We start from the raw sequence: 40,983 nt of genomic DNA, 5'->3' as shown, positions 1-40,983 counted from the left end.
GACGACGCGATCACCGTCGCCGACCTCACCGGAGTCGGAGCACTCGACGCGGCACTCGCCTCAGCCGTCCTCGACCGGCTCGTGCCGTGAACGCCGCCCGACGTGGCTTGCGGGGGCCGGTCAGTGAGCCCCTTGCGAGCCGCGGGCTTCGCGGCGCTGCTGCTTTGACCTCAGGCGCGGCGTGAGCCTGCCGGCGTGAACTCGGTGGCGGCCACGCGGCCGGACCGGCATCCTGGCCGGATGCTGATCAGGAAAGCCGACACCAGGCACTGGCCCGCCATCTGGCCGTTCTTCCACCAGATCGTCGCGGCGGGTGAGACTTTCACCTATCCGACCGACCTCAGCGAGGAGCAGGGTCGCGACTGGTGGCTCCTACCGGCCCCGAACCGCACGGTCGTCGCCGTCGACGACGACGGAACAGTGCTGGGTACGGCCAAGATGAACGCCAACCACATGGGCAACGGCTCGCACATCGCCAGTGCGAGCTACATGGTCGATCCGGCGCACTCGGGGCAGGGCGTGGGCCGGCTGCTGTGCGAGTACACCGTGGAGTGGGCGCGTGCGGCGGGATTCCGGGCGATGCAGTTCAACGCGGTCGTCGAGACGAACGTGCACGCGGTGAGGCTCTACCGGTCCCTCGGCTTCGAGGTGCTGGGCACCCTGCCGCAGGGCTTCCGGCACCCGACGAGCGGCTACGTCGGGCTGCACATCATGCACCGCGCCCTGTGAGTCCGCGAAGCAGGCCCGGGGCGGTGTGGCCGGGGCGGTGTGCGGCACGCTCCGCTCCGCCCCCGGCCCGCCAGGCGAATTGACGGCGCATCCGATCCGGTGCCGTCGTTCTCGGGAAGTCGGTGGCCAAACCTTGTGGAGGTGGGAGGGCATGTATGAAGATCGTGTCGATCCGCCGTGATCCACCTGGATCCGAGCTTCGGCGGCATGAACACAACGGGGGTACAGATGTCCACACAGGCCGCGCGACCGGACGACAACCGATCCGCTAACGCCGACGGGGCGGCGGTGCGCAGGCCCGGCCGCCGCGCCGTGCTCGCTGGTCTGACGGGGGCGGGCGCCCTCGCGGGCAGCGTGGCCCTCGGCGGCGGCAGCGCCGCGGCAGCGGTGGCGGGTACGGACGCCTACGTCGTCGACGTCGTCGCCAAGGGGGCCGACCCGACCGGCCGGACGCCAAGCGACGCCGCCTTCAGGGCGGCCGCCGCGGAGCTGCTCGGCTCCTTCCAGCCGGGGCCGATCTCCGGAGCGATACCCAAGAAGACCCTGCTGATCCCGCCCGGCAACTACCTCCTGACGCAGCCGGATTCGCTGCTGCCGGGCGAGGACGGCGTGGGTCACGGCGGCATCGTCGACGGCATCGCGATCACCGGCTACGGAAAGCGGCTGTCGCGCATCACGTACGCGCCCACGGCCAGGGACACCACGCTCTGGACGAACCGCCAGCGGTACAAGAACATCCGCATCAGCGGCCTGACCTTCGAGAGCAAGGACGCCACCGCCACCTTCAACTACGCGTACTCGTCCGACGCCGGCGGGGTGCAGGACACCTGGTACTCGGATGTCGAGTGGCGCGGCACCTGGAAGATCGGCATCGGCCTGGACGGTCCGGCCGGCACGTCCGACCTCAACAGCGAGATGGGATGGGACCACTGCCAGATCGGCGGCTCCTACACCGACGCGTTCCTGGTCATCGGCATGACGCCTGCGGAGTCCCAGCAGGACCAGTTCCTGAACTACTGGTTCCGTGACTGCAAGGTCGAGTTCAAGTCCGGCTCGTTCGTGCGGAACGAGCGCGGCGGATCCATGAACTTCATCGGCGGCTCGTACATCCTTACCGACGCGGCCTCGACGGGTACGTTCTTCCAGCTGGGAGCGGCGGCGAGCGGCCGCGCCGACTCGACCATGCGCCTGTACGCGCAGGGGATCCGCTTCGAACTGCGCGGCGTGGGCCACAAGGTGATCGACTCGGCCTGGTACAAGGGCTCGATCACCTTCGTGTCCTGCGACGACACCGCGCTCTCCTTCCAGTCCTGGGCGTCGGGCGCCGTCCCCCACGTGTACCGCTTCGACGCCGTCAACCCGTCCCGCGGGCCGATGGTGCGCTACCAGGACTGCGCGCTCATGGGCTCCCACCAGGTGACGGCCGGCACGGCGACGACGGCCGGCAAGCTGCTCTACGACGGCTGCCGCTTCAGCAGTGTGACGGCAGGGACCGGTGCCACCGGCTTCCTCCGCTGGCCGGGCACCGCGCCTTGGTACGAGTTCCGTGACTGCCTCGCCCAGAGCGCCAGGCTGGCCGACGCCAAGGTCTCCTGACAGCCGGAACCCGCTCTCGACCACCCCGGGTGCGCCCCTCGCCTCGCGAGCGGGCGCACCCGTCTGTCTGCTGCCGTCGCGGCCGTTACGGCTCTGATTGCATGAAGTGTGGAGAAGTCCTGCACGCTGCGCACACCGCCGCCCGTCGCCCGGCCCTAACGTCAGGGGTGTTGGAGACAACGTCTCGGCGCGAGCGCCGTCCCGGGAAGCGTGGCCTGTGGGCCGTCGGCGACATCCGCCGTTCCCGCAGCCATCACGGGCCCGGGATCAGGAGGCAGCCCGAAGTTCGGGCCTTGCCCTCACGCGCCGTTCGTTCGGTTGAAGTCCACCGAGTGGCCTGAGACGTGGTCGGAAGCTGAGAGGGAGTTGTTGTGAATCGTGCTGTTCGCTGTTTCCTGGCCGTCTGTTCTGTGCTGGGTCTGGGCCTGGTGAGTGGCGGGGTGGCTGAGGCCGCGCCGGCCGCCACCAAGATCTGCTACCGCTCGCATCTTGCCGGGACGGGTTGGCAGGGCTGGAAGTGCGACGGGCAGTTCTCGGGAACCGCGGGCGAGAACCGGGCGATCGAGGCCGTCGAGATACAGATCTGGGGGAAGGGCACCTGGTCCGCCTCGGCCCATGTGCGGAACGAGAGCTGGCAGATTCCGCAGTACGCGGGTGACGGCGAGCTGATCAGGGTCGGAACCACGGGCAAGGCGCTTCCCATGGAGATGCTGAGTGTCGGTGTCGGGCAGTTCGGGGGGACTTTGGAGGGGTACGCCCACGTGCAGAACCTGGGCTGGATGGACCCCGTCCGTGGTTACGGCATCGAGATCGGCACCCAGGGCCAGGCCCTGCAGCTGGAGGCCTTCACCCTCAAGATCCTGAACTGACTCAGGCGGCCCGACCACCCGCCCACCCGGGCCGGCGGCCGGGCTGAGCATCGCGATGTTGCAGAGGGTTCTCTGCAGAGAACCCTCTGCAGAGAACCCTCTGCAACATACGCTTGGGCATGTCCGAGGAACCCGAATCCGCGCACGCACCCGAACGCGCACCCGCGCACGCACAAGAGCCCGCCCCACCCGGCGTATCGATGCGCGCAGCCTGCGGGGGCTGGCTCATCCCCTGCGGATGAGCATCTTCGAGCTGCTGAGTCTGGACGGGCCGGCCACCGCCACCAAACTCGCCGAACGCCTCGGCGAGAACACCGGAACCATCAGCCGGCACCTGCGCCACCTCGCCCAGCACGGGTTCATCGAGGAGGAGACCGACCGAGGCACGAAGCGCGAGCGCTGGTGGCGGCGGGTCGGTGTCGCGAACGAGCTGAACATTCACGACTTCCGCGACGACCCCGACACCCGGGGCGCGCTCTCGCTCTACCTGCGCGAACTGGTGCAGCACTACTTCAGCAGGGTGACGAACTACCTCGGCGAGGACTGGGACGACAGGTGGCGCAGCGCAGGCACCGTCTCGGACTGGCGTGACCTGCGGCTGACGCCGGATCAGCTCGCGGCGCTCAACGCGGAGCTGATGGCCGTCATCGCCCGCCACACCCCCGCCCCGGACGCTGAGCCCGGTCCGGATGCGCTCCCCGTCGTCGTTCAGCTCCAGTCCTTCCCCCGCAAGGAGCGTGGCACCGCATGAGCGGGGGAGCGGGAACACGCGGCGGCCTCCCTGCTGCTCTTCGCAGCCGTCCCGGTCGCCGCCTGGTCCGGCTGGCTGAGCATCGGCCTGCTGCTGGCCGTCGCGCTGTTGACGGGCACGGCGACGGTGTTCTTCCAGACCGCCTACAGTGCCTACCTCCCCGGTGTTCTGGCCCCCGAGGACCAGCTCGAAGGCAACGCCAAGCTGCACGGCAGCGCGTCCGCCGCGCAGATCGCGGGGCTCGGCTCCGGCGGCCTGATCGCGCAGGCGGCAGGGGCCGTGAACGGGATGTTCGCCAACGCCGCGACCTTCCTTGTCTCCCTCCTCTGCCTGGCGGGCATCCGGCACCGCGAGCCGCGCGTCAGTAGGCCCGAAGCCCGCCCCGGGGCTCTGGTGGGTGAAGTCCGCGAAGGCCTGCGCCTGATCGCCGACGACCCGTGGCTGCGCACCCTGACGCTCTTCGGGGCCGCCTCCAACCTGGCCCTGATGGGGTACCAGTCGATCCAGGTGGTCTTCCTGGTCCGGAGCGTCGGGCTGGCCCCCGGGGTGGTCGGCGTGCTCATCGCGGCCGCCGGCACCGGAGGCGTCGTCGGGGCGTTCGTCGCACGCCGGGTCGCCGGCCGGATCGGCACGGCCCGCGCGACCCTGCTGTTCGAACTGGGTCTGCCGCTGCCCGCCCTGCTCATCCCGCTGACCGTCGGCGGGGCCGGGATCCTGCTCTACGTGACCGGTGGGTTCTGCGTGTGCGCGGGCGTCGTGGGCGGCAACGTCATCAAGGCGAGCTTCCAGCAGCGCTACTGCCCGCCGGACCTCCTCGGACGCCTCACCGCGAGCACGGCCTTCCTCAGCTACGGCACGATCCCGCTCGGCGCACTGCTCGGCGGCCTGCTCGGCACCACCCTCGGCCTCCGGACAGCAACGGCGATCACGACGGCGGGGGTCCCGCTCGCAGCCCTGATCCTGTTCTTCTCCCCGATCCGGCGGTGCCGTGACCTGCCGACGTCCCGCCGGCCGGCGATCGGCTCCGGACTTCGGCCGGAGCCCGACGGTGCGCCGGCCACTCCGCGTCAGTGACCAGGACGTCCGACCGGACCTGCCAGCGGCCCCGGCTACGCCCGCCGGACGGAGCGCGGGCCGGTGACCTCGGCACCCAGCGCCTGGACCCGGTCCCGCAGGTCACGGTCGGCCGTGACGACCAGACAGTGCCGTTGCGGGTGGGCTGCCTTGGCCGCCGCGACCAGATCCACGACCAGGTCGTCGCCGCTGCCCGGCGCGGCAGCGACCCGGACCTGCGGCAGCCCGTCCACGCCGCGGGCCGCGCCCTCCACGACCAGCACCACGTCCAAGGGGCCGGTGCGCGCCCACCCCGGCGCCCCGCCGTCCTCCGCCTGCGCGAGCCCGTGCTCGGCGACCGCGGCCAGCGCGTCGCGCAGCCGCCCGGCGGCCGCGCGACGATCACGCCACCAGCCGTCGGGCACCGAGCCCACGACATTGGCACCGTCCACGACCAGCAGCGGTTCGGATGCCGCGACCTCGTCCGTGCCGCTCTCTCCCATGGGCGCAAGCCTGCCACGAAGCGTCAGACCCACAGCCGGCCGGGGCGGCCCGGCTCGTCAGTGGCCGTGGAAGATGCCCCACTTGAGATGTCCGTTGCGGCAGGCGGCCGCCACCCGGGGCAGGCTCGTTCCCAGCCGGTCCAGGTACGCGGGGCTGACGGCGGCCACGAGGCCTGGCGCCGGGTGACGGACCTGGTCGATGAGGTGTTCGTAGTGGGTGAGCAGGTGATCGCTGAGGTCCTCGAAGTCCACGTGGGTCAGGTGCAGCGCCCGGAGCTGTTCGCTGTAGAAGCCGGGCGTCGCGAGTGCGGTGATGCGCAGGCGCTCCGTCAGCGGGCGCAGGAGGTCGTCGGGCGTGTCGTCAGCGGCCAGGAGGTCGGTGAAGACCAGGTGGCCGCCGGGCTTGAGGACCCGGATCGCCTCCCGCAGGGCGGTGGGGCGGTCGCCGCTGTGGCAGAGCGCGTCCTGGGACCAGACGACGTCGAACGTCCCGTCGGGTGCGGGAACGTCGTGAAAGGAACCGGTCACCACCTCGATGAGGTCGTCGAGGCCGCGCTCGGAGTTGAGTTCGCGATGCCGACGGTTCTGCACCTCGCTGATGTTGAGGGCCATGACGTGACAGCCGTACTGTTCGGCCAGCCGGCGGGCCGCGCCTCCGTAGCCGGCACCCATGTCCAGCATCGTGCTACCGGGGCCGAGCGCGTCGGCCACCTTCGCCGCCAGCCGCTCGACCGTCCGCCGGGACGCCAGGTCGACCGTTTCGCGCGCATCGGCGTACACCCCCATGTGGATGTCCTCTCCGCCCCAGGCGTGCGCGTAGAACCCGTCGACATCATCCGTGTTGTAGTAGTTACGCGCCGTCTCGGCGGCCAGATCCGCGTTGTCCTCAGCCATGGCGCGATCCTCGGCCGATCCCGCCCGACGCAAACGCCGGTTTCCGGACAGTTGCCCGCTCACCCGCTGCGCATGGCCAGTATGAGCCGAGTCGCTCCGGAGCCGCTCGGTTCAGCCGGAGCACCGGCCCGAGTGGCTACCGCCTGCCGTCCGGTTCCAGGCGTCCGGGGCTTCGGTCGTGGGGGTTCACGCCCAGGGCAGTGCGGCGCGGGTGCGCCAGTAGGCCTCGGGGGGCTCGGCGAGCGGGGTGAGCGCGGCCAGGTCGGTGGGGGCGAGGTCGAGCCCGGGGGCGGTGAGGTTGGAGGCCAACTGCGCGGGGGTGGCCGCGCCGGAGAGCACGATGTCCGCCCAGGGCTGGGCGGCGGCCGCAGCCAGGGCGAGCGCGTCGCAGGACGGGCCGACGCCAGTGCCGGTACCGGCTGCCATGCGGGTGGCGAGTGCGCGCAGCGCGGCAGTGTCGGGGCCGGTGGCGTTGCGGTCGGCGAGACGGCCGTTGGCCATGCCCTCCTTCACCACCACCAGCCAACCCGCCGCGTGCGCCTCGGCCAGCGCCGGCCCGGCGGACGGCTCCAGCAGGTTCCAGGTGGCCTGGACGGCGCTGAACAGCGGCCGGCCCTCCGTCGTCACCTCCAGCGCCGCCCGGACGGTCTCGGCCTGTGCCGGGCCGCTGGTGGACAGGCCGACCCTGACGCCCTCGGCGGCCAGCTCCCCCAGCCGCGCGTGCAGCACGGGGTCGGTCAGCGCCGCGCTGTCCGGGGTGACCGAATGCACCAGGTACACCTGGGGACTGCGGCCCAGCAGCGCCCTGGTCTCCTTGATCTGACGGTCGAACACCGCCGCCGAGTGCTCCTTGACCTCGTGCACGGGCACTCCGGAGGCCCGCCAGTCGGCGGTGTAGGTGTAGCCCCACTTGCTGCCCACCACCACGTCGGCCGCGGACTCCGGCCGGGCTGCGAGCCACTCTCCGACGAACTCCTCGGCGCGGCCGTACGACCGGGCCGTGTCGAAGTACCGCACCCCCGCCGCGTGGGCGGCGTCGAGCAGGGTGTGGGTGCGCTCCCGCATGGCCTCCACGGTGCGCTCCGCCGGCAGGTCGAGGTCGCGCCCGAGCGTGATGTAGCCGGGCCGTCCGACCGCGGCGGTGCCCAGGCCGAACCGTGCGAGCGAACGCCCGGCAGTGGGTCCGGTGGCGGGTGCGGTCGGCATGGCGAGGGTCCCTTCGACGGTGCTGACGGGCGGCGGCCGCAGTGCGCCACCTGCACCGCACCCTATCCGCCTCGGCGGGTGCAGCGGATCTTCGCGCCCCGCCCCCGCTGCGCTGCGCGGCACTGCGAGGGACGGGCGGGACGGGCGGGACCTCTCGACGACTCCTCCAGTCAGAGCGGGAGGGCGGTCGCGCGGTGTTCGGTGGGAGTGATGCCGTAGGCGTCGCGGAAGGCGCGGCTGAACGCGGTGGCGTTGGAGAAGCCCCAGCGGGCCGCGATCGTCTGGACGGACTGGTTGCGCAGCTCTCGGCGTGCGAGGTCGGTGTGGCAGCGTTCGAGCCGTCTTCGGCGGATGGACGCGGCGACGCTGGTGGGTTGGTCGCGGAAGAGGTCGTAGAGGGCGCGCAGGGAGATGTTGTGCCAGTCGGCGATGGTTCGGGGCGTCAGGTCCGGGTCGCCGAGGTTGTGCTCGATGAAGGCGGTGACCCGTTGCAGCATGACTTGGGCGCGGGCCTCGGCCGGCGCCTCCTCCAGGGCCCCGAGGTGCTGGGCCAGGCACGCGGTGGCCAGGTCAACGGCCACATGCCCCAGGTGACTCAGTTCTGCGGGCTTGCAGCGCGGGCCGTGGTCGAGCAGCGTGCCGAGGAAGCCGGCGAGGATCGCCGCTGTTCCCGTGCTCGCGGGGATGCGCTGCGAGAGGAGGCGGTCCACTCTGTCCGAGCGCAGCCGCAGGGCGGATCGAGGGATCTGCAGCATGACCGTTTGCGCCTGCCCGTCATCGCACCGGGTGATGTTCTCCATCGGGCGTGAGGTGTCCGTCAGCACCAGACCTTCCGTGACCAGCGACTCCTGGCCGAGCTGTGAGGTGTGGAAGGTACCCCGCGTCACCAGCGCCAGCTGGTACTGCTCGGGATCGCCCCGCCGGACGTGCGCCGCAGTGCGCCGTCCCCGTACCGATGAGAAGGCGAACGTCGACACCTGCACAGGTCCGAGCTCCAGGTTGGTGACCTCGGCACAGAAGTCGGCGGTGTGCTCCGTGCTGAGCGTGATAGGCATCAGGTCACCCGAGAGCACCTCACGGAACCACTCAAACCGGTCCGCCGGCGCCACGACACCGGCCGACGCACTCGACCACCCCACGAAACCCCCACCTGCTCCAGCACACGACAATGGACCGGACTTCCCACCCGTGGCGGCGAACACCCCTCGGAGGAAGACCGGTCATGAACATCAACATGATCGACCAGCCGCCGCGCGCAGCCGATGGCGGGGTGGGGGAGGCGCACACACCTGCGGACGGACCCCGCCCTCGTCGGCCTGGGTCCGAGGCGGATCCGGCGCCCGGCCGCCGGCCTCACCGCCCGCCGGCCGTGGTGGTCCAGGGCCCGCTGCCGCTTGAACCGCGCTCAGGTGGCCGTGCAGGGTGGGTACATGTGATGGAAGCGCCCTCGGTCGAGCGCACCACGCAGCTGGGCGGCCTGGGCGTGGTACCCGAGCGTCAGATGCTGAAGGGCTGGGGGCGGGAGCGGACCGACGGGGCGGCGGCGGACTTCGTCTCCGTGCCGTTGCCGCCGCAGGCGGTCAGGGCCAGGGCGAGCGCGGCGCTGCCAGCCGCGCTCAGGACGGTGGTGCTCCGGCTGGTGCGGCTACGGAACGTACGCATGGCAATCCCCGCTTGTGTGTGGTGTGGTGACGTGTGGTCCGGTGGGTCTGGGCAAGAGCCTGGGCCGGAAGCCGTCCCGATCGCCAGCCGCAGCCGCAGCCGCAGCCGCAGCCGCTGAGACGGGAAGCCGGAACGTTCCATGCCGTCTGACCTGCGGAAAGAGCTGATCCCGGAACGGTGGAACGGGACGGGAGGGCGCGACGTCCCGCGGCTGCGAGCGGCCGCCGGCTCCGGCCTCGGGCCCGGGCGGCCGCGTTCGAGAAGGCGTGATCTCCCGCGGATCTGACCCGTGGTGGTGCGGACGACAGGTCGTCAGGTCGTCGCCCGGTAGGCAGGTAGCCAGGACCTCCGGTCAGCTGTCTGCGGTCGGGGCGTGCAGGTCGTCGGGGGCGAGGTAGACCGCGCGGCCGGTGCGGCGGGACTCCATCGCGGCGTACAGGATCCGGGCCCGGCGTTCGTCGGCGACGGCGGCCCACTCCTCGACGTTCCGGAGCGCGTAGCCGGTGTGCTCGGTCGGGTCCAGGACGATCCGGCCGATCTCCTCGTCGGTGATGACCCCACCGTCGAAGACCGCGCCGACCTTCCACGGCCATGGCGGCCTGGGAGCGGTGAAGGACAGCACCAGCAACCGCGGTACCGCCCGACGGGCGTCGGCGGGGAGAAAGCCGAGCTCCTCGACGGTCTCCCGGCGGGCACAACCGAGGAGATCCTCGCCCGGATCGAGCAGGCCGCCCGGGAAGTTGAGTACGGACGCGTCGAGCACGGAGCGCAGTGCCAGTACCCGCCCGTCTGCGTCGGTGAACAGGAACGACGCGTACGCGATGCCGTGGGGCAAGGTCGGTACGAACTCCTCCGGGGGCAGCCAGCCGGGCGGCAGGGCGGATGCCATCAGGCACGCTCCCAGTGCACGCCGGCCGGGACCACCTGGGCACGATGGCCGTCCGTCCGGGAGTGGGACCGGCCGAGGGTGCGCCCGAGAACCGTCGTCGTCATGGTCGGCACAACGCTCCGGACGGCAGCCAGGTCACCGACGTGCCCGCACCTGGGCTAACTCGAACACGGAAACTGTCTGTGTCAGAGGCTTGTGCCACACTGCGGCACATGTCTCTCGCCGATCTCACGCTCGACCAGTGGCGGTCACTCGACCTGCCTGCCGCCCGCCGCATCGCCGAGCAGGCGGCGGGCCAGGTCGGGGGCCGCGTGACCCTCGTCGGGGCCACCGAACACCTCGGCGGCCCGCTGCTCCGGGTCCGCGTCGAACGCGAGGGGCAGGACTTCGCACTGATACCCGGTGGCACGGTGACCCTGGGGTTCGACCTCGGCGCCTGGCAGCCGACGCCCGCGCAGGTCGCCGACTACGCGGACAGCTTGGACGAGGGCTTCGGCTACGGGCCCGACCTGCGGGCCCATCTCGCCGAGCTGCTCAGCCCAAGCCGGACCGTCACCCTGGCCACGGTGCTCATGGCGGTCGAGGACGAGAACCTGACGGAGCTGCCGGGCGACATGCCGGCCGTGCTCGCGGCCCGCGGGCTTCGGCTGCCGAGCGCCGACGAGTGGGAGTACGCCTGCGGCGCCGGGGCTCCCACCCTGTTCCGGTGGGGCAACGAGTGCCCGCTCGACCGCACGCCCTACGAGGACGGCGCCGGACCGCAGCACCAACTGAGCGCTCTCGGATTGCGGATCGCCTACGACGTCTACCGCACGGAGCTGAGCAGCGACGTCACCGCGGTCCACGGTGGTGACGGCGGGGAGTCGGTCTGCGGCGGCTACGGCAACCTGCTGGCGTGGCTGCCCCTGGCCACCGCCAATCGCAACCCGTTCATGGCCGAGTTCGTGTACGGCCCGGACGGAGCGGGCCTCTGTGAGGACTTCTCCGCCCGGCCCGTCCTGTCACTCTGAGCATCCCGCCCCTGGCACGGGCGGCGGCCGCGATGGCCGCGGGAAGGTGCCGGCGTCCCCGTCGGGGGCGCGGGGTGGGGCGTCGGGCGTGCTGCCGAGGCCCGTGGTTCGTTGGTAGGGCATGGCGGACGAGACGGGTGGCGGCGCGGAGCAGGCGCCGATGGTGTGGGCGCTGTCGGTGCGCGAGGTCGCGTCCGGCCCGCCGTACGCGGAGGCGATTGTCGAGGTCGGCCCCGAGCTGCACAGCTGGCTGGTGGAGGGCACGATGAGCAGCGGTTTCACGCTGGCCGCCGGAGAGCCTCCGGCCACCACCGCGGTGGTGGAGGTGCGCGGTCACCGTCTGACGCGGCTGGTGCTGGTGGGTGGCCGCGAGGTGTGGGAGCCGGCCTCGCTGGTCGAAGTGTCGCCCACCTGGCTGTCGGCGGCCGAAGGCCGGGCCGGCGTGGTGGTGATCGTGGTGCCGCCGGGGACGTGGCCGCCAGGCCTGATGGATCTCCCGCCGCACACGCGGATCGACGTGTTCACGCGGAGCCTTGAGGACGCCCGGACAGCCGGCCTGGTGCTGCACGGCATGGCCGACATCGACACCGACATCGACACCGCCTGACGCCTCCGGTCGCCCGGGAAGCCTTCTCCAGGGTGTGCAGGACAGCCCGGAACCCGGCTCGGGTTCCGGGCTCAGGCCCGTCCGGGCCGGAAGGTCCGCCAAGGCCCCGGCCAGTGCCATTTCGACCGGTGAGGGGCACGCAGCCCAGTCCATCGCCGCTCCGTGCCCGGGGCCGGGCGCTCCTTCGGTGCTTCCGCGCTCCGGGCGGCGGGCGGCGCGGTGAAGAAGGCGAAGGCCGCGGGGGCCGCCTCGGTGACCTCGGTGAGGTCCTCGTCCGGGTCGCGGGGCCGGGCGTAGCAGGCCCAGGAGCAGCAGCCGTACGGGTTGCCATCGGTGGGGCGGCCACAGCCGTCACAGGTCATCGTCGGCTCGGCCACCGCGCACCTCCGTTCCGGTCTCTCATCTCCACGGTAGACGGTGTCCCGTCCGATCGGAGACCGGCCGCGTCTCGGCGCGCTTCAGGTGCTCCCTGATCCGGGGCGGGGAGTCAGGGCGTGGATTCGCCCGTACGTACCGATCGCGGCGGGGGACGCTCGGTGCCGGCGGCGACCGTGCGCATCGTGTCGGCGGGGAGTCCGCGTACCGGTCGCAAGCAGCACGGCACATGGACGAGGGTGGAGGTATGGAGGCCCGACCGGTCCTGCCGGCTTCTGTGGCTGCCCCATGACGTTGCAGCGTCGCTCGTGACCCGCCATCGCGACCCGAACAAGTAGCCCGAGGGAGTCGGCACCATGGACGCCGAGAACCGGCCCGCAGTCACCGCACACGATGAAGGCGACACCACGGGCGTGGAATCCGCCGGCGCCGCCCACCTGCCATCCGGGGATCCGGTGGCCGCCGCACGCTCCCGCGAGCAGGGTGCCGCCCGGCCGGCGCCCGCCACCGGCGGCCAGGGCGGGTGGCGGAGCAATGGCGAGCGCCCCCTCGTCTACGCGGTCGGGACGATCGGAACGGACTTCCCGACCGAGGCCCGCCAGGACGGCTTCCGCCAGGCGATGGACCCCGTGCCGGCCCTCCCCACCGCGGACGGGATGCAGAGCGGGGCACTGGCGGACCCCTGCGACCCGGAGCAGCTGTACGACTTCCTCGTGCGCAACCCGTGGGCGTCCGACAAGCTGACCTGGACACTCAGCATGGACAGCACCCCGGTCTACGCGCTGGAGGCCGAGAGCGCAGCCGGCATGGACTGGAGCACGCGGATCTTCGACCCCGGACTGGGCCCGGACCAGCTGGAGCAGCTCGTGGGCCGGCCCGACGAACTGGTGCAGGTGCTCCTCAGACTCGCCGCGCCTCCGGTGTCGACGGTCCACCGGACCTTCCGCGACGCGATCGTCGGCCAGGCCCGGCCGGACAACGACCCCGGGTTCATCTCCCGGGTCGCGGTGCCCGGCCGGCTGACCGACCGCACGGCCCGGCTGTTCTCCGGCCAGGTCGTTCCGGTCGTCGAGGTGACGAGCCGGGGCCTCCACACCTGGAGTGAGGCCGACCTGATCAGCTCCGTACTCCGGGAAGTGCGGGCCGACACCGACCGGCGCGGGCTCCGGTCGTTCGACGAGGCGCTGCTGCGCGAGACCGTCCGCGCATTTCTCGACAAGGTCTACCACCAGTTCCGCAACCTCGGCCAGAGCGCAGCACACCGGGCCCTGAACTACGCGGGAGCCAACCCGTTCCTGTCGGCCGGCCAGATCAGCCAGGGCCTGCTCTCCGCCGAACACGTCCCCGGCGCTGACGACCTGCTCTACGCGCTGGACGCGATCCGTGTCTCCCGAAGCCCGCACTGCCGGCCGGGCTCGGACTGCCAGGACGTCACCGTCGAGTTCGTCGCCCCGGGCGATGGGCGGCGCTCCAGGGTCACCTATCTGACCACCGTCGACGTGAGCGACGACCTGCCGGTCTCCCTGGCACCGGTCCACCGCGTCATCGGCGACAGGTGAGGCGCTCGACGCGCCCGGCGCCGGGGTCCCCCGGTCAAGCCGAACCGATGTCAACCACGCGGGCCCATACGGGTGGTGAGTCGGGCGCGTAGTCGGGATCGTCCTCGTCCCATGACCGGGATCGCCGCGGCCGAGGGAACAGACCCACCACCGTCCGGCACGGTGGTCGCGTGGTCGGCCACGGCGTCTGACCGTCGGTCAGGACCACGATGACGTCCGGTCGGGGCTGGGCGCGCAGGGCCCTGGCGAAGCCCGTGCGCAGGTCGGTGCCGCCGCCGCCCAGCAGGGGGATGCCCTCGGCACTGCACAGCGGGTGCACGACCCGGGCGGCGGCGTCGCACGGCAGCACGCTGACCAGGTCACGGCGGCCGCCCACGGCGCGGGAGATCGCGGCGACCTCCAGGAGCGCGCTGCCCAGTTCGGTGTCGCTGACCGACCCAGAATCCCCGCCTCAGCAGCCCACCGGTCAACGGCGCAGCCGTGCCCCTGCGGCAGCAGCACCGCCAGATCCGGGTTGATCACGGGAGGGTCGTCGCCGGGCGGCCGCTCGGCCCCGGAGCGAATCCGCAGTTCATCGGTCCTACGGGCGTCCCACAGGTGGCGGTGCAGGTCGAGGCGGAACCGCCGGCTGGGCCGGGGATGGGGGTACGTCGGACGGAATACGTCGGCCTCGCTCCGGGACTCGTCCCACAGCGCGAGGCTGATCCGCTGACCGGCATCCGCCCAGGCCGGTGGAGTCCGGGCCACCAGGTGCACCGGGCGCGCGCCGCCCCGCCCCGCGGCGTCGTACCGGGCCAGGGTGATGGTCAGGCCCGGGCGCAGCAGGCCGTCAGGGGCAACCCTGGGCATGTGCCAGCGCAACAGGTCGGGAGCCAGGTGCCGCAGGTCGGCCCGGACCTGGGCGGCGAGTTCCTGGCCATGGGCACGCGCCACGGAACGCAGGTTGAAATCGACGTCGATTCCTGCGGCGGCGCATGCCCCGGCCCAGTCACCGGCGCAACGGCGGTCGGTCGCAGTCTCGATCATGGACGGTGGTACGGCGTACTCACGTACGCGCAGCCACAAGGAAAGGCGGGAGTCCCCATCGGCGATCTGAGTGAGCATCAGCACTCACCTTGCGCGGACGGAGCCCCCAATCTGCCAGCAGAGTGAGTCGTCATCGCGGGGAGCATATCGCCGCTCACCCCGATCGGCGAGGCATTTCCGGCCGGGGTGCCCCCACTCCCGCCTGGTCGCCACATGCGCCCGCCTGGTCGCCGCATGTGCTCGACGGTGCGGAACCCGGGGGCCTCTGGTCAGATGACTAAGCGCTTGCTTAGACTCTCCAGGAGCCAGCCGGCCACCCCTTCGAACGTCATCACCTGGCGGCCGGAGGGTCGGGTCCAGGCCGATCGGGCGGTCCGAGCGCCGGTCGGCACACGCCAGCCACAGGAGACGTCATGCCGGGAACGAACCGCCAGATCCGCCTTGCCCGCCGTCCGGTGGGCAACGTCCAACCGGAGGACTGGGAGCACGTGACGGAGGCGGTCGTGCCGCCCGGCGAAGGCATGTTCGCGGGCCGGACCCGACTCATCTCGCTGGACCCGGCGATGCGCGGGTGGCTCGACGACCGCCCCTCGTACCTGCCGCCCGTGGGCATCGGCGAGGTCATGCGCGCCGGTTCGGTCATCGAGGTCACCGCGTCGGACCACCCCGGCTTCCGGCCCGGCGACCACGTGGTCGGCAGCTTCGGCGTCCAGGAGCACGTCGTCTCCGACGGCCGCGGCGCACTGAGGATCGACCCGTCGCTCGCCCCGCTCGCCACCCACCTCGGTGCGCTGGGCATGTCCGGCATGACGGCCTACTTCGGGCTGCTGGACGTCGGAGCCGTCAAGGAGGGCGAGACGGTCGTGATCTCCGGAGCGGCCGGCGCCGTCGGCACCATCGCGGGCCAGATCGCCAAGGCCAAGGGGTGTCGTGTCATCGGCATCGCCGGAAGCGCCGAGAAGTGCGCTCTGTTGACCGGCGAACTCGGCTTCGACGCGGCGATCGACTACCGCACCGAGGACGTCAGGAAGGCGCTGCGCACCCATGCGCCCGACGGCATCGACGTCTACTTCGACAACGTCGGCGGCGAGATCCTCGACGCCGCGCTGACCCGGCTCGCGATGCACGCCCGCGTGGTGGTCTGCGGCGCCATCAGCCAGTACAACAACGAGACGCCCGTGCAGGGGCCCTCGAACTACCTGTCCCTGCTGGTGCGCCGCGCGCGGATGGAGGGGTTCGTGGTCTTCGACTACGCGCCGCGCTTCGCGGAGGCCGCCCGCGAGATCGCCGGCTTGATCGCGACCGGCCGCATCAAGCTCAAGGAGCACGTGGTCAAGGGGACGGTGGACGACTTCCCCGAGACCCTTCAGCTCCTCTTCCGCGGCGAGAACACCGGAAAGCTGATCCTCGATCTGACCTGACGGCCCCTTGCCCGAAATCGTCCTTCGGACTCCGCTCCGGGCCGTGGCAGGGGGAGGCGCAGCCGCGGTACGACCGGTCGCGGGCCGGGCACCGCACGGCCACGGCCACGGCGGAGGCGGCCATGGCGAGACCGGTAGGCCCCCCGGACAGCGGCGCCGCCGTTCGGATCCGTGCCGATCTATGCTGCTTGCATGCATGCAGATCCGATGCCCGACGACGGGCCGGAGCGCCGACCGGCGTCGCGGGGCGCCGGCCTGGAGGAGGTCGGGCGCCTGCTTTCCGGGCGGGGGGTCGCCGTGCTGAGTGGCGCCGGTCTCTCCACCGAGTCGGGCATCCCCGACTACCGGGGTGCCACCGGCAGCCTGCGCCGCCACACGCCCATGACGTACCAGGAGTTCACGGCGAGCGAGGAAGGCCGCCGAAGGTACTGGGCACGCAGTCACGTCGGCTGGCGGGCGATCGCTAGGGCCGAGCCCAATGCCGGCCACCGGGCCGTCGAGGCCCTGCGGCGCTCCGGCCACGTCTCGGCCGTGATCACCCAGAACGTGGACGGGCTGCACCGCGCCGCCGGCACGCTCGGCGCCGTGGAGCTGCACGGCGGCCTCGACCGGGTGGTCTGTCTGGGCTGCCGGCGTACGAGCAGCCGCGCGGACCTCGACCAGCGGCTGCGCGCCCTGAACGGGTCCTTCCGGGACGAGGTCACGGGTGTACGGCTGAACCCGGACGGGGACGTCCGACTCCCGGACGCGCTGGTGGAGGCCTTCCGCGTCGCACCGTGCGAGGGATGCGGGGGGATCCTCAAACCCGACGTGGTCTTCTTCGGCGAGAGCGTCCCCAAGCCCCGGGTCCAGCAGTGTTACGGCCTGGTCGACGCCGCGCGAACACTCCTCGTCCTCGGCTCGTCCCTGACGGTCATGTCGGGCCTGCGCTTCGTCCGCCACGCCGACCGCACCGGCAGACCGGTCGCGATCGTCAACCAGGGCGAGACGCGCGGGGACCCCTACGCGGCGGCCAAGGTCTCGCTCCCGCTCGGCGCCGTACTCACCACCCTCGCCGAGCAGCTCGCGCCGGCGCCCGCGCCCGCGCGCTTGCCGTCGCCCTGACGCGGGCGCGCACGGCCGCCGGGTGCCCTGGAACTCGCCGCTCCGCCGGCCCGTCGTGCACTGGAGCCGCAATCGGGCTGGTGGCGGTCCCACCGGCATTCAATTCGGCAGGCCCGGGAGGTGTTAGCTTGGGTCGGCATAAGCATGTCAATTCAAGGGGGCTCAATGGCAGATCAGCCGGCACGAAGGACACCACAGGTACGTGAGGCGCGGGTGCTGCGCGTCGAGCGGATCACGCCGCACATGGTGCGACTCGTTCTCGGGGGTGAGGGGCTGGACGCGTTCGAGGGGTCGGCTTTCACCGATCAGTACTTCAAGCTGCTGTTCGCGGCGGAGGGCGTGAGCTATCCGGAGCCGTTCGATCTGGCGCGGATCCGGGAGGAGTTCCCGCGTGAGCAGTGGCCGGTGTCCCGGACGTACACGGTGCGGGCCTGGGATCCGGAACTGCGCGAGCTGACCGTCGACTTCGTGGTGCACGGCGACGAGGGCGTGGCGGGACCCTGGGCGGCCACGGCGCAGCCCGGGGAGAGGGTGCGCTTCACCGGCACCGGCGGCGGCTACACCCCGGACCCGGCCGCCGACTGGCATCTGCTGGTGGGGGACGAGAGCGCGCTGCCCGCGATCGCCGCGGCAATGGAGCACATGCCGGCGGGTGCCGTGGTGCACGCCTTCGTCGAGGTCCCGGGCCCGGGGGAGGAACAGAAGATCGTCACGCCCGACGGCGTCGGCATCGGCTGGCTGCATCGTGGCGACCGCCCCGTGGGTGAGGCGCTCATCGAGGCGGTGGGCGCGCTGGAGTTCCCGTCCGGTGAGGTGTCGGCCTTCGTGCACGGTGAGGCGGGCTTCGTGAAGGAGCTGCGGCGCCACCTGCGCCTGGACCGTGGCGTGCCGCGCGAGCAGCTGTCGATCTCGGGCTACTGGCGGCTCGGCCACAGCGACGAGGCATGGCGGGCGGGCAAGCGCGAGTGGAACGCCCGGGTGGAGGCGGAGCAGGAACAGACCGCCTGACGCATCGTCGGACGCGGCCCCGGGAACCCGCCGAGCGGGACGGAGCCGTGGGGGACGGGGCGGAATGGGGCGGGGCGGAGTAGGACGGGCGTGGGTGCCCGGGCGGGGGTACCCACGCCCAGGGCCCGGGCGACGCCGTCAGTGCAGTTGCTGGGTGCCGGCGCTGCTGTGGACGAAGACGGACCGGGTGTCGGTGGAGAGGTAGCTCTCCTTCAGGGTGAAGGCCTGGGGCGTGCCGCCCACGGGGGTGTCCGGGGCCTCGAAGTACAGGACGTACGTCTTCGAGGTGTCCGTCTCGCTCTCCAGCTGCAACCAGCCCTCCACGCCGGCGGCCGGAAAGGTGCCGGTCGCGGTGATGGTGGTCCTGGTGCTGCCCTGCTGGAAGGCGAAGGTGGCGGTGCCGAGGTCCAGGCGCTTGCGGGCGCCGTCCTTCCAGCGCTGGAAGAGCGTGACCCACTCCTCCGGCCACGGTCCGCCGGTCTCGCTGGGCGGCATGTCGCTCTGCAGTCGTGCCAGGATGCCGTCGGCGTTCGCGACGACGTCGTCGTAGTCCCACAGGTCGACTGCGAATCCCATGTGGGCCTTGTCGGTGGCGCGGAACATCGGCCGGATATGGAGCTCGAACACGGGCGTGCGCATGCTAGCCGTACACCTCCATCAGGATGTTCTTCAGTGTGATCTCCCCGATCAGCTCGGGTGGTTGTTGAGGCTCGCCCAGCGGTGTGGGGGAGGGCAGGTACTGGAGCGTCAGCAGGTGCTCCTCGGCTTCGGCCGTGGCGGCGAGCACGGCCGTCACGTCGAAGCGCGCGGTGACCACGGTCGGATGGTCATGCGTGTCCGTCCCGGGCCCGGGGTGGCCGCTGCCGTTGCCGTGATGGTGCTCGTCACCGTGGCCGGCGTCGTGGCCCTGGCCCTGGCCCTGGCCCTGGCCGTGCCCGGGGTGGCCGTTGCCGTGTCCGTCGTGTCCGGTGCCCTCGCTGTGCGGGTGGGCCTGCCACATCGCCAGGTACCCGATGTCGAAGCGCTTCGCGAACTCCTCGTCGTCGCGCTGGAACCGGACGTCGACGGGATGGAAGAAGGCCCGCAGCAGATAGCTTCCCGTCAGGGGGATCTTCACCTCCTCCAGGCGCAGGCCCACGCGCCTTCCCTGTGCCGCGTACGAGGCGGCCGCCGCGATGCCGAACTGCACCTGCGCCTTCTCGCGCAGCTCCGTCACGACGTCGGCGCCGGACACCGGGATGAGCGGGATCGTCTCCAGGAGCGGAGGCGGGAGGGGGAGCGGGGTGGGCGGGGCGAGTACGTCGAACGCGGCGTTGAGCTGATCGGTGTACTCGTACCGGTAGTCCAGTGCCAGCGTCTGCGCGAAGTCCGCCACCTTGTGCTTGGGCTGCGTCAGGAAGCCGCGCAGCTTGCTCTGCGGAGAGGTCGGGGCTGGCATCGCGTGCCGCCGCTGCCATTCCGCCCAGAGCAGGTCGATGAAGCAGTGGAAGCTGAAGTAGATCGGGTCCGTCGCGGCCGTGGTCGGGTGCGTCATCAGGCCGCCGATGAAGTTGGGATGCATGTAGTCGTGCGGTCCCCGCTCCAGCCGGCCCTTGTTCCCGATCGGTGAGCCCTTCACGTAGCCGCCGAACTCGGCCTGGTTGCTCTCGTGGAGCACGATGTCGAGGGTGTTCGCCGGCAGCGGCGTCGACGGGTCTTCGTTGCGGCCCGAGTCCAGCCCGGGCTGCGAGAACGCGGCGGGGAACTTGCCCGTCGCCTGTGGGTGGAGCCAGTCCCAGTAGGGGATGGTGACGTTCGCCGTTCTCGGTGGGTCCGCCGCCTGGAGCAGCCTCTCGAAGTAGTACAGGTGAGCGCGGTGCCACGGTAGGAACAGGTCGCTGCCGTGCTCGCACGGGCCGACGGAGCCGTCGTTGTGCAGCGCTGCCTGGAAGTCGTACCCGGTCACGTCGTCCGGATCGGCGGCCGAGCGGGCGCGCAGGACGTCGATCGCGTGGATGTAGTCGCTCAGCTCGCTCGGGCTCAGGGAGTTGATGTCCCGTCGACTTCTCACCATGGCTCCACCTCCGGTTCGGCTCTCCCTATACGTACCAGCGGGAGCGCCGTGGCGCGCGTCACATATGTGGCGTGTCCGTGCGGTGAGCTGTGCCGGGGGCCGGCTGCCCGCGATCGGGTGAACCGTCGGCGAGCTTCGGGTGCCCGTCGCCTGGCCCGCCTGCTGCGTGGATACGGTTTTCATTCTGTCTGCGTACAGATGAGAGAGGTGTGGCATGACCCAGGTCCTCGACTATCAGAGCAAGGCCATCGTCGAGCTGATGGGAGTCCTCCCCGCGGACCGCGATGCGGAGTGGCTGAAGAACTCCCTGCAGCAGGCGATCATGGTGGAGATCGCGACCATCGGTCCGTACGCGAGCGCCCTCTGGTCGATCAAGGAGCCGGGCGAGGCGGTCGCCAGGGACATCCGAGAGATCATCTTCGACGAGATGACCCATATGGGACTCGTGTGCAACATGCTCACCACCATCGGAGGGACGCCGGTCCTCGCCGATCCCAAGGTGGTGCCGAAGTACGAGCACGCGCTGCCGGGCGGCGTGCGGCCCGACCTCATCGTCTTCCTCGAAGGTCTGAGCAAGGACTCGGTCGAGATGTTCTCCGAGATCGAACGCCCGGAGCATCCGATCGCCCGGTTCGACACCACCGCCACCATCGGGGCCTTCTACACCGCGATCGAGGAGGCGTTCGAGACGCAGCAGCATCTGATCAGCGGCGACCGGCAGATCGAGTTCTCCCTCGTGGGCCACGGCCAGGGCAACGAGATCGTTCCGCTCGACACCATCGAGCGGGTCCGAGCCGCCATCGAGATCATCAAGGAGCAGGGCGAGGGCACCTCCGCCTCACCCGAGAACCCCTTTCCCGGCAAGCCCGGAGAGCTGGCGCACTTCTACGTGTTCCGGGAGATGTTCCGCGGCAAGAAGCTGATCAAGGTGTCGGAGAACCCGGTCGTCTGGGATTTCAAGGGCGACGACGTTCCCTTGCCCCCGGCCTTCCCCATGGGGAGGGTGCCCGAGGGCGGGTGGGCCAACGGCGGGGCGAATGCGCCCACGCCGGAGGTCCAGCGGGTGCTCGACGCGTTCAACCTGCATTTCAGCGACATGCTGCGGGCGCTGCAGGCAGCCTGGAGGACGGGTGACCCGGACTCGCTGTTCACCGCTATCGGCCATATGCGCGGGATGCGCACGGAGGCGCGGAAGCTCGTGCAACTCGAGCTTCCCGACGGCAGTGGGAGGACCTACGGGCCGGAGTTCCTCTACGTCGGGGAGTGAGAAGCCGCCGTTGCCTGCCTGCCTGCCTGCCCGCCCGCCTGCCCTGCCTGTCTATCTGCCGGCTTGCCGCCCGCCGCCGTACACGCTCGCTCCGACGGGCGGCCGCGCGAGTGATCACATGATGGCGAGTGACGGCGTGAGGAGTGGTACTCCGCCGCTTCCAGGGGTCAGGCTGTAGGCATGCGGTCGCTCCTGCGCTCGGCTCCTCGATCAGGAGCGGGCAGTCACCACCGGTTCCTGTACACACTCGCACGGTGTGTGCCGTTCGCGATCGCACTGCTCGTGGTGGCGCTTGAGCTCTCACCCGCGCACTTCCTGTACACCGGTCCTCTCCTGACCGCGACGCCGGCGCTGGCGGCGGTCACCATGGGCCCCCGGGGCACGGTGGCGGCAGCGGTGGTCGCACTGGCCGTCAGCGTGACCACCGCCACCTACAACCAGGCGTGGGGCAGCCAGCAGGTCTACACCAACTTCCTGGCCATAGCCCTGGTGTCCGCAGCCAGTATCACGACCAGTAGCGTCATGCATACGCGCAGGCAGAGCGAACTCGACCAGGTCCGCCGGATCGCCGTGGCGGCACAGAAGGTCCTGCTGCGGCCGGTACCCGCCCGGCTGGGCCCGCTCCGGACCGCCAGCATGTACCTCGCGGCAGAGGCCGGGGCCCAGATCGGCGGTGATCTGTACGAGGCGGTACAGACCCGGTACGGGGTCCGGATGATCATAGGAGACGTCCGGGGCAAGGGGCTGCCTGCCGTGCGTTCGGCCGCGGCCGTGCTGGGCGCCTTCCGGGAGGCCGTGCACTACGAGGACGACCTGGTGGGAGTCCTGGAGCACTGCGCTGCCGCGCTGCGACGCGAGCGCGCCATGCCACGGGGGATCGACCAGGACGACGACGTCGAGCAGGCGGAGTCGTTCGTCACGGTGCTCGTGGCCCAGGTGCCCGACGGGCCGGTGGTCGAGCTGGTCAACCGCGGCCATCCGCCACCCCAGGTACTGCGCCGCGGCAAGGCGCAGGCCCTGATGCCCACCTCGCCACTGCCGCCGCTCGGCCTGGAGGACCTGTTCACCGGTCCCGCCGGCAAGGTGGAGAGCTATCCCTTCCTGCCCGGCGATCGTCTGCTCCTGCACACCGACGGCGTGATCGAGGCCCGCAATCGCGACAGCGACTTCTTCGCGCTGCCCGAGGCGATGGAGGGGCTGCCCGCCCGCACCCCGCAGGAGTTCCTGGAAGGACTGCACCGGGGCTTGCTCCGTCACACCCATGGCTGCCTGGAGGACGATGTGGCGATGATCCTCGTGGACCGGCTCGACGGGCTCGGCGGGCTCGATGACGACGGAGCCGCCGACATCACCGGGCCCGCCAGCGGCCCGTAGGGCCGCGTGCCGCCGCTGGGGAGGCAGCGGATGACCGCCAGTCCGCCGGCCTGGCCTGTCGGCGCGACCAGGCCGGACGTGTGCGGCTTGCGGGCGGCGGCGCCCCCGGTGTGGGAGCGGCACGCGTGCTACAGGTGGGCCGCCAGAGCCTCGTGAACGCGACGCCAGGAGTCCGCGCCGGCTGCCGGGTCGTAGTCGGCCGGGCGGTCGGCGCAGGCGAAGCCGTGGCGGGCGCCCGGGTAACTGATCAACTCGTGGGGGATCTTGGCGTCGGTGAGGCGCTGCTCGGCCTGCTCCCACTCCTCGGCGAGAATGATGTGGTCCTCCTCGCCCCTGAAGCCCAGCAGGAAGACGCCGTTGGCGGCGATCCGCTCGCTGTCCTCCAGCGGCGGCACCGGGCCGACCAGCGGGAAGCCACTGTTGAGCAACCAGCCCGGGTAGAAGACCGCAGCCAGCTCGAAGCGCAGCTCGGTTGCCGCGCGCACCGCGATGTGCCCGCCCATGCTCAGCCCCAGGAAGGCCACCCCCCGCCCGCCGGCCTCGCCGCGGGCGAACGCCAGCGCGTCCGCGGCGTCCGCGACCAGTTCGTCGCGATCCAGCGCGGTCATCAGCGCCAGGCCCTTCTCGCGCTCCTCGGACGTGTAGCCGAGCCCGGTGCGCCGTGTGCTGCGCCAGTAGTAGTCGGGCGCCAGCGCCACGTACCCGGCCTGCGCCAACTCCGCGCAGGTGGCCCGGGCGTAGGCGTTCACCCCGTACAGCTCCGAGCAGACCACCACCGCACCGCGCACCCGGCCCTCCGGGCGGTGCACGTACGCCTCCACGCCGCCCGCCTCGCCGAGCGTCCGCCACTGACCCGCCATCACAATCCCCCGTGATCGTCTGCCGAAAGATGTCGGACCGCATCCTAAGGCCCCGCTGTCCTGTAGGAGTACACCGGTCCGGTCAGGATGCCATGGTGACTGATCGTCACATCATGCCTCCGGGTCGTTCGGGTGGCCCGAACCCTCTCGGGGCGGCGCCCGCTCGCGAGCTCGCCACGCAGGGCCCACGCTCGCGCGCCCGTCTCGGAACGGGCCCACTGCGGAGCCGAATGTGGCCGAAGCCGCCCGTGTCGCCGCCGCGGGGGATACTGGGATCCGAGCGCGACCGTCGCGAGGTCGGATGAGCCTCCAGCAGTACGGCCGGCGGGCCGCAGGTGTCCGCAGTGGGCTCCGGACGTCGCGCCGGGTTCCCGGCGTCGACCACGGTCCGTCATGGTGAGACCGGTCGCCCCGATGAGCAGCGAGCCCGGATGCTGAAGGTAGGGATCCCGCAACTGCTTCGGGCCGGCGCCGCGTCCAGGCCGGATGGCAGGCCGGCGAGGCGGCCGCGGACCGGCTGCCCGGGAAGGAGATGATCATGGAATTCCTGGTCACGATGACCACCCATGTCCCGGACGGGACCACGGAGCAGGCCATCGAGGACGTCCGCACGCGCGAGGCCGTACGCGCGCGTGAACTCGCGACACAGGGGCACCTGCTCCGCCTGTGGCGCCCTCCGCTGAAGCCGGGGGAGTGGCGCACGCTCGGACTCTTCGCCGCCGCCGACGGCGGCCAGCTGGAGGAGATCCTCTCCTCGATGCCGCTGCGCGTCTGGCGCACCGACGAGGTCACCCCGCTCTCGCCTCATCCCAGTGACCCCCAGTGACCCCCAGTGACCCCCGGCCCGGCCCGGTGGCTCCGAGCGCCGGCGCCGATCACCCAGGAGAACGCCGATGGACAGCACAGCAGACCACGAGAGGATCCTCCGCGGCGTCCTCGACGAGTGGAAGGCGGCCGTCGACGCACACGAGCCCGAGCGTGCCGCCTCCTACTTCACCGAGGACGCGATCTTCCAGGGCCTCCATCCGTACACCGTCGGTCGGCAGGGCGTCGCCGACTACTACGACTCCCAGCCGCTCGGGATGACCGCCGAATACCGGATTCTCGAAACCCGGCAGCCGGCCGATGACCTCGTGCTCGGCTATCTGAGCGTGGACTTCTCGTTCACCGACCGGCCGACGCTCACGGTGTACCTCAGCCTGCTGGTCAAGCACGAGGCAGAGGGCTGGCACATCAGCCACTACCAGGTATCCCGCCTCGCTTGAGCAGCCGCTCCGAGGGCCGTATCCATGCGCAGTCCCGGTCGGCTGTCGCCGTTGACCTCGAACAACGCCGGATCAGCACGTCAGCAGACCCGTCGACCGGTGACCTGGTGACCGTCATCCGATCGGCTCGCTGTTGTGGGCACAGGCCGGCCTAGGAGAAGATCCGGGCTCACTGCTCCGGTCGCCCAAGCCGGCCAGGTCGGCATCACGCCGGGCCGCCGTGCGGGCCGCGTCGCCCCACCGCCGACCACCACCGCCCCCGGTGCCCGGCTCGCCGCCCTCGCCCCGTCGGCCGACCATGGAGTACGGGACCGGACGGGCCCACGGAGCGGAGACCGGGAGGCACCTGTGGCGTACACCCGGACAACCGACGTACTGATCGCCGGCGCCGGCCCGGTCGGCCTGAGCGCGGCCGCCGAGCTTCGCCGCCACGGGGTGCGCTGCCGCCTCGTCGACCGGCTGCCGGCGCGCCTTCCGTACGCCAAGGCGGTGGGCATCCAGCCACGGACCCTGGAGATCTGGGACCGGATGGGCCTGGCCCGCGCCGTGCTGGAGGCCGCCGTCCCGCTGCGCGGTCAGCTGATCTACGCCAACGGCAGGGAACAGGCGCGGATCGACCTCGCGCTGCCGCCCGAGGTGCCCTACGGCTTCGCCGCGCTCCCGCAGTACGAGACCGAGCGCCTCCTGGAGGAGTACGTCGCGGGCCTGGGCACGACCATCGAACGCGGTACCGAGCTGCTGTCGTTCACCCAGGACGCGGACGGCGTCACCGCCAGGCTGGTGACCGCCTCCGGCGCCGCCGAGGAGGTCCGTGCCCGCTACCTGATCGGCTGCGACGGCGCGCACAGCATCGTCCGCAAACAGCTGGGACTCGGCTTCGAGGGCGGGGCCTTCCCCGAGGAGTACATGCTCGCCGACGTCGAGGCGGACTGGGACCTGCCGTCCGGGTACGGAGTACGCTCCAGTCACCACACCGGCGACGGCTCCACCGACGACGTGCTGGTCTGCATCCCGCTGCCCGGAGCAGGCCGCTACCGCATGTCGATGCTGGTCCCGCCCGAGCTCTCCACCCAGGCGGCCGACGGGGCGCCCGCGCGGGGCGACGGTGTCGCGCACGGCCTGGAGGGCAGCCGCACCGCGGAGTTGTCCCACATCCAGGCCGTCGTCGACCGACTGGCCCCCAGGCCGGCCACCCTCTCCCGCATGCGCTGGTCCTCCGTCTTCCGCATCAGCCACCGGATCGTCGACCGCTACGGCGACGGCCGGGTCTTCGTCGCCGGCGACGCCGCCCACATCCACCCGCCCACCGGTGCTCAGGGCATGAACACCGGCATCCAGGACGCCTGCAACCTGGCCTGGAAACTCGCCCTCGTCATTCGCGGGGAGGCCGGGCCCGCCCTGCTCACCAGCTACGACGCCGAACGCCGGCCGGTCGGGGAGGAGGTCGTCGGCCGGACCGTCCGGCACGCCACCCACGGCATCGAAGCCGACCCCGACGACCCGCGGACCATGATGCTCCGCGAAGCCCAACTGCTCGTCGGCTACCGGGATGGCCCGCTCGCCCGCAACCCGTACGGGCCGGCCGAGGCACCCCAGCCCGGCGACCGGGCCCCGGACTGCACAGGCCTGACCACCCCCATCGCCACCTACCCGCTGCGCCTGCTCGACATCCTTCGCGGTCGCCCGGCCCACGTGCTGCTCCTCTACGCCGCCGACACCGCCGACCTGGCCGAGGCCGCCGAGACGGCTGGGATGGCCGGGGCGCCGGAGGTGACCGGCGGCAGTCCGGGCACGTCCGACGGCACAGGGCCCCGCCACGGCCTACAGGCCATCGCCGTCCTCGCCCGCGATCGCGCCCCGACGGCTCCCACCACCCGGGCCGTCCCCGGATACCTCGACGCCGCGGGGGAGTTCGCCCGCCTCTACCGCCCCGACGGCGCGACCGGATTCATCGTCCGCCCGGATGGGCAGCTCGGAGCCCGCTTCCCACTCGCCGCCACCGCGACGGCCCTGTCCGGCTACTTCACGGCGCTGTCCGCGCCGCAGTGATCGCCCCACGTGGTGGCCGGCCGTCGCAGAGCGCAAATGTCGGTGCCCCCAACTACGGTGACGGCCATGACGGACACGAGCTTCTGGACCTGCCCGCCCGACCGTGAGGTCAACGGATGGGGCGAATACACCATCACCATCCTCCAGCCCCCCTTCCCTACGTCCACCGGCCCGAGCACCCGCACCACGATCGCGGACCTTGCTCCCCACGACCCGGTCCGGGCCCGTCGGTTCGCCGAGAGCTTCGGCACCGTCGACTGCGTCCTCGAAGAACTGCCCCTCACCAACTCCGTGGCCTCCTTCCCGGCGACGCGGGCCGACCTTGACGTCATCCGGGTCGGTTGCTGGGGCAACGTCATCGCCATCTCCGATCCCGCGCTGGCCGACAACGGGAACATGTGCCCCCTGCTGGAGGAGACCGAAGCCCTTCACCAGCGCTACCCCGACGCTCGGATCGTCGGATCGGTCGGCGTCGACATGGGAGAGAACCACTCCGAGGACACCATCCACCTGCCCGGAGGGGTGATGCTGCACTACGAAGGCTGGGACAGCACACTGCGGCAGCTGACCGGTGATCCCCACGCCGTCCTGGATGCGCTCGGCCTGACGCCTGCCGCTCTGGCCGGGCATGACGCAGAACTGGACGACGAGGAACCGGCCTTCACCAACTGGCAGGCCTTCGGCCGCCTCGCGCTCGGGCCCTACGACCCGTGGGGGTTCGAGACCCTCCCGATGTCCGCCTTCCGCGTCCGCCACACCGAGGGCTACACGTCCCTGATGGAGGAGATCTGGCGCTTCGAGGCCTGAGGCCGGAGCAATGAGGCGGATTTCCGCGTTCCTCATGTCCCCGGCCGTGGCGGGCCTGCTGCGCACCTGCTTCGTGACCGCACCTGACGCCCGCCCGGCACGACTGGGCGAAGTGTTGAGCGGCGAGGTCGTCGAAGGGCACGAACGCCACGGGCCCGGCACGTACGTGGTGTTCGCGCCGGGCAGCCGTCATCGGCCCCGCACCGAGACAGGCGCCCGTATGCCCGGGATCACGGTCCTGCCCCGTTGACCACCGGGCTTCATCCCGTCAGCGGCACTGGTGATCAGACCCTCGTGATCGCCACGGCGGTCACCCGGACTGGGTGCGCAGGGCCGTCCTGAGGCCGGAGGGTGGGGCGATCCCGAACTCCGATTCCAGCAGCTCGCCGAGCTCATCGGCGCCTTCGACCTGCCGGATCGAGCTCGTGCCTGCGGCCTCGGTACGGGTGAGCGTCGTGCCGTCGAGCCGCAGGTGACCGGTGGCGTCGGTGCGCTGGACATAGGGCCGCCGGAAGGGCGAGCGCGGGTGGGTCGCCACGTACCAGTTGGCGACCGCGATGTCGGGGGTGGGGACCGGGTCCAGGGTGAAGGCGCTCTGGTCCTCCCAGTCGTCGCCCGTCCTCGCCTGGAGCACCCAGCGGGGTGCGGGCCCCTCCGCTGCTTCGACCATGAGGCGGTGGTGGCGCCCGGCGCCCTCTCGGACCTGGTCGGGGATCATGGGGAGGGGCTCCAGCAGAGCGCCGAGGGATCCGTAGCCGACGTCGGCGAGGTTGCGACCGGGTTCGCCGGGTACCCGGACGGCCAGCACCATATGGGTCCGCGGACGGACCTCCCCCGGGCGTGCGCCGGCGCGGACCCGGCCCGTGAGGCGGGTGACCTCGAAACCCAGTTGGTCCAGGACGGCGGCGAAGAGCGTGTTGTGCTCGAAGCAGTAACCGCCGCGGGAGCCTTCGACGAGTTTGGCCTGCAGGTCGGTGATGTCCAGTGACGGTACCGAGCCGACGACCACGTCGATGTTCTCGAACGGGAGACCGAGGACGTGCGCGTGGTGCAGGGAACGAAGGGTGGTGGAGGTGGGCGTGGGCTCCCCGTCCCATCCGATGCGTGCGAAGTACTTCTCCAGATCAACGGTCATTCGGCCACCGTACGGTCCGGGCGCGGGTGCCGGCCTCCGTCTGCGGCCCCGATCACGGTCGACCAGATGACCTAGGGCTGTGGGCTGAGTGAGCATCAGACCCGTTGCCGGAGAAGGCAGACCAGGCAGAGGCTGGTCGCCAGCGGCCGGATCACCGGAGCGGCTCGCGTTTGCGGCTGGCTGCTGGACTGTTGGCCGGCGATCAGGAGGGGACGGCAGCCAAGCCCTCCGGGGGCCGGCCGCTCAATTCGATTGCGCGGTTCCGGTTGTCTGTGGAACGGTCGGCCCCGTCGTTCACCGTCGAAAGGACCTTCGGCCTTGCCCGCGCCCTCCGGATTCACCTACCAGCAGTACCCCGACGGGTCGGTCGAAGTGACCCACCACCGGAGCACCGCCGCCACCCTGCGTGGGGCCCGTGCCGAGGCGTTCCTCGCGGAGGTCGAGGGCGGAGACCCCCAAAGCGTGATGGCCCGCTGGACGGGGAACTACCGGCGGGGCAACGAACGTACCGCGCGGGAGCACCCGCGCAATCGCCGCTGACGATCTGGCCGAGGGCGCGGGACGACTCGCATCAGGTCCGGGCCCGATCCCCCGGCCGGTTCGCGGGCCGGCGCCGGGTGCGGTACTCGGTGGCGTAAGCCGTCGAGACCGGCAGGGCCACGGCGGCCAGTGCCAGGACGAGGGTGGCCGGGGTGACGTACCCGGGGACGGGGCCGACGCCGTAGCTGCCGCCGCCCCCGGCCTTGCGCTCGGGCCCTCGCCTCGCGGTGTCCGCGAGGGCGAGGGCCTCGGGTCAGCCGCCGACGTACGCCGCGAGGTGCTCGCCGGTGAGGGTGGCGCGGGCGGCGACCAGGTCGGCGGGTGTGCCCTCGAAGACGATCCGGCCGCCGTTGTGGCCGGCGCCGGGGCCGAGGTCGATGATCCAGTCGGCGTGCGCCATGACCGCCTGATGGTGCTCGACGACGATGACCGACTTGCCGGCGTCGACGAGCCGGTCGAGCAGGCCGAGCAGCTGCTCGACGTCGGCGAGGTGGAGGCCGGCGGTCGGCTCGTCGAGGACGTACACGCCGCCCTTCTCCGCCATGTGGGTGGCCAGCTTGAGCCGCTGCCGCTCACCGCCGGACAGCGTGGTGAGCGGCTGTCCGAGGCTGAGATAGCCGAGCCCGACGTCGGCGAGCCGGCCGAGGACGGCGTGCGCGGCGGGCGTGCGCGCCTCACCGGCGCCGAAGAACTCCTCGGCCTCGGTCACCGACATCGCGAGCACCTCGCTGATGTCGCGCCCGCCGAGGTGGTAGTCCAGCACCGATGCCTCGAACCGCTTCCCCTCGCAGTCCTCGCAGGTGGTGGCGACGCCGGCCATCATCGCCAGGTCGGTGTAGATGACGCCGGCGCCGTTGCAAGTGGGGCAGGCGCCCTCGGAGTTGGCACTGAACAGCGCCGGCTTCACGCCGTTGGCCTTCGCGAACGCCTTGCGGATCGGGTCGAGCAGCCCCGAGTACGTCGCCGGGTTGCTCCGCCGCGAGCCGCGGATCGCGCCCTGGCCGACCGATACCACACCCGCGCCGGCCGGGATCGACCCGTGCACCAGCGAGCTCTTGCCGGAGCCGGCGACGCCGGTGACGACGACGAGCACCCCGAGCGGGACGTCGACGTCGACGTCGCGCAGATTGTGCGCCGTCGCCCCGCGGATCTCCAGCGTGCCGCTGGGCGTCCGCACCTTCTCCTTGAGCGTGGCCCGGTCGTCGAAATGGCGGCCGGTGATGGTGCCGCTCGCCCGCAGCCCCTCGACGGTGCCCTCGAAGCAGACGGTGCCGCCCGCCGTACCGGCGCCGGGGCCGAGGTCGACGATGTGGTCGGCGATCGCGATGGTCTCCGGCTTGTGCTCCACGACGAGCACCGTGTTGCCCTTGTCCCGCAGGCGCAGCAGCAGGTCGTTCATCCGCTGGATGTCATGGGGGTGCAGGCCCGTGGTGGGCTCGTCGAAGACGTAGGTGGTGTCGGTGAGCGAGGAGCCGAGGTGGCGGATCATCTTGACGCGCTGCGCCTCGCCGCCCGACAGCGTCCCCGACGGCCGGTCGAGCGAGAGGTAGCCGAGGCCGATCTCCACGAACGAGTCGAGGCTCTGGCGCAGGGTGGCGAGCAGCGGCGCCACCGACGGCTCGTCGAGGCCGCCGACCCAGTCGGCCAGGTCGCTGATCTGCATCGCGCAGGCGTCGGCGATGCTGATCCGCTTGATCTTCGACGACCGGGCCCCCTCGCTGAGCCGGGTGCCGTCGCACTCGGGGCACGTGGTGAAGGTGACCGCCCGGTCCACGAACGCCCGGATGTGCGGCTGCATCGCCTCCCGGTCCTTCGAGAGCATCGACTTCTGGAGCTTGGGGATCAGCCCCTCGTAGGTGAGGTTGACACCCTCGACCTTCACCTTGGTCGGCTCCCGGTAGAGGAAGTCCTGCATCTCCTTCTTGGTGAACTCGCGGATCGGCTTGTTCGGGTCGAGGAGGCCCGACTCGGCGTAGACCCGCACGGTCCAGAAGCTGTCGGACTTCCAGCCGGGGATGGTGAACGCGCCCTCGGCGAGCGACTTGGAGTCGTCGTAGAGCTGGGTGAGGTCGATGTCGGAGACGGCGCCCCGGCCTTCGCAGCGCGGACACATACCGCCGGTGCGGTTGAAGGTGGCCTTCACCGCCTTCTTGGCACCGCGCTCCACGGTGATCGCACCGCTCGCCCGGACCGAGGGGACGTTGAAGGCGTACGCGCTCGGCGGGCCGATGTGCGGCCGCCCGAGCCGGCTGAAGAGGATGCGCAGCATCGCGTTGGCGTCGGTGGCGGTGCCGACCGTGGAGCGGGGGTCGGCACCCATCCGCTGCTGGTCGACGATGATCGCGGTGGTCAGCCCTTCGAGGACGTCGACCTCGGGCCGCGCCAGCGTCGGCATGAAGCCCTGCACGAAGGCGCTGTAGGTCTCGTTGATCAGCCGCTGCGACTCCGCGGCGATCGTGTCGAACACCAGCGAGCTCTTGCCCGAGCCGGAGACGCCGGTGAACACCGTCAACCGGCGCTTCGGGAGCTCGACGCTGACGTCCTTGAGGTTGTTCACGCGCGCGCCGTGCACGCGGATCAACTCGTGGCTGTCGGCGACGTGCGGCGCAGGCGACTGCGCGTCCGTCCTCGTGGCCTTGCTCATCGTCTCTCCATCTGTCGGACGGGGCCGCGCCGGCTGGCTCAGCGGAGCTCGTTGATGCGGATCATGTTGCCCGCGGGATCGCGGAAGGCGCAGTCGCGGATCCCGTACGGCTGTTCGGTCGGCTCCTGGACGACCTCGGCGGCGCCGGCCTTCAGCCGGGCGAAGGTGCCGTCGAGGTCGGCGGTGGCGAGGGTGATGATGCCGTAGGTTCCCTTGGCCATCATCTCGGCGATGGTGCGGCGCTCCTCCTCGGTGACGCCGGGGTCGGCCGCCGGCGGGTACAGGACGATGGACGTGCCGGGCTGGTCGGCGGGGCCGACCGTGATCCAGCGCATCCCGCCGTATCCGACGTCGTTGCGGACCTCGAAGCCGAGGGTGTCGCGATAGAAGGCCAGCGAGGCCTCCGGGTCGTCGTGCGGGAGGAAGGCCGAGTGAATCGTGATGTCCATGACCGTCACACTAGGTGCGGCCCGATGACCGCGCTTCTCGATTCCTGACCGGTCTGGTCACCTGTTTCGCGACGCACGACGGCATCCCCGCCGTCGCGCGCGCGGCCTCGCGCCGGTAGGCGCTGGGCGGCATACCGACCAGTTCGGTGAAGCGGGTGCTGAACGTGCCCAGCGACGAGCAGCCGACCGCGAAGCAGACCTCGGTGACGCTGAGGTCGCCACGGCGCAGCAGCGCCATCGCCCGCTCGATGCGCCGGGTCATGAGGTAGCCGTACGGCGATTCGCCGTAGGCGAGCCGGAACTCGCGGCTGAGGTGCCCGGCCGACATGTGCGCACCGCGCGCGAGCGCCTCGACGTCCAGCGGCTGCGCGTACTCCCGGTCGATCCGGTCCCGGACGCGCCGCAGCCGCGCGAGGTTGCGCAGGTGCTCCGCCGTGGTGGGTCTGCTGGTCACCCGCGCGATCGTGCCACATCGCCGGGGCGGGCGCGAGCGCTGCCGCGCGGGCGCCGGCCCTGCCCGCTGGGCGCACTGCGGGTCACCGCCGCTGCTATCCGGCCTGGCCCGCGATGACGTCGAGCGCGGGGCGGGGTGTCCTTCCGAGCAGCTGACGCAGTTCGCCGCCGGTACGGTCCATGAAGCCGGCGGCGATCGTCGAGTAGGTGCCGAGCAGCATCGGTACCTGGAAGGGCTCGGCTCCGGAGGCGTCGAGGCGCGCGCGGGTCCGGGCGAGGGTCTCGGGTTCGTAGCTGGCGGCCGGGCCGTGGGCCCGGGCGAGGTCGGCACCGCCGATGGCCCGCTCGCCGACGAGCTCGTAGCTCCGTCCCGCGTGGGCGGCCGGGTCGAGGGCGACGGTGGCGGCGGCCTCCGCGAGGTCTGCGCGGGCGACGGCCGCCAGGCGCCCGTCGCCGAGCGGGGCGGTCAGCCTGCCGTCCGGGCCCGGTGCCGCGAGCTGCCCCAGGAGTTCCGCGTAGAGGCCGTTGCGCAGGATCGTCCAGTTCGCCGCACCGGAGCGCAGGCGGCGTTCGGTCCAGCGGTGCGGGAGAGCGTAGGGCAGGTGGTCGCCGTCCGCGGTCAGGCTGGTGTAGACGATGTGGCCCACGCCCGTCTTCTCGGCCGCGTCGATGGCGGCGCCATGGCGGGTGATGACGGTGTCGTCCTCCCCGTAGCCGGCGGAGATCAGCAGCAGGACGTCCACGTCGGTGAAGCCGTCGGTGAGGGTGCGCGGGTCGTCGAAGTCGATGCGGCGTACGGGCAGCGGCCCGCGCACCCGCCCGGGCTCGCGCGTGCCGAGCACGACGTCGTCGCGGTCGGCGAGCTGCTCGGCGATGAGGGTGCCCAGGGCGCCGGTGGCGCCGGTGACGAGGATCAACGGTCTCTCCTGTACGGGTAGGTTCTCTTCGGTAACCATCCTGCGCTTTCGCGCCGCAGGGCATAAGGAGGCACTTCCGTGTCAGCAGGGCACACCGAGGTAACCACCGGACCCGTCGTCAGCTGCGGCGGAGAGCACGAGGACTGCGGCATCCGTGACGTCCTCGACCGGATCGGGGACAAGTGGTCCGTCCTGGTCGTCGTCGAGCTGGCGCAGGGCATGCGCCGCTTCCGCCAGCTCCAGCGCGCGGTCCCGGGTATCTCCCAGCGGATGCTGACGCTCACCGTGCGCCGACTCGAACGCGACGGCCTGCTCACCCGGACCGTCCACCCGACCGTGCCCCCTCAGGTCGAGTACGCCCTGACGCCGATGGGCCACAGCCTGACCCACCTGGTCAAAGCCCTCGCCGACTGGTCGCTGGAGCATCGCGGCCCGATCGCCCGGGCCCGGCAGGAGTGGGATGACGCGAACCCCGGCTCGGGAATCCGCTGACGAGGCCACCGCGGGGGAGTCCTCCGGGATCCGAGGACCTACTGCAGCTCCAGCGGTGCGGGTGGATGAGCGACCGCCCCCACCACCTACCGCGCCGGCGCGGTGACCTGCCTTCGAAGGCGGCGGGGGAGGGGAGGAGGCGTCGGCGGGGGACGGGGAGGGGTACACCGCTTCCACCGGTGAGTTGGTGCGGCTGCTGTGGCGGGGCCTCCGGGGCGGGCCGCAGCTGCTCGATCCGAACACCGTCTTCGAGAGCCACGTGCTCCGGATGCGGGTGCCGGGGTGCCGGCCGCCTTCATGTGATGGGATGTCACCGACGTGGCGGGTGGGGTGCGAACAGGGGGCGCGCGATGGTGGAGAAGGCGGATGTGAGCGAGTCGCGGGTACGGGGACTGCTGCTCGGGTCGGCGCTCGGGGACGCGGCAGGCGTTGTGCGGGGGCGGTGGCCGCTCGAAGGGCCGTTGCTGGCCGGCGTCAGTACCCAACTGGCTGCGTTCACGGTGGAGGGGGCGATCCGTGCCTCGGTGCGAATGAACCACCGGGGCATCTGCCACGCCGCGTCCGTGGTGTGGCACGCGTACTGTCGCTGGGCAGTTCTGCAGGGAATCGAGCCCGACCGGATCTCCGAGCGCTGGGCGCGTGGTGGTGGCAGCCGCTGGCCGGACGGCTGGATCGCGCAGGTGCCGGCCCTGGCCGAGCGGCGAGGCTCCGCACCGGCGACCGTCGCGGCACTGGCCGGCCTGAAGCAGGGCACGCCGGAGAATCCGGTCACCGGCAGCCGGGGCGCGCACGCGGTCACCCGGGGCCTGCCACTGGGAGTCCTGTGGGCTCTCTCCGGTACGGACACCTGCGCCGCGGCGGTCCGGGAGACGGCTGCGCTCACCCACGGTGCTCCGGACGCGCAGGACGCCGCTGTCGGCGCCGCCCGGTTGGTGGCTCACTGTCTGACGGAGAGTGAGCCGATTCCTGCCTGGGTGAGCTCGGCACCGGGCGCCGGCCACCCGTTCGATTCGGTGATCCGTACCCTGCCCATGCCGCATTCGGCGACCCCCGACACGGTCCTCGACCTGCTGAAGGCACCCGGCGGCAGTCCGGACCCCGGGCAGCTCGCCTGGATCGCCCCGGATGCGACGGCCTCCTCGGCACTGCTCGGCGCCCTCTTCGCGGTATCCCGCTTTCCCGGCCGCGACACCGTGGGCGCCGCCCTGCAGTTCGCCGCCGGAGCACCCGACGGCAGCTCGGTGGCGTGTACGGCCGGTGCGCTGCTCGGTGCCGCGCACGGTGTCGAGGCGCTGCCGGTCGGGTTGCTGAGCCGACTCGAACTCGCCTGGGTGGTAGACGCGTTGGCTCGTGACCTGCTTCAGCAGTACGTCGACTCACCCGGCGGCGGCGAGTACCGGCCGGCCCGTGACCCCCACTGGTGGGACTGCTACCCCGGCTGGTGATGGCAGGCCCTCCAACGCGTGCCCGCTCGGCCGCCGACACGAGGGTGAGCGCGCCGCTCCTCGGTCCGCGTGCCCGGAACGCCCGCGAGCCCCGCCCAACTGCCCGTTCAGGCCTGGACAGCGCTGTGGGGAATGGCCGTCGTGGGGTTGGGTGCCGCGGCTGCCGCCGTGCGTGCGATCGGTGGGCCCCCTGCCGCGTGTGGTGAGGGCCGTCGGCCGTCCGTCCGGGGTCAGTGGTTCGGTGCCAACGGGTACCAGATCTGGTTGTTCCCGTTCCAGCAGTCCCACTGCTGGCCGGGGGCGCCGCTGTCGTAACGCCGGCCGTCGATCTCCAGGCACTTGCCGCTGTGGACGTTGCGCAGGACGTAACCGGTGCCGGGGATGCGCGTCCAGGACCACTGCTGGTTGGAGCCGCCGGTGCAGTCCCACTGCCGGGTGGGGGCGCCGTTGTCGGTGCGCCAGTCGGCGATCTCCAGGCAGTGAGGACTGGCAGCGTTCCCCAGCTCGACGACGTTCGGCACGCCGTACGGGTGGAACGCGGAGTCGGCGCCGGCGGCGGGCACGCCCGCCGTGACGGCGAGACCGGCGCCCAGCAGGGCGGCGGCTATCCGGGTCTTGATGGCCATGGTGGTGATGCCCCGTCGGAGAAGTCAGTGATGGACCGGGTGGGTCGCCGGCGACATGATCGCGGAGCCGCCCGGCCCATACCCTAGTGGTCGGCGGCGTCGTGATCCCAACCGGTTTCGCGCCACGGCGGCGGTCCCGTGGCGCGACGCCGTCCGCGTCATCGACTGTAGCCCTACCCCCTGGTCCGGGATGGTCGAGCACGGCCCTCAGGGCACCTGGTCCGGTGTCTGCCACGCCGTCATCTGCTCCCGGAACTTCGGGCATCCGACGATGTCCTCCTCGCCGCACTGGAGGGCATGGGTGAGCAGCTGGTGGGCGTGGTCGAGATCGATCATGCGCTGTTCGATCTCGGCGACCTTGGCGCGGATCATCGCCTTGCGACGCGGCTGGTCCTGCTGGAACTCGCGGATCTCGGCCAGGGTCAGTCCGGCTTGCTGGCACTTGCGCAGCAGCACGATCCGCTCGGCGGCCTCCGGTGGGTAGCGCCGCTGCCCGCTGTGGCGTTCGGGTGTGGGCAACAGGCCGTGGCGTTCCCAGAACCGGATGGCCGACGCGGGCACCCTGGTCGTCTCGGCGAGCTGGCCGATCGTCATGAGCACGCGCCGCCTCCTCCTTCTCCTCGTTCGGACCCAGCGTTTGACTTGAACCTTAGTTCAAGTTGAAGAGTGGTCGGCACGAGCACAGCGGCGGATGAGCGGCCGCTGGCAGCAGATTTCGGAGATGCCGGGATGAAAGACGCACAAGTAGTGACCGAGCAGGCCCACCAGCTCGTCGAAGCCGCCGAGGGCCTCTTCACGGCGGGGGTGATGTCCCACTCCGGACACGCCAACCTCAGTGCCAGGCTCGACGGCGAACGGTTCCTGCTGACGCCGGGCTTCGTCCGCGGGCTGCGGCCCGAGCACCTGGCGACCGTCAGTCTCGACGGGCGGGTCCTCGCGGGCGAACTGCAGTCCGTCAGCACCGAGATCATCGCCATGCACAGCGCCGTGTACCGCGCCCGCCCCCGGGTGGGCGCGATCATCCACACCCACTCGCCCGCCGCGACGGCCTTCGCCGTGGCCCACCGGCCGCTGCCGTGCCGGACCGAGCCGATGCTGCGCTTCGGACAGCCCGAGGAGGTCCCGGTGGTCCCCTGGGGGCCTCGCGGATCGGACGTCTCGGTCCGCGGCATCGCCGACATCCTGGAACGACGGCCTACGACGGCCGCGGCCCTGCTGGCCAACCACGGGCTGCTGGTGTTCGGCCCGGATGCGGCGGCCACCGCCCACCTCTTGGTGGCGATCGAGGAGAGCGCCGAGGCGGAGATCGCGGCGGCGGCGATCGGCGGGGCCGTGGACTTCCCCGAAGGCGCCCTGGAGGCGGTGCGAGCCTCGATCGCGCGGGTCGCCTCATGACCGACGACACCATCGCCCGACGTACCGAGGCCGTACGGGACCGCTACCGCGCCACGCTCGGAACCGTTCCGGGCGGCGTGGAGGACCGGCTGCGCCTGGCCCGGGACTTCGGCCGGCTCCCCACCGAGGAGGCGATCGCGGCACTGCGGCACATCGTGCTGACCGACAGTCCGCTGGGAGGACGGGTGCAGCAACTGGTCCACTTCGGGCAGCTGCTGGCACTCGGCCGGGCACATCCCGCCCGGATCCACGCCCAGGGCGCACTCCACGCCGGCGCCGGCATCGCCGACCTCGTCGGGGTCGCCGAGACCGCGCTGATCACCGCGGGCGTGCCGGCCTACGCGCTCGGCACCGAGATCATCGCCGAACTCCTGCCGGCCGAAGACGGCGGCGAGGCAGGCTGACAACCGCAGGACCTGGGCGGTCAGGACCGAACGATGCGCGCAGACTCCGCCCCGACCCGGCGGCGGCAGTCTGCGCGCAGCGGCCGTCTGTACGGGTGGCCGGTCATCCCGCTCGGCCACCGCTCACCCGCAGCAGAACCAACACCCACCGGCAACCGGGTGCCGCTCCGGCAGAGGCCGGCGCACACGCAGCCGCGGCCGCCGCCCACCGCGGTCAAACGGGCCCCGTCGCCGTGCTGCGCGCCCGGGCCCGCGCCCACGACCACGAAGCCGCGCCCACCAGCAGAGCCGCCCCCAACGCGTACACCGGCAGCCACCGCGTCGTCGTCGCCGCCAGGCAGTCGTCGACGGCCTGCCGGCTCTGCTCCCGCTGCGCGTACGCCAACGCGTCACCGTCACGACCGGTGAGCTCTCCCAGAGCGGCCTGCGTCCGCAGACTCTCGTAGCGGCCGGACTCCACGCACGCGCGCCGGGCGCCGGGCGCCGGGAACAGCCAGTCCCAGCGCTGCAGCGCCGGAGCCACCGCCAATGCCACGCACAGACCCACGACCAGCGAGTACGCCGTCAGGCCCCCCGCGTAGGCAGCCCGTCGACCCGGCGCCGGCGCGGGCACACGGCCGAAGGACAGGACCACCACGAGAAGCGTCACACCGAGATAGGTGGAGAACCACTCCCACGCACCCTGCGCGAGCGAGAACGCCAGCACCACGGCAAGCGCGGTCCCCAGCACACCGGGATCAACAGCCACCCGGTCCCCGCCCACGGCCGTGGGGGCGCGGACACCTCGACTGCTGCGCCCACTCATACGCTCTCCCGCTCTTCTGTCCGCCTCCGGGGCACCAGCCTCCCGCCACCACCCGCCACCACCCCCTGCGGCCACGCCGCTACACCCCGTGACCCCACCCGCCCGGCCCAGCCACGCCCAGGGGCACCAGGTCCCGGGACGGGGTGAACCCACGACAGGCCGTGACAGCTGCTCGTACCCTGGCCCGGGGCCGGGACGGTGGCCTTCACGAAGATCCGCTCAGGGCCATCAGCACAGCCGGGCCCGGCCGGTCCGGTGGTCGGGCGAACGTCGAGCGTGGGGGTGCGGCACTCGGTGAGGAAGAGGAAGGGAGTTGACCCAGGTATGCGCCGATGGGGCAACGGGATGATCCTGGAGTCTCAAGCGGCTGTCGGATGACGAGATCCGCCCGATCGTGGCGGTGACCGCGCATGGCGAGCAGTCAGATGCCGTCGTCGTCGCAGTACGGGCAAGGGGTCCGGCCGCCGCCGCACCGCCGCCGGGTCCGGTGCCCACCCCGAGTGCCCGGCTCCTGCCGACCGGCCCCGGGCCGGTCGGCTCAGAGACGGGCCGTGCCAAGGCTGCATACGGTGTGTGCGAGACCGCGGATGAGGTCGTTCTCTGCCTCGGTGCGCCACACCAGGCCCCACCGCAGGGACGGGTCCTGCTCGATGGGCAGACAGGTGACGTCCGGACGGCTGCTGTAGCGGATGGCCACAGCGACGTCAGGCGCTGTGACCTGGCTGTTGACCGGCGGGCGGCACACGCCCGAGCTGCCTTGGTCGCACTTGTGCGTCCCGTTGCCGAATCCCACGGGGGGGTCTGTACGGTGACCGGTGTATCTCCCGATCAAGGAAGAGCACCTGATGAGCGACGTGATCGTCTCGGTTGAGGCGGTTGAAGAGGTCCGGCCGACTGAGCTGTCGGCGGACGTGCTGGACGAGCAGTTGATCGGGCAGCTGGTCGACCGGGCCCGCGCGAGCGGGCTCCAGTTGACCGGCGAGGGAGGGCTGCTGCAGCAGCTGACCAAGCGGGTGCTGGAGTCCGCCCTGGAGGGCGAGATCACCGACCACCTCGGCTACGAGAAGCACGACCGGGCCGGCGCGGGCAGCGGCAACAGCCGCAACGGCGTCCGCGCCAAGACCGTGCTGACCGACATCGGGCCGGTCGAGATCGAGGTACCCCGAGACCGCGAGGGCAGTTTCGAGCCGCAGATCGTCAAGAAGCGCCAGCGGCGGTTGACCGGCGTCGACGAGATGGTGCTGTCACTGTCCGCCCGGGGACTGACGCACGGTGACATCTCCGCGCACCTAGCCGAGGTTTACGGGGCGAGCGTGTCCAAGTCGACCGTCTCCACCATCACCGACAAGGTCATGGACGGGATGGCCGAATGGCAGAACCGCCCGCTCGACGCGATCGACCCGGTGATCTTCATCGACTGCATCCACGTGAAGGTCCGCGACGGGCAGGTCGCCAACCGGCCGATCTACGTCGCCCTCGCGGTGACCGTGGATGGCACCCGCGACATCCTCGGACTGTGGGCCGGCGACGGCGGCGAGGGCGCCAAGTACTGGCTCCAGGTCCTGACCGAGATCAAGAACCGCGGCGTCGAAGACGTGTGCATGGTCGTATGCGACGGCCTCAAGGGCCTGCCGGACGCCATCTCGACGGTCTGGCCGCAGGCCATCACCCAGACCTGCGTGGTCCACCTCATGCGGGCATCGTTTCGATACGCGGCCCGCCAGGACTGGGACAAGATCTC

At 71.6% G+C, this 40,983-nt stretch carries 41 protein-coding genes and 4 pseudogenes; 24 read left to right on the top strand and 21 right to left on the bottom strand.

Annotation, left to right across the window (positions count from 1 at the left end; all coding sequences use genetic code 11):
* The first annotated feature begins 240 nt into the window (after positions 1-240).
* The 5 genes and pseudogenes from ACIBH3_RS33145 to ACIBH3_RS33125 form a co-directional block, all read left to right on the top strand.
* Entirely contained in the window at positions 241-729 is a 489-nt protein-coding gene (locus ACIBH3_RS33145; RefSeq protein WP_396315816.1) for a GNAT family N-acetyltransferase, read from the top strand.
* 228 nt (positions 730-957) lie between these two features.
* Positions 958-2,325 (top strand): hypothetical protein, encoded by a 1,368-nt coding sequence (locus tag ACIBH3_RS33140; RefSeq protein ID WP_396315815.1) that lies wholly within the window; start codon positions 958-960, stop codon positions 2,323-2,325.
* A 440-nt stretch (positions 2,326-2,765) separates the two neighbouring features.
* Positions 2,766-3,194: a hypothetical protein gene (locus ACIBH3_RS33135; protein ID WP_396315814.1), complete on the top strand. Its 429-nt coding sequence runs from the start codon at positions 2,766-2,768 to the stop codon at positions 3,192-3,194.
* Between the two features lie 238 nt (positions 3,195-3,432).
* Positions 3,433-3,945, top strand: coding sequence for a helix-turn-helix domain-containing protein (locus tag ACIBH3_RS33130; RefSeq protein WP_396315813.1), 513 nt, complete (start codon positions 3,433-3,435; stop codon positions 3,943-3,945).
* 18 nt (positions 3,946-3,963) lie between these two features.
* Positions 3,964-5,019 (top strand): annotated as a pseudogene (locus tag ACIBH3_RS33125) (MFS transporter); the annotation flags it as partial.
* Between the two features lie 35 nt (positions 5,020-5,054).
* Here ACIBH3_RS33125 and ACIBH3_RS33120 read toward each other — a convergent pair.
* The 6 genes from ACIBH3_RS33120 to ACIBH3_RS33095 all read right to left on the bottom strand — a co-directional run bounded on the left by ACIBH3_RS33120 (position 5,055) and on the right by ACIBH3_RS33095 (position 10,152).
* Positions 5,055-5,501, bottom strand: a complete 447-nt coding sequence (locus ACIBH3_RS33120; RefSeq protein ID WP_396315812.1) for an NTP pyrophosphohydrolase — start codon at positions 5,499-5,501, stop codon at positions 5,055-5,057.
* A 57-nt stretch (positions 5,502-5,558) separates the two neighbouring features.
* Positions 5,559-6,395, bottom strand: coding sequence for an SAM-dependent methyltransferase (locus ACIBH3_RS33115; RefSeq protein WP_396315811.1), 837 nt, complete (start codon positions 6,393-6,395; stop codon positions 5,559-5,561).
* A gap of 186 nt (positions 6,396-6,581) precedes the next feature.
* On the bottom strand, positions 6,582-7,601 hold the full coding sequence (locus tag ACIBH3_RS33110) for an aldo/keto reductase (RefSeq protein WP_396315810.1): 1,020 nt from the start codon (positions 7,599-7,601) through the stop codon (positions 6,582-6,584).
* Positions 7,602-7,771: 170 nt separating this feature from the next.
* The gene (locus tag ACIBH3_RS33105; RefSeq protein ID WP_396315809.1) at positions 7,772-8,740 is read right to left on the bottom strand and encodes a helix-turn-helix domain-containing protein; all 969 of its coding nucleotides are present in this window, start codon (positions 8,738-8,740) and stop codon (positions 7,772-7,774) included.
* Positions 8,741-9,098: 358 nt separating this feature from the next.
* Positions 9,099-9,263 (bottom strand): hypothetical protein, encoded by a 165-nt coding sequence (locus ACIBH3_RS33100; RefSeq protein ID WP_396315808.1) that lies wholly within the window; start codon positions 9,261-9,263, stop codon positions 9,099-9,101.
* Between the two features lie 352 nt (positions 9,264-9,615).
* A complete protein-coding gene (locus ACIBH3_RS33095; RefSeq protein WP_396315807.1) occupies positions 9,616-10,152 on the bottom strand; it encodes an NUDIX domain-containing protein in 537 nt (178 codons plus the stop codon).
* A gap of 212 nt (positions 10,153-10,364) precedes the next feature.
* Here ACIBH3_RS33095 and ACIBH3_RS33090 point away from each other — a divergent pair, with 212 nt between their 5' ends.
* Together ACIBH3_RS33090 and ACIBH3_RS33085 are read left to right on the top strand one after the other, a co-directional pair.
* Complete coding sequence (locus ACIBH3_RS33090; protein WP_396315806.1) at positions 10,365-11,162, top strand: hypothetical protein; 798 nt, start codon at positions 10,365-10,367, stop codon at positions 11,160-11,162.
* Between the two features lie 121 nt (positions 11,163-11,283).
* Complete coding sequence (locus ACIBH3_RS33085) at positions 11,284-11,769, top strand: hypothetical protein (RefSeq protein ID WP_396315805.1); 486 nt, start codon at positions 11,284-11,286, stop codon at positions 11,767-11,769.
* A 71-nt stretch (positions 11,770-11,840) separates the two neighbouring features.
* On the opposite strand, the gene ACIBH3_RS33080 is transcribed toward ACIBH3_RS33085, so the two are convergent.
* Complete coding sequence (locus tag ACIBH3_RS33080; RefSeq protein ID WP_396315804.1) at positions 11,841-12,146, bottom strand: hypothetical protein; 306 nt, start codon at positions 12,144-12,146, stop codon at positions 11,841-11,843.
* A 354-nt stretch (positions 12,147-12,500) separates the two neighbouring features.
* Here ACIBH3_RS33080 and ACIBH3_RS33075 point away from each other — a divergent pair, with 354 nt between their 5' ends.
* Complete coding sequence (locus ACIBH3_RS33075; protein ID WP_396315803.1) at positions 12,501-13,703, top strand: hypothetical protein; 1,203 nt, start codon at positions 12,501-12,503, stop codon at positions 13,701-13,703.
* Positions 13,704-13,737: 34 nt separating this feature from the next.
* Here ACIBH3_RS33075 and ACIBH3_RS33070 read toward each other — a convergent pair.
* Together ACIBH3_RS33070 and ACIBH3_RS33065 are read right to left on the bottom strand one after the other, a co-directional pair.
* Positions 13,738-14,145 (bottom strand): annotated as a pseudogene (locus tag ACIBH3_RS33070) (VWA-like domain-containing protein); the annotation flags it as partial.
* Positions 14,133-14,807, bottom strand: a pseudogene (locus ACIBH3_RS33065) (hypothetical protein); the annotation flags it as partial. The pseudogenes ACIBH3_RS33070 and ACIBH3_RS33065, both read right to left, overlap by 13 nt.
* A gap of 335 nt (positions 14,808-15,142) precedes the next feature.
* On the opposite strand from ACIBH3_RS33065, the gene ACIBH3_RS33060 reads away from it, so the two are divergent.
* The 3 genes from ACIBH3_RS33060 to ACIBH3_RS33050 all read left to right on the top strand — a co-directional run bounded on the left by ACIBH3_RS33060 (position 15,143) and on the right by ACIBH3_RS33050 (position 18,262).
* Positions 15,143-16,150 (top strand): NADP-dependent oxidoreductase, encoded by a 1,008-nt coding sequence (locus ACIBH3_RS33060; protein ID WP_396315802.1) that lies wholly within the window; start codon positions 15,143-15,145, stop codon positions 16,148-16,150.
* A 192-nt stretch (positions 16,151-16,342) separates the two neighbouring features.
* The gene (locus ACIBH3_RS33055; RefSeq protein ID WP_396315801.1) at positions 16,343-17,254 is read left to right on the top strand and encodes an NAD-dependent protein deacetylase; all 912 of its coding nucleotides are present in this window, start codon (positions 16,343-16,345) and stop codon (positions 17,252-17,254) included.
* Between the two features lie 165 nt (positions 17,255-17,419).
* Positions 17,420-18,262 carry a siderophore-interacting protein gene (locus ACIBH3_RS33050; protein ID WP_396315800.1) on the top strand — a complete coding sequence of 281 codons (843 nt, stop codon included), beginning with the start codon at positions 17,420-17,422 and terminating at the stop codon, positions 18,260-18,262.
* 138 nt (positions 18,263-18,400) lie between these two features.
* On the opposite strand, the gene ACIBH3_RS33045 is transcribed toward ACIBH3_RS33050, so the two are convergent.
* Together ACIBH3_RS33045 and ACIBH3_RS33040 are read right to left on the bottom strand one after the other, a co-directional pair.
* A complete protein-coding gene (locus ACIBH3_RS33045; RefSeq protein ID WP_396315799.1) occupies positions 18,401-18,901 on the bottom strand; it encodes a hypothetical protein in 501 nt (166 codons plus the stop codon).
* Position 18,902: 1 nt separating this feature from the next.
* Positions 18,903-20,315, bottom strand: coding sequence for a tyrosinase family protein (locus ACIBH3_RS33040; protein ID WP_396315798.1), 1,413 nt, complete (start codon positions 20,313-20,315; stop codon positions 18,903-18,905).
* Positions 20,316-20,529: 214 nt separating this feature from the next.
* On the opposite strand from ACIBH3_RS33040, the gene ACIBH3_RS33035 reads away from it, so the two are divergent.
* Together ACIBH3_RS33035 and ACIBH3_RS33030 are read left to right on the top strand one after the other, a co-directional pair.
* The gene (locus ACIBH3_RS33035; RefSeq protein ID WP_396315797.1) at positions 20,530-21,582 is read left to right on the top strand and encodes a ferritin-like domain-containing protein; all 1,053 of its coding nucleotides are present in this window, start codon (positions 20,530-20,532) and stop codon (positions 21,580-21,582) included.
* A 258-nt stretch (positions 21,583-21,840) separates the two neighbouring features.
* Positions 21,841-22,956 (top strand): PP2C family protein-serine/threonine phosphatase, encoded by a 1,116-nt coding sequence (locus tag ACIBH3_RS33030; RefSeq protein WP_396315796.1) that lies wholly within the window; start codon positions 21,841-21,843, stop codon positions 22,954-22,956.
* A gap of 128 nt (positions 22,957-23,084) precedes the next feature.
* On the opposite strand, the gene ACIBH3_RS33025 is transcribed toward ACIBH3_RS33030, so the two are convergent.
* On the bottom strand, positions 23,085-23,816 hold the full coding sequence (locus tag ACIBH3_RS33025; protein ID WP_396315795.1) for a dienelactone hydrolase family protein: 732 nt from the start codon (positions 23,814-23,816) through the stop codon (positions 23,085-23,087).
* Positions 23,817-24,354: 538 nt separating this feature from the next.
* Here ACIBH3_RS33025 and ACIBH3_RS33020 point away from each other — a divergent pair.
* The 5 genes and pseudogenes from ACIBH3_RS33020 to ACIBH3_RS33000 all read left to right on the top strand — a co-directional run.
* On the top strand, positions 24,355-24,642 hold the full coding sequence (locus ACIBH3_RS33020) for a muconolactone Delta-isomerase family protein (RefSeq protein ID WP_396315794.1): 288 nt from the start codon (positions 24,355-24,357) through the stop codon (positions 24,640-24,642).
* Between the two features lie 67 nt (positions 24,643-24,709).
* Positions 24,710-25,081, top strand: a complete 372-nt coding sequence (locus ACIBH3_RS33015) for a YybH family protein (RefSeq protein ID WP_396315793.1) — start codon at positions 24,710-24,712, stop codon at positions 25,079-25,081.
* 348 nt (positions 25,082-25,429) lie between these two features.
* Positions 25,430-27,130 carry an FAD-dependent monooxygenase gene (locus ACIBH3_RS33010; protein ID WP_396315792.1) on the top strand — a complete coding sequence of 567 codons (1,701 nt, stop codon included), beginning with the start codon at positions 25,430-25,432 and terminating at the stop codon, positions 27,128-27,130.
* A gap of 66 nt (positions 27,131-27,196) precedes the next feature.
* Positions 27,197-27,937, top strand: coding sequence for a DUF6333 family protein (locus ACIBH3_RS33005; RefSeq protein ID WP_396315791.1), 741 nt, complete (start codon positions 27,197-27,199; stop codon positions 27,935-27,937).
* A gap of 112 nt (positions 27,938-28,049) precedes the next feature.
* A pseudogene (locus ACIBH3_RS33000) lies at positions 28,050-28,187 on the top strand (anti-sigma factor); the annotation flags it as partial.
* A 60-nt stretch (positions 28,188-28,247) separates the two neighbouring features.
* Here the strand turns inward: ACIBH3_RS33000 and ACIBH3_RS32995 are convergent.
* Complete coding sequence (locus tag ACIBH3_RS32995; protein WP_396315790.1) at positions 28,248-29,072, bottom strand: arylamine N-acetyltransferase; 825 nt, start codon at positions 29,070-29,072, stop codon at positions 28,248-28,250.
* Positions 29,073-29,390: 318 nt separating this feature from the next.
* Here ACIBH3_RS32995 and ACIBH3_RS32990 point away from each other — a divergent pair, with 318 nt between their 5' ends.
* Positions 29,391-29,612, top strand: a complete 222-nt coding sequence (locus ACIBH3_RS32990) for a hypothetical protein (protein ID WP_396315789.1) — start codon at positions 29,391-29,393, stop codon at positions 29,610-29,612.
* A gap of 253 nt (positions 29,613-29,865) precedes the next feature.
* On the opposite strand, the gene ACIBH3_RS32985 is transcribed toward ACIBH3_RS32990, so the two are convergent.
* From ACIBH3_RS32985 to ACIBH3_RS32970, 4 genes are all read right to left on the bottom strand, one after another.
* Positions 29,866-32,256, bottom strand: coding sequence for an ATP-binding cassette domain-containing protein (locus ACIBH3_RS32985; RefSeq protein WP_396315788.1), 2,391 nt, complete (start codon positions 32,254-32,256; stop codon positions 29,866-29,868).
* Between the two features lie 38 nt (positions 32,257-32,294).
* Complete coding sequence (locus ACIBH3_RS32980) at positions 32,295-32,705, bottom strand: VOC family protein (RefSeq protein WP_396315787.1); 411 nt, start codon at positions 32,703-32,705, stop codon at positions 32,295-32,297.
* 10 nt (positions 32,706-32,715) lie between these two features.
* A complete protein-coding gene (locus ACIBH3_RS32975; RefSeq protein ID WP_396315786.1) occupies positions 32,716-33,159 on the bottom strand; it encodes a helix-turn-helix transcriptional regulator in 444 nt (147 codons plus the stop codon).
* A 94-nt stretch (positions 33,160-33,253) separates the two neighbouring features.
* The gene (locus ACIBH3_RS32970) at positions 33,254-34,075 is read right to left on the bottom strand and encodes an NAD(P)H-binding protein (protein WP_396315785.1); all 822 of its coding nucleotides are present in this window, start codon (positions 34,073-34,075) and stop codon (positions 33,254-33,256) included.
* 78 nt (positions 34,076-34,153) lie between these two features.
* Here ACIBH3_RS32970 and ACIBH3_RS32965 point away from each other — a divergent pair, with 78 nt between their 5' ends.
* Both ACIBH3_RS32965 and ACIBH3_RS32960 read left to right on the top strand, forming a co-directional pair.
* Positions 34,154-34,567: a winged helix-turn-helix transcriptional regulator gene (locus tag ACIBH3_RS32965; protein ID WP_396315784.1), complete on the top strand. Its 414-nt coding sequence runs from the start codon at positions 34,154-34,156 to the stop codon at positions 34,565-34,567.
* A 368-nt stretch (positions 34,568-34,935) separates the two neighbouring features.
* Positions 34,936-36,012, top strand: coding sequence for an ADP-ribosylglycohydrolase family protein (locus ACIBH3_RS32960; protein ID WP_396315783.1), 1,077 nt, complete (start codon positions 34,936-34,938; stop codon positions 36,010-36,012).
* Positions 36,013-36,242: 230 nt separating this feature from the next.
* Here the strand turns inward: ACIBH3_RS32960 and ACIBH3_RS32955 are convergent, their stop codons facing one another.
* The gene (locus ACIBH3_RS32955) at positions 36,243-36,638 is read right to left on the bottom strand and encodes an RICIN domain-containing protein (RefSeq protein ID WP_396315782.1); all 396 of its coding nucleotides are present in this window, start codon (positions 36,636-36,638) and stop codon (positions 36,243-36,245) included.
* A gap of 207 nt (positions 36,639-36,845) precedes the next feature.
* Positions 36,846-37,232, bottom strand: coding sequence for a MerR family transcriptional regulator (locus ACIBH3_RS32950; protein WP_396315818.1), 387 nt, complete (start codon positions 37,230-37,232; stop codon positions 36,846-36,848).
* Positions 37,233-37,367: 135 nt separating this feature from the next.
* Here ACIBH3_RS32950 and ACIBH3_RS32945 point away from each other — a divergent pair, with 135 nt between their 5' ends.
* Positions 37,368-38,033 (top strand): class II aldolase/adducin family protein, encoded by a 666-nt coding sequence (locus tag ACIBH3_RS32945; RefSeq protein ID WP_396315781.1) that lies wholly within the window; start codon positions 37,368-37,370, stop codon positions 38,031-38,033.
* Positions 38,030-38,437: a carboxymuconolactone decarboxylase family protein gene (locus ACIBH3_RS32940; RefSeq protein WP_396315780.1), complete on the top strand. Its 408-nt coding sequence runs from the start codon at positions 38,030-38,032 to the stop codon at positions 38,435-38,437. The genes ACIBH3_RS32945 and ACIBH3_RS32940 overlap by 4 nt, the downstream gene beginning before the upstream one ends.
* Positions 38,438-38,651: 214 nt before the next feature.
* On the opposite strand, the gene ACIBH3_RS32935 is transcribed toward ACIBH3_RS32940, so the two are convergent.
* Both ACIBH3_RS32935 and ACIBH3_RS32930 read right to left on the bottom strand, forming a co-directional pair.
* Positions 38,652-39,185, bottom strand: a complete 534-nt coding sequence (locus tag ACIBH3_RS32935; protein WP_396315779.1) for a hypothetical protein — start codon at positions 39,183-39,185, stop codon at positions 38,652-38,654.
* Between the two features lie 595 nt (positions 39,186-39,780).
* Positions 39,781-40,035 (bottom strand): hypothetical protein, encoded by a 255-nt coding sequence (locus ACIBH3_RS32930; protein WP_396315778.1) that lies wholly within the window; start codon positions 40,033-40,035, stop codon positions 39,781-39,783.
* Positions 40,036-40,096: 61 nt separating this feature from the next.
* Between ACIBH3_RS32930 and ACIBH3_RS32925 the strand changes: the two genes are divergently transcribed.
* On the top strand, positions 40,097-40,983 hold an 887-nt coding region (locus tag ACIBH3_RS32925; RefSeq protein WP_396315817.1), incomplete at its 3' end, for an IS256 family transposase.

The sequence above is a fragment of the Kitasatospora sp. NPDC050543 genome, assembly GCF_044457565.1.
Lineage (GTDB): Bacteria > Actinomycetota > Actinomycetes > Streptomycetales > Streptomycetaceae > Kitasatospora.
This window is presented reverse-complemented; position numbering and strand designations above follow the sequence as displayed.

Excerpts from the sequence above, each read along its gene's own strand:
- ACIBH3_RS33060 (WP_396315802.1), top strand. The coding sequence starts at position 15,143 with ATGCCGGGAACGAACCGCCAGATCCGCCTTGCCCGCCGTCCGGTGGGC.
- ACIBH3_RS33095 (WP_396315807.1), bottom strand. The coding sequence starts at position 10,152 with ATGGCATCCGCCCTGCCGCCCGGCTGGCTGCCCCCGGAGGAGTTCGTA.
- ACIBH3_RS33035 (WP_396315797.1), top strand. The coding sequence starts at position 20,530 with ATGACCCAGGTCCTCGACTATCAGAGCAAGGCCATCGTCGAGCTGATG.
- ACIBH3_RS32945 (WP_396315781.1), top strand. The coding sequence starts at position 37,368 with ATGAAAGACGCACAAGTAGTGACCGAGCAGGCCCACCAGCTCGTCGAA.
- ACIBH3_RS33115 (WP_396315811.1), bottom strand. The coding sequence starts at position 6,395 with ATGGCTGAGGACAACGCGGATCTGGCCGCCGAGACGGCGCGTAACTAC.
- ACIBH3_RS33100 (WP_396315808.1), bottom strand. The coding sequence starts at position 9,263 with ATGCGTACGTTCCGTAGCCGCACCAGCCGGAGCACCACCGTCCTGAGC.
- ACIBH3_RS33020 (WP_396315794.1), top strand. The coding sequence starts at position 24,355 with ATGGAATTCCTGGTCACGATGACCACCCATGTCCCGGACGGGACCACG.
- ACIBH3_RS33120 (WP_396315812.1), bottom strand. The coding sequence starts at position 5,501 with ATGGGAGAGAGCGGCACGGACGAGGTCGCGGCATCCGAACCGCTGCTG.
- ACIBH3_RS33090 (WP_396315806.1), top strand. The coding sequence starts at position 10,365 with ATGTCTCTCGCCGATCTCACGCTCGACCAGTGGCGGTCACTCGACCTG.
- ACIBH3_RS33025 (WP_396315795.1), bottom strand. The coding sequence starts at position 23,816 with ATGGCGGGTCAGTGGCGGACGCTCGGCGAGGCGGGCGGCGTGGAGGCG.
- ACIBH3_RS33050 (WP_396315800.1), top strand. The coding sequence starts at position 17,420 with ATGGCAGATCAGCCGGCACGAAGGACACCACAGGTACGTGAGGCGCGG.
- ACIBH3_RS32980 (WP_396315787.1), bottom strand. The coding sequence starts at position 32,705 with ATGGACATCACGATTCACTCGGCCTTCCTCCCGCACGACGACCCGGAG.
- ACIBH3_RS33015 (WP_396315793.1), top strand. The coding sequence starts at position 24,710 with ATGGACAGCACAGCAGACCACGAGAGGATCCTCCGCGGCGTCCTCGAC.
- ACIBH3_RS33140 (WP_396315815.1), top strand. The coding sequence starts at position 958 with ATGTCCACACAGGCCGCGCGACCGGACGACAACCGATCCGCTAACGCC.
- ACIBH3_RS33055 (WP_396315801.1), top strand. The coding sequence starts at position 16,343 with ATGCATGCAGATCCGATGCCCGACGACGGGCCGGAGCGCCGACCGGCG.
- ACIBH3_RS32940 (WP_396315780.1), top strand. The coding sequence starts at position 38,030 with ATGACCGACGACACCATCGCCCGACGTACCGAGGCCGTACGGGACCGC.
- ACIBH3_RS32950 (WP_396315818.1), bottom strand. The coding sequence starts at position 37,232 with ATGACGATCGGCCAGCTCGCCGAGACGACCAGGGTGCCCGCGTCGGCC.
- ACIBH3_RS33130 (WP_396315813.1), top strand. The coding sequence starts at position 3,433 with ATGAGCATCTTCGAGCTGCTGAGTCTGGACGGGCCGGCCACCGCCACC.
- ACIBH3_RS32995 (WP_396315790.1), bottom strand. The coding sequence starts at position 29,072 with ATGACCGTTGATCTGGAGAAGTACTTCGCACGCATCGGATGGGACGGG.
- ACIBH3_RS33045 (WP_396315799.1), bottom strand. The coding sequence starts at position 18,901 with ATGCGCACGCCCGTGTTCGAGCTCCATATCCGGCCGATGTTCCGCGCC.
- ACIBH3_RS33110 (WP_396315810.1), bottom strand. The coding sequence starts at position 7,601 with ATGCCGACCGCACCCGCCACCGGACCCACTGCCGGGCGTTCGCTCGCA.
- ACIBH3_RS33040 (WP_396315798.1), bottom strand. The coding sequence starts at position 20,315 with ATGGTGAGAAGTCGACGGGACATCAACTCCCTGAGCCCGAGCGAGCTG.
- ACIBH3_RS32985 (WP_396315788.1), bottom strand. The coding sequence starts at position 32,256 with ATGAGCAAGGCCACGAGGACGGACGCGCAGTCGCCTGCGCCGCACGTC.
- ACIBH3_RS33075 (WP_396315803.1), top strand. The coding sequence starts at position 12,501 with ATGGACGCCGAGAACCGGCCCGCAGTCACCGCACACGATGAAGGCGAC.
- ACIBH3_RS33005 (WP_396315791.1), top strand. The coding sequence starts at position 27,197 with ATGACGGACACGAGCTTCTGGACCTGCCCGCCCGACCGTGAGGTCAAC.
- ACIBH3_RS32955 (WP_396315782.1), bottom strand. The coding sequence starts at position 36,638 with ATGGCCATCAAGACCCGGATAGCCGCCGCCCTGCTGGGCGCCGGTCTC.
- ACIBH3_RS33145 (WP_396315816.1), top strand. The coding sequence starts at position 241 with ATGCTGATCAGGAAAGCCGACACCAGGCACTGGCCCGCCATCTGGCCG.
- ACIBH3_RS33085 (WP_396315805.1), top strand. The coding sequence starts at position 11,284 with ATGGCGGACGAGACGGGTGGCGGCGCGGAGCAGGCGCCGATGGTGTGG.